We start from the raw sequence: 57037 nt of genomic DNA, 5'->3' as shown, positions 1-57037 counted from the left end.
CGCCTCGCGTCGCCATTCATGCACCGCGCTGCGTAATCCGGGTTTCAGATGATAGGGGAGATGGCGGTATTTATAGCCATAGGTTGCGTGAAACATGTAGCGCATCAGGTCGTCCGGATGGAACTGCATGCATTCCGCAATCTGACGGCGCAGATCGTAGAGGGCCGTTGCGATCGCCGCATTGGCAGGACGCAAGGGCGCGCCGACCAGAGGCGCATGGTGCCTGTCGGGATCGATCTCCATCTCGATCTTCTCCGGGATGTCGAACCGCTCCCTGGCAAGGCGCTCGCACAGAATCCTGTTGATCGTATCGAGGGGCATGGAAGGCGCGATACCGACCGGAAGAGTCCCTCTCTGTATCTGCTCGGGATCGACGCCGCCCAGAATGGTCATATGGTAGCTAGAGGGAGGCGTCGGCGCGATATAAGCGGCGTACTGCGTCGTCACAAGACGGTTCATCTCGAGCATGGCCTGCGCCAGGGGATGCGTGACAGGAAACGGGCATATCGTCGTATTGCCCGGCCAGATACGCATTCTGCCGTTTTCATCGAACTTGCCCTGTCGGTCGCCATGACCGGGCTCGGGTTCCGGGGCGCAATGGGCGTCTTCCCCCTCATGCGGATCGGGCGCGGCCCCGAGCGTGAGCAGCGCGGCAAGGCTGGCAATACCGCCTGAGAGAATGGCGCGACGGCCGGTGGGGCAGTTGGACCGGACCGGTCGTATCGAACGCATTGTCATCCCTCTGGATCGTCTCGCCCTTGCCATGCTGCAACCGCATCATGGCGAAGTCTCTCATCTCATGGCGAAATGTATCTGAGCGTGAATTGTCGATGACAACCGCAGAATTGAAAAGAGGGGAAAGGTCGTAGCGGTCTCAGGAGACCGTTACGTTTTGGTCATGATATCGTGAGGGAGATCGGGCCGGGGGCGATGGTCCCCCGACCCTGTCCACTTAGTTGCGACGGGTGATCTGGCTCAGGTCGCGTACGGCCCCATTGGCTGCGCTTGTGGTCAGAAGGCCATAGGCGCGTAGTGCAGGCGAGACCTCGCGAACACGATCCGGCATCCAGGCCTCAGCACCTCTGGCCTCCATGACTTCACGGCGCTCGGCCAATACGGCATCGTCGACCAGCGCGCGCAGAATGCGGTTTGGAATATCGATCTCGATCCGGTCGCCGTCTTCCAGCAGGCCGATCAGACCGCCTTCAGCCGCCTCGGGCGAGATATGACCGATGGAGAGACCCGAACTTCCACCTGAGAAGCGACCATCCGTGATCAGGGCGCAGGTTTCGGCAAGGCCCTTCGATTTCAGATAGCTCGTCGGGTAGAGCATCTCCTGCATGCCTGGACCGCCCTTGGGGCCCTCGTAGCGGATCACCACCACATCGCCATCGACGATCTTGTTGCCCAGAATACCGGCTACAGCGTCTTCCTGGCTTTCGAACACGCGTGCGCGCCCAGTAAAGGTCAGCAGATTATCGACCACACCTGCGGTTTTTACGATGGCACCGGCTTCGGCCAGATTGCCGTAAAGCACAGCCAGACCGCCGTCCTGCGAAAAGGCATGGGCGCGGTCGCGCAGCACGCCGTTTTCGCGGTCGGTATCGAGTTCGTAATAGCGGCTGGATTGCGAGAACGCCTCGGTCGTGCGTACCCCACCGGGGGCCGCGAGGAACCGGTCGCGTGCCTGTTCATCGCCTTCGAGCACGTCCCATTTAGCCAGGGCGTCCTTCATGGTCGGTGCATGAACGGTATGGGCGGCGGTATCGATCAGGCCGCAGCGATCGAGCTCGGCCAGAATGGCCGGGATACCGCCTGCACGATGCACGTCTTCCATATGCACATCGGCCTTGGCAGGCGCGACCTTGCACAGATTGGGGACCTTGCGCGAAAGGCGGTCGATATCGGCCATATGGAAATCGACACCGGCCTCGCGCGCCGCAGCCAGAAGATGAAGCACGGTATTCGTCGAGCCGCCCATGGCGATATCGAGCGTCATGGCATTTTCGAAAGCCGCCTTGGTGGCGATGCTGCGCGGCAATGCGGTTGCATCGTCCTGCTCGTACCACCGTCGGGCGAGCGAAACCACCAGACGTCCGGCTTCGAGGAACAGCTCGCGTCGGTCTGCATGGGTGGCCAGAAGGCTGCCATTCCCCGGCAGGGACAGGCCCAGCGCTTCGGTCAGGCAGTTCATGGAGTTGGCAGTGAACATGCCGGAGCACGATCCGCAGGTCGGGCAGGCCGAACGTTCGATGGCCTCCGATTCCGCATCCGTCACCTTCGGGTTGGCCGCAGCCACCATTGAGTCGACCAGATCCAGCTTGCGATTGATCCCGGGACCGTCGAGCTTGCCTGCCTCCATCGGGCCGCCAGAGACGAACACGACAGGAATATTCAGGCGCAGGGAGGCCATGAGCATGCCAGGCGTGATCTTGTCGCAGTTGCTGATGCAGACCAGCGCATCGGCGCAATGGGCATTGACCATATATTCGATGGAGTCAGCAATCAGTTCGCGTGACGGCAGGCTGTACAGCATACCGCCATGACCCATGGCGATCCCGTCATCGACAGCGATTGTATTGAACTCGCGCGCAATGCCCCCGGCTTCGGCAATCGCGTCGCCCACCAGAGCGCCCATATCCTTGAGATGGACATGACCCGGCACGAACTGGGTGAAGGAATTGGCGACCGCAATAATGGGTTTGCCGAAATCCTTGTCCGTCATGCCCGTGGCGCGCCACAGGGCGCGGGCACCGGCCATGTTGCGACCGTGGGTGGTAGTGCGGGAGCGATAGGCAGGCATGAGACTGATCCGGGATTGCTGGAGGAAAAGGGCATGTTGCGCATGAAATGCAATAGCAACCCGCCCATAGGCGTATTTTTATTACCCTGTGCGAAATAACGTGGTGGATCGCTTGCCGCAAGGGGAAGACTGTTCAATCATCCATGCATTGTTAGGACGTTCAAGGAATATGACCGCGTGCGCGTAGGACATCTGACCCGATCTCTGTTGCTTGTCACCTCCTGTCTGCTGGGGGCGTCGCAGGCTCTGGCCCAGGCTGGCAATGGCCTGCCCGTTACACCCGACATGGTGCAGCGCGGCTCCGATATTCCTGCCCATGTGCAGCTGCCTGAAGCCGGGCGGGACTACATCAAGCAGGATGTCATGATCCCGATGCGCGATGGCGTGAAACTTCATACCGTGATCGTGATCCCGAAGACGGCAAAGGATCACGAAGCGCCGATACTCCTGACGCGCACGCCCTATCATGCCTCAGAGCGGGCAGACCGCACGCCGGGCGCCTTCACCATGCGCAACGTTCTGCCGCAGGGCGACGGCGTGTTCGTCGAAGCTGGCTATATACGTGTGTTTCAGGATGTGCGCGGCAAGTTCGGTTCGGAAGGCGATTACGTGATGACGCGCCCTCCCATCGGGCCGCTCAACCCCAGCAAGACCGACGATACGACCGATGCCTGGGACACGATCGACTGGCTCGTCAAGAACGTGAAGCAGAGCAACGGCCGCGTAGGCATGACAGGGTCGTCCTATGAGGGCTGGACTGTGGTCATGGCGCTGCTCAACCCGCATCCTGCGCTCAAGGTCGCTGCCCCCGAAAGCCCCATGGTCGATGGCTGGATGGGCGATGACTGGTTCCATTACGGCGCATTCCGACAGGGCAGCTTCGATTATTTCACCATGCAGATGACCAGGAAAGGCGAGGGAGATGCCATCCCCCGCCATGGTCTGGATGACTACACCAATTTCCTCGAAGCCGGCTCTGCCGGTGACTTCGCGACCAAGGCGGGTCTCGACCAGTTTCCGTGGTGGCAACGCACCAAGGCGCATCCGGCCTATGATGCCTTCTGGCAGGATCAGGCGCTGGACAGGCTTCTGGCAAAACGTCCGCTCACCGTCCCAACCATCTGGGAGCAGGGGCTTTGGGACCAGGAGGATATGTGGGGCGCCATTCACAGCTGGATGGCACTGCGCAAGGATCACCCCAAGGTACCCAATATTCTGGTCATGGGGCCCTGGCGTCATAGCGGTGTGAATTATGACGGCTCCTCGCTCGGGCCGATCAATTTCAATGGTGACACCGCGCTCTGGTATCGCAGCCATGTCATGCGCCCGTTCTTCGATCAGTATCTGAAACCGGGGAGTGCCAAGGTCAATTTCGATGACGCCATCATCTATAATACCGGCGATAACCGCTGGGACCATCTGCGCGGCTGGCTGGGTAATTGCGGCGACACCTGCCTGGGCACGGGCGAGCGGCTTTACCTGCGCGAAGGCAACGGGCTGAGTTTCGAGCGTGCCAAGCCGGGCACCGACAGCTACGTGTCCGATCCGGCGCATCCGGTGCCGTTCGTGACACGTCCTTACAGCTTTGCCGATGGCAAGCGCTGGAAGCCGTGGCTGGTGAGCGATCAGCGTTTTGCTGAATCACGTCCCGATGTCCTGACCTATCAGACACCGGTGCTCGATCACCCTGTGCGCGTGTCGGGCGTACCGACAGCCGACCTGTTCGCTGCAACGACAGGGACGGATGCCGACTGGGTGGTGAAGGTTATCGACGTGTATCCCGGTATGACGGCAGATCGTCCCGAAATGGGCGGTTACGAACTGCCCTTGTCGATGGATATCTTCCGCGGACGCTATCGCCACGATTTCGCGCACCCCGAAGCCATTCCGGCGAACAAGGTCGAGGAATACAAATTCACCCTGCCTGCGATGAACCATGTCTTCCTGCCCGGCCATCGCATCATGGTGCAGATCCAGTCGTCGTGGTTCCCCCTTTACGACCGTAATCCGCAAACCTATGTGTCCAATATCTTCGATGCCAAGGCCGCCGATTACAAAAGCGCGACCCAGTCGATCTCTCTCGGCGGTGCGCAGGCCAGCAGCATCTATCTCCCCGTCGTAAACCAGTGAGGCACGTATGAGCGAGGCAGTTCTTGAAAAGGCCCTGATCGGGGGCGGATGTTTCTGGTGCACCGAGGCCATCTTTACCGGGCTTCGCGGTGTCAAATCCGCCCAGCCGGGCTATGCGGGCGGTCGGCGTGAGAACCCGAGCTATGAGCAGGTATGCTCAGGGGCAACGGGCCATGCCGAAGTGGTCGAAGTCGTGTTCGACCCGGCCGAGATCAGCTATGGCGACATCCTGCGTGTTTTCTACACTACGCATGATCCGACGCAGCTCAATCGTCAGGGCAACGATGTCGGTACGCAGTACCGTTCCGTCATTTTCGCTGCCGATCCGGCGCAGGATGCGATTGCACGTGAAGTGACGCAGGAGATCGCGGCCTCAGGGATCTGGCCTGCCCCCATCGTAACGGAAATTGCCGGACCGGCCGTGTTCTGGGAGGCCGAGGAAAAGCATCACGATTATTTCGCGCGTAATCCGGAAACGGCTTATTGCAGCGCGGTTGTGGCGCCGAAAGTCGCCAAGGCGCGCAAGATGTATCGTGACCGACTGAAGGCCTGATAACAGCGTTCAGCTCAAGCGAGCCAAGACCGCTTGCTTGTTGAAATCACCGGGAGGGGGCGCTTTTGCGCCCCTTTTCTGTGATGTCTTTTCTGCTTCTCAGGTTTCAGGGGCGCTGGATGAGAAACGGCTTGTTGCCGAAACAATTTCGTCACGATAAGCGGCTTTACGCCGGTCTGCCTCAGTAACCGGTTCCCTCATGGTCCAGCATGAACTGGTCGGCTTCCTCATCGAAATCGAATAATTCAGTGTAACGTGCCCAGTTGGTAGCGGTCATCAGCGTCTGTTCGGCATAGCCGGGTGACATAGTAGCTTCGAGCTCCTCACGGAATCGATCGGCGCCGGTGCGATGGCCCGAGCGCTCATCCAGCACGGCGCGTATGGAGCGGATCAGCGGGATATGATGCAGCAGCGCTGCACGCATGATCTCGCGACGCTCATCTTGATCGCCCTGCACGAAGCGCTGACCGGCCTCGGTCATGAGAATATCGCCATCTTCAAGCTCGGCCAGCTCAAGAAGCTGAAGCGATTCACCAAGCGGGAAAAGATCGTCCAGCGCCATCTGGAGACGCTCTGCAAGATGGGGGAGGTCGGCGCGCCCGTTCAGCGGCGATGCCGCGAGGGTTTCGAGCAGTCCCACCAGAACGTTGATAGGGATCGAAGGCAATACCAGGGCCATCGGATTGGGTGGGGGGGCGCTACCGCTATCCAGACTGGCTTCCGAGACGATCGGAGCGCGTCTGGTCATGAGGGTATAGATGTGATCCACGAAGCGGCGGAATTCTGCATCGTCGCGATTGCGCGGGTGCGGAAACGGAACGTCGAGTTCGTGCGAGACGCGACCCGGATTGGACGAGAAAAGCAGAATGCGGTCGCACATCAGCACGGCCTCTTCCACGTTATGCGTGGCAAGCATCATGGCCCGTGTCGGCAGTCGTTTTTCCGACCAGAGCTCGATCAGATCCGTGCGCAGGTTTTCGGCCGTGAGCATATCCAGCGCGGCAAAAGGCTCATCCATCAGAAGCAGGTCTGGCTGCATGACCAGTGCGCGTGCCAGACCGACACGCTGCTGCATGGCGCCTGAAAGCTCCTTGGGAAAGGCGTTTTCGTAGCCGCTCAATCCGATGAGATCGATCATGTCATCACAGCGCTGTTCGATATCGAGGCGCGGCAGACGTTTGGCTTCCAGTCCGAGCGCAATATTCTGTTCGACCGTGAGCCATGGAAACAGGGCGAAAGACTGAAAGACCATCGCGATGTCGGGTGTCGGTCCGCCGAGGGGCGCCTGCTTCCAGATGATTTCGCCTGCGCTTGGGGGAATGAGCCCGGATGCGATACGCAGCAACGTGGATTTGCCGGAGCCGGAACGTCCGACAAGGCCCACGATCTCGCCGGCATGCAGATCGAGACTGACATCTTCGAGTACCGGCAGATCGGTACTGCTTTCCTTCTGATAGACCTGAAGACAGTTGCGTATCGAGAGCAGGACTTCCTGCATGACGGGCTCCATGGTCGTTTTAGCTTTGGGACCGGGTCGAGGATGTAGCTGGCGAAGACTGGATGCGTCGTCCGATCTGCAGGCGCAGAGGATGCCAGACCATGATCTCACCCAGCGCTATGCATAACGTGAGAACGGCGGCCCCCAGAACGACGCGTGGCAGATCGCCAGCTTCCATGGCGCGTGCGACATAGGCTCCGATGCCACCGCAATCCTGGCCATGAAGCTTCCACGAGCTGCGCTCGGCCAGAATAAGGATCGTCCATCCAGCCATGGAGGCCGCACTGATGGCCTCGACGATCACGAGTGCGAGGCCGGGGAGCAGAACACGGCGCCACCATAGCCACCCCTTGATCTGGAGATTGCGCGCGGCCTGCAACAGATCGAGCGGGAAGCCTCTCATGCCACGCAGGATCTGTGCCAGCAAAAGCCACTGCATGAAGAAAAAACACAGGAAAAGAGGCCAGAGGAAAGGCGCCGCGCCTGCAAGCATCATGACCATGCACAGGAAGGGAAAAAGAATGTTCTTGGGATAAAGGGTCAGGAAACGCGTAATGACACGCGCAGGCCCCGCACGACGGCTCGACAGACCCAACCAGACGCCGAGCGGTACCCAGAGCGCAATCGCAAGAGCGAGGGCGAGGGTCATACGTAGCGCCGAGACCAGGCTCTGTTCGGTAACGATGAGCAGATCGCGCATATCCAGCGCGTGATGACGCCAGAAAAATGCCACGACGATCAGCAGGATAATCGCACCGCAGCCAAGACCGATCAGGGGGGAAGAACCCCGTGCGATCCTGACAGGTCTGAAGCCGTTACTGCCAAGCCGCAGATCGCCCAACCAGGCCAGAACGCGCCTGAGACGTTCGCCCGAACGTTTGAGCACTCGTGTGCGACGCCAGAGTTTCAGCATCCACGGATCGGTCGCCTGATCGAAAAGCGGGATCATGCGATAACGGTCAGCCCAGATCTGCCACGGAAACACGAAGCAGGTGTCGTACAGCCATGCGAGCAGGCCGATCAGCAATGCGGCGATGCCCGTCTGGCCGATCGACCCGATGGCAGCGGCCTGGGCAGCGTGGGTACCAAGCCCGGGCCGTACCGGTATCGCCCCGTTGACCGGCAGCATTTCGGCGGCGATCAGCAGGCACCAGGCCATGGGCATGGCGCGAGCAAGCGCAGTGACGCTGTCCGGAATCGCAAAGGGCGCCTCAAGACGCCATAGTCTCTGCCAGCCTGTCAGGCCAAGTGCACGGGCAGCCTCGTCGAAGGCGCGCGGGACGCTCTCCCAAGCCGTGAGGGTCGCGCTTGCGACGGGCGCAGCAAGGGCCAGCGCTGTAACGCCGATGGCCGAAACCTCGAAGCCGAGCAGATGCAAGAAGGGCAGGAGGCACAGAAGCGGCACCATATGCAGCCCACCCAGGAGCGTGCGTATGGCACCGGTCAGGAGCGGTATCCTGGCGGCACCCAGTGCCAGGATGGATCCGATGCATGCACCGATCAGCGTGGCGCTCGCCATGCGGAGCGCGGTATGACCGAAATCCCCCGGCAGCACGCCCACCCCCGCAAGAGAGCGCAGATGCGGTGCGATGTGTGCATGGTGGTGGAATGGTGTGAGCTGGGCAGGCAGAAAGCGTGAGAGCAGCGCCAGGGCGGCCACGACGAGCAGCGTGCCCACAAGCGACGCTGTCAGCCCCGCTTTCCTGTCCGGCCCGCGTGTGCCGCGTCTCGCCCGAAATGGCGACATGCTCTCCTTACCTCGTGTCAGAAGCGTTTCAGCCGCGTCAGCCCGGGCGGGACAGGCCCGTACTGCCAAAGCCACCGGTACCGCGTGCGGTCTCATCCAACTCGGAAACCTCGACCCATGTCAAACGAATGACCGGGGCAAGAACGGCCTGGGCGATGCGCATGCCGCGCGTGATCACGAAATCTTCCTTGCCCGTATTGAGAATGATCACACCGATCTCACCGCGATAATCCTCGTCGATGGTGCCGGGCGTGTTGGGCAGGGTGATGCCATGTTTCAGCGCAAGGCCGGAGCGTGGGCGTATCTGGAGTTCGTAGCCGGCAGGCAGGCCGATTTTCAGCCCGGTCGGCACGAGGGCACGTTCTCCGGCTCTGACAACCATCTCGCCTTCGATGGCGGCAAGCAGATCCATGCCGGCGGCACCGCTGCTGGCGTAATGGGGGAGATCGAGCCCTTCGGCATGAGGAAGCCTGACGAGTTCGACGGGAAGCGGAGACATGAACCTTACCTTAGATCAGGAGGAGAAACGGTCGGTAATCAGAGCTGCAAGCCTGTCTGCCACGCCGGATTTGGGCATGTCGGGCCACAGGGTGGCACCCTCATGCGTGACGAAAAGAATGCGATTATGATCGCCACCGAAAATAGAGGCATCGGCACCGACATCGTTGGCGAGGAGCCAGTCGCATCCCTTGCGGGCATGTTTGGCGCGTGCATGGGTTTCGAGCGTCTCCGTCTCGGCGGCAAAGCCTATGACGAGCTCTGGACGCAAAACGCCGGGCCTTGAAAGTGTCGCGAGGATATCGGGATTTTCCACGAGGGATAACGTAAAGACCTCGCCCTGCGTTTTCTTGCGCTTTTGTGTAACCGGTTCGGCTACGCGCCAGTCGCCCACGGCGGCGGCGCACACAGCAACATCTGCGGGAAGGGCCGTTTCACAGGCGGTGAGCATTTCAGCGGCGGTCTGCACGTCGTGACGCGTCACGCCGGGCGGGCAGGGTAGGGCTGTAGGGCCACTGACAAGCGTCACGCGCGCACCGAGCCGTGCACAGGCTGAGGCTATGGCGTAGCCCTGCTTGCCGGAGGAATGGTTTGCGATGAAGCGGACCGGGTCGATCGGCTCATGCGTCGGTCCCGCCGTAACCAGTACATGCCGCCCCTCCAGGGGGGTATGATCAGAGCGATGATGCTCTGGGGAAGTAGGCGCAAAGAGAGCCGTTTCGATTGCCTCGGCGATATGCTCGGGTGCGCTCAGCCGACCGGGACCGAATTCCCCGCAGGCCATTTCTCCCTCATCCGGTCCGATGAACAGGCAGCCGCGCTCGCGCAGGCGGGCGAGATTGTCCTGTGTGGCAGGATGCTGCCACATGCGGACATTCATGGCCGGAGCGAGGAGAACGGGAGTATCCGTCGCGAGAAGGAGGGTCGTCGCCAGATCGTCGGCCAGACCGTTGGCAAGACGTGCCATCAGATTGGCTGTTGCAGGGCAGACAACAATCAGATCGGCGCTGCGTGAGAGAGCAATATGGTCCATCTGGCTGTCTTCAGCGAGAGACAGAAGTTCCGTATGCACGGGAAGGCCCGAGAGGGCCTGTACAGACAGCGGCGTAACGAAATGCGTAGCCGATTCGGTCAGGACGCATTCGACGTCGATAGCGCGTTTGCGCAGCAGCCGGATCAGTTCCAGCGATTTATAGGCGGCTATGCCACCGCCAATAATCAGGATGATCCGCGCACGCATGGTGTGTCAGAGCTTCCAGCCCGAATGGATGGCTGCAATGCCGCCTGAAAGATTCTGGTAGCTGACTTTTTCCAGACCGGCATCGCGCATCATCTGGGCCAGAACCTCCTGCTCGGGGAAGGTGCGTATGCTTTCAGCCAGATAACGGTAGCTCTCCGCATCCTTGGCGATGATCTGGCCCATTCTGGGCAGCACGCCGAACGACCAGGCGTCATAGACGGGGGCCAGGGCCGCAACCTGAACGCGCGAGAACTCCAGGCAGCAGAATTTTCCACCCGGGCGAAGGACGCGGCGGGCTTCACGCAGGACGGCATCCTTGTCCGTGCAGTTGCGCAGGCCGAAAGCGATCGACACACGATCGACACTGCGATCCGGCAGGGGGATGGCTTCGGCATCCACAACCGAAAACTCGATATCGCTCAGATAGCCCTTGCTTGCCGCGCGAGCGCGGCCCACTTCGAGCATGGAAGCATTGATATCGGTCAGGATTGCGGGGCCACCATTGTTGCGCAGCCAGCCGAAGCTGATATCGCCCGTACCGCCTGCAAGATCGAGCAGCTTGAGATCGCGCCTCGGGGCGAGCGCATTGATGAAAATACGCTTCCAGACGCGATGGATGCCGAGCGACATGACGTCGTTCATGACATCGTAGCGGCCTGCAACACTGTCGAACACAGCGCGCACCAGAGGCTTCTTTTCTGCCTTGGGGACGGAGCGGTAGCCGAAATCGGTTGTCTCCTCCCTGTCGCCATGGACTGATTCGGTATGGGGAAATGATGCGTTGTCGGTCATGTCTCTCTGGATATAGTGTCAGCACCCAAGATGCCAGAGCTACCAGAAGTTGAAACCATCCTGAACGGATTAAGCGCGGCGCTTGCCGGGCGACGTATCATCAGCACGGAGGTCCGGCGCGACCTGCGCTGGCCCGTGCCCGACGATCTGTCGATACGTGCGGACGGCAAGAAGATCGGGGCCGCGACGCGCCTGGGCAAATACATGCTCATCTCCCTGATGCGTGGGCCGACCCTGCTGATTCATCTTGGCATGAGCGGGCGTATACGCATTACCCCCAAGCCTGAAAAAGGTCCGGCTTATCGCCCCCTGACCCATGAGCACGTCTCGATCCTGCTCGATAACGGCACCTATATCGGCCTTGTGGACCCAAGGCGCTTCGGTTGTCTGCTTCTGGCCGATGCAGGCAGGGAGCGCGAGCATGTCCTGCTCAGATCGCTCGGAGCGGACCCGCTCGGACCCGAATTCGATGCGGCCTATCTTTATGCCAGGCTCAATCGCAAGCGCGCGCCGATCAAGACCGCGCTTCTGGACCAGCGCGTCATCGCCGGGCTCGGCAATATATATGTGTGCGAAATTCTGTATCGCGCAGCGATCAATCCGCAGCGTCTGGCTTCGTCGCTCAGTATGGACGAGATCGCCCTGATTGCCCGTGTGACGCCTGAGGTGCTTCGCGAGGCGATCGGTGCAGGGGGGTCGACACTGCGCGATTATGTGGATGCGCAAGGAAAGCCCGGCGCTTTCCAGGATCTGCATCTCGTCTATGGGCGCGAAGGCGAGCCTTGTCCCGAATGCCCCGGTTATCCGGCCTGCGGGGGCATTCGTCGTGTGGTGCAGTCGGGACGGTCGAGTTTCTTCTGTCCGAGGCGACAACCACCACTTTCTTTAGAGGACGCTTGACGGCCAGCGTGAAACTGGACTAAAGGCGAGCCCTCCGCTGGCTCTGCGTCTCTTTCAGGGACGATTGGCCGGCATGCTTTATTGTTGTCGCAAGGCAACCTAACAAGCCGAACAGAACAGGGCTGAAGAGTAGAAATGGCTAACACCGCCTCTGCGCGCAAGCGCATCCGTCAGAACGAGCGTCGCCGTGAGCGTAACGTTTCCCGCATGTCCCGCGTCCGCACCTTCGTGAAGAAGGTCGAGACGGCCATCCTTTCGGGTGACAAGGCTGCCGCAAACGACGCATTCCGCGCTGCCCAGCCGGAAATGCAGCGCGCTGTTGGCAAGGGCGTTCTCGCCGCCAACACCGTCAGCCGCAAGCTGTCGCGCCTTTCGGCTCGCATCAAGGCTCTGGCTTCGGCCTGATCGGATAACAGGGCAGGGCCTTTAGTGGGGTTCTGTCTGGTCTGAGCCTACAGAAAGAACGGGTGTGGTCCCATGACCATATCCGTTCTTTTTTTTCGCCGCTCGTCCGGCTTCCCGGCGTCCGGTTAAGCTTGCCTCTCACGGACTGTTTGCCCTATTCTGTGCGCCCTTTAACCGGGGATCAGGAAGGTCATGCTTCACGGCTCGTGATGGCTCCTGTCGTGTCTTTTGTTGTAGCTCGGGGGAGTGATGGCAGACGAAGGGTCTCATACGGATCTTCCTGCAGTGACGGAAACGGTTTCCTGCACAAACGGAACCGATCCGGTTCTGGCTTCCCAATGGGTCAAGGTGCGCGAGAGATTGCGTGTCGAGGTCGGTGACGTCGAATACCGTACCTGGCTGCAGCAGATCGTGCTCGGCCCGCTGGAAGAAGATGAAATTACCCTCTTCCTGCCAACGCGCTTTCTGCGCGACTGGGTGCGTGGACAGTATGGCGATCGCCTGCAGGAACTGTGGCGCAATGAAAATCGCGCTGTCCATCATGTCGAACTGCAGGTCCAGCGTGTGGGCGACGGTCTGGCAACGCCGGTAGCGGTCAAAGCGGCAGCACCGGTCGTCGAGGTCGAAGCCCCTGCGGCCCCGGCTGCGAGTGTGCAGGATGCGCGGCACGATCTCGCTGCCCCGCTCGATCCGCGTTTTACATTCGACAGTTTCGTTGTGGGCAAGCCGAACGAGTTTGCCTATGCCTGCGCGCGCCGTGTGGCTGAAAAGCCGTCCAGCCCCGGTTTTAACCCGCTTTTTCTCTATGGTGGTGTCGGTCTGGGCAAGACGCATCTCATGCATGCCATTGGATCCGAACTGACGAGCGGTGGGCGCGTATCCGTAGCCTATATGTCGGCCGAGAAGTTCATGTACCGGTTTATTGCGGCCATTCGCTCGCAATCGACGATGGAGTTCAAGGAACAGCTGCGTTCGGTCGATGTCCTGATGATCGACGATCTCCAGTTTCTGATCGGCAAGGACAATACGCAGGAAGAGTTCTTCCATACCTTCAATGCCCTTGTCGATGCCGGTCGTCAGATCGTGGTCAGTGCTGACAAATCCCCTTCCGATCTGTCGGGTCTCGAAGACCGGCTACGCACGCGTCTGGGGTGTGGCATGGTGGCCGATATTCACGCCACCACGTTCGAGCTGCGTATTTCCATTCTCGAAGCCAAGGCACAGGCTTCCGGCGTTGCCGTGCCTGCCAAGGTACTGGAATTTCTGGCGCACAAGATCACGTCGAACGTGCGTGAGCTCGAAGGGGCGCTGAACCGCCTGATCGCTCATGCCAATCTGTTCGGTCGCCCCGTCACGCTGGAGAGCACGCAGGACGTGCTGCACGATATCCTCAAGGCGCATGACAGGCGCGTGACCATCGAGGAAATCCAGCGCAAGGTCTCGGAGCACTGGAATATCCGTCTGACGGACATGTCTTCGGCCCGTCGCGCCCGTGCAGTCGCGCGGCCTCGACAGGTGGCGATGTTCCTTGCAAAGCAGCTCACCAGCCGCTCCCTGCCGGAAATCGGACGCAAATTCGGCAATCGCGATCATACGACGGTCATGCATGCTGTTTCGCGCGTTCAGGAGCTGATGGAGCGCGACGTGGCTTTTGCCGAGGATGTCGAGCTGCTGCGACGCATGCTCGAAGGCTGATCTTTGCCACGGCAAGTGGCTCTGCTAGACTGGTTTTTTGTTATTCGGGTGTTCGAGGGTCTACGATCATATGAAATTCAAGGCTGACCGCACAACGCTGATCCGTGCCCTTGCCCATATCCAGAGTGTTGCAGAAAAGCGCAACACGATCCCCATTCTGGCGAACGTGATGCTCTCCATCGAGGGTAATCTGCTTCGCCTGACCGCAACGGATATGGAAATTGCGGTTGTCGAGGAAGTGGCGGCAGAAGGTGCACGCGATGGTGCCGTCACTGCACCTGCAAGCGTCCTTTATGAGATCGTCCGCAAGCTGCCTGACGGTTCTGTGGTAGAGCTGGATCACGGCGGTGGCGACGCCCCTCTGGCTCTGCGTGCGGGCCGCTATGCGACCAGCCTGAATGTGCTGCCGGTCGAGGACTTCCCTTCGATGGTTGCCGGGGATCTTCCCTGTGCATTTTCCATACCCGCTGCCGTCCTGCGTGGTCTTGTCGATCGTACACGTTTTGCGATCTCCACGGAGGAGACACGCTATTACCTGAACGGCATCTATTTCCATGTCGCGAAAGACGGCGACACAGCCAGACTGCGCGCCGTGGCAACGGACGGGCACCGTCTTGCACGCGTCGAAACCGATCTCCCTGCCGGCGCGTCGGACATGCCGGGTGTGATCATCCCGCGCAAAACCGTTGCCGAACTGCGCAAGCTGCTCGATGAGGGCGCCGGTGCCGTCGAGGTCAGTCTGTCTGACACGCGTATCCAGTTCCGTGTCGGGGCCGTCATGCTGACATCCAAGCTGATTGACGGGACGTTCCCGGAATATGAGCGTGTCATTCCCAAAAACAACGACCGCTTCCTGCGCGTGAACAAACATGCCTTCGCCGATGCTGTGGCGCGTGTTGCTGCGATCAGTCAGGAGCGCTCGCGCCCGGTAAAGCTTGCCGTCCGGACCAATCTGCTCACGCTTTCCGCCATCAGTCCCGATCAGGGCATGGCAAAGGAAGAGCTGGACGAGACGAGCGTATCCTATGACGGTCCGTCGCTCGAAATCGGCTTTCAGGCGCGCTATCTGAACGACATCACCGATCAGATCGATGTCGAGGCAGAATTCGCGTTTGCCGATAGTGCCGCGCCTACGCTGGTGCGTGACACGAATCTGCCCACGGCTCTTTACGTTCTCATGCCTATGCGCGTCTGACGCAGGGTCACGTCAGATCTTTGCGTATATCCAGGCTCGTCCTCACGAATTTTCGTAATTATGAGCGTCTGGCCTGGACGCCCCATAGCCGCCTTGCCGTCCTGACCGGCGAAAACGGGGCAGGGAAGACCAATCTGCTTGAAGCCATGTCGCTTCTCGCGCCGGGCCGCGGTCTGCGCGCGGCTCCCAATGCGCAGATCCAGCGCCACGGTGGCGGTCCATGGGGGATCGCTACGCGGATCGCGAGTGGAGGCGACTGTGTCGATCTGGCGACCGGCATGGACCCAACCAATCCGGTGCGTCGTGTGTTCAGGCTCGATAACGAAGCTGTACGCAATCAGGCGCAGATCTCTCCCCATTTTTCGGCAACCTGGCTTACCCCCCAGATGGATCGCCTTTTCAGTGATCCGGCCTCGGGGAGGCGACGCTTTTTCGATCGCCTGGTTCTCGCGCTCGATCCTCATCATGCCCGTGAGAGCGCGGCGCATGAGCGGGCCGTTGCCCAGCGCAATCGTCTGCTCGCGACGCGCCCCGATCAATCGGTCTGGCTCGCTTCCATCGAAGACAGCATTGCACGCCATGCTGTGGCACTGACGGCTGCCCGCATGGCGCTGGTCGAGGCCATGAATGCGTCGCCGCTTACGGATGAGACGGGCTTTCCGGTGGCGCGGATTGCACTGGACTGCGCAATCGCCAACGATCTCGCGCGCAGTCCCGCTCTTGCCGTCGAAGATAGTCTTCGTGAAGCACTTTCGAACACGCGTGCGGAGGATGCGCAGCGTGGCGCAACATCCCTTGGTGCCCACAAGGCAGATTTTCTGTTGAGCGACGCGCTTACTGGGCGGGAGGCGACGCTTTCAAGCAGCGGTCAGCAAAAGGCCATGCTCGTCCATGTCATTCTCAATCATGCCGTCCTTACCGAGAGGCAGACGGGCAGAGCGCCGGTTATCCTGCTGGATGAACCGCTCAATCATCTCGATATGCGCAGGCGCGAGGCACTTCTGACCTTTCTCCGGCAGAGTAGATTCGATGCCTTTCTGACGGGCACGGATAGAGAGCAGTTTGCGATTCTGGGTTCGGACGCGGATTATCGACACGTGGAGGCGGGTGATCTCAGCCCTCGGTGAGGATGGCGCGCGCAATGAGAGAGTCCCGAGGCTGAGAACATGCGGAATTGTAACACATCTGTCGCTGACAGCGGGGTCTTTGCCTGTTTGCGAAGGTGGCGACGCGCATAGATGGATCCAAATGCGGGATGCCGCTGGTTGGAAGATATGTATCCTGACCATGCATCGCATAATTCATACATTCTTCAGAGTATATAACAGAATTTAGAGAGGTTATTATTGGTTCGGAATAATATACACGATTAAATATAGGTAATACGTTTGTTATATGAGTGATAATTGCCTTATTAATATGGACCGGATAAATCCCGTATTTGCGATAATTGGAAAATAACTTCGCGCGTTGCGCTTCCGACTTGCGGGGTCGTGTTGTGCATTGTTACTTATCGTCATGAAGTTCTGTCGTAAAAGAGTCTGGTGTTGGAATTGGCCTAGGAGCAGGCAAGCCGGATGAAAATCGCGTTTTTGTACGTGGCTGAACCGTATCAGTGTTATCACGTCGCCGCTGTCTCTTCCGCTCTGGCTCAGCTTCCCAATGTCTCGGTGACGGAGTTCGTGAGTTTTCCCGAGACGGCGTTTCATCTGGATCGTATCCGACACAGGAACGGCTTGGCCGGTCATATCGAACGTGGTGAACTGAAGATGCCCGTTCGCGCGTCCTTTCTGCGCCGTATGCGGCGGCTCGATGCGGAGCGCGAAATCGTCATGCGTGCCAATATCGAGCGTCTGGAGCAGTTCGATGCGGTGGTGGCAACGGAGTATTCGGCCGGGGCCTTGCGTGAGATGGGGCTGCGCAAGCCGGCTCTTATCCTGATCCAGCACGGTGCCGGAGACCGGGAGGTCAATGATGAGCACCTGATACGCCAGTTCGACCTCTCTCTGGTATCGGGGCCGAAAATTGCGGAGTCCTTCCTTGCCAAGAAGCTGGCGACTGCCGCACAGACGCGCATAATCGGGTATCCGAAATTCGATGCGGTTGAGAAGCAGAACGTCCAGAAGGCCGTGCCCGCAAATTCTAGCAGGCCGATTGCGCTTTATAACCCGCATTACAAAAAAGCACTTTCTTCGTACCGGACCTGTCTCGAGCCACTGGTCGAGGCGGTGAACCGTCTTGATCGCTACGATCTGCTGATCGCCCCGCATATCAAGATCTTTCACAAGGATTTCGGTCGTCGCCGTCGTCAGTTCGAGAAAGTCGTCGGGGACCATGTCCGGCTCGATGCGGCGTCTTCGGCCATGCTCGACATGACTCATACGGCGCGGGCGTCTCTGTATATCGGCGATGTCAGTTCACAGGTTTACGAGTTCCTTATTACCCCCCGGCCATGCATATTTCTCAATCCTCACAAGGTCGAATGGCGGAATAACCCGCATTTCAGACACTGGACCCTGGGAGATGTGGTCGAGCACGCCGAAGATATCTATCCCGCTCTTGCGCAGGCGGAGTCGCGTCATGTCCTGTATCGGGAAAGGCAGGAGCGCATGATCCAGGAGACGTTTGGTTCCCAGCCCAAACGCGGGGCCTCTTTCCGGGCTGCCCAGACCATTCGTGACTTCCTTCGGGGCGAGGGGCGTTCGTCAGCTTCGGTTGTCGCTGCCTGAACCCGGAATCGGCGTGAAGCAGGGCGTAAAAAGGTGCGAGCTTGCCTACCGCCAGATCGTTGTTGCGATGTCGTTACGTACTGTCCGGCCGCGGCGTGCGTTATGGCAAAACGGTGAAATTCGCACCGGCCTGCGCAATCTCCTGTTTTCAACACGGACTGCTTTGGTCTAAGAGGACGCGCCAACGGTAGGAAAGCCGCGGGCTTTCCTGATTGACAAGCGGGGAGGCTGCGGCAGATGACCACGACCAATAATACACCAACCGGAATGGCTGGCGAACGGGTTGGTGACTATGCCTCGCGCAGCGTCTCCCATGACCGCATCCGCGAAGCTCTTGCATTCGATGACGTACTGGTCGAACCCGCGGCATCGGACGTCCTGCCGGCGCAGGCCTCGACGCGTACGCGCCTGACAAATTCCATCGAACTCAATATTCCGCTGCTCTCGTCGGCCATGGACACCGTGACCGAAGATGCCATGGCCATTGCAATGGCCCAGCAGGGCGGCATGGGCGTCATTCACAAGAACCTGTCCGTCGAGGAGCAGGCCGAGCATGTACGCCGCGTCAAGCGCTTCGAATCGGGCATGGTCGTCAACCCTGTCACGGTAGGACCTGAGCAGACGCTGCGCGATGTGCATGCGATCATGAAACAGCACGGGATCAGCGGCCTGCCGGTTGTGATGCCGGGCACAGGCGAACTGGTCGGTATCCTGACCAATCGTGACATGCGTTTTACCAGCGATCTGGACACGCCGGTGCGTGACATGATGACGCATGAGAACCTCGTCACCGTGCGTCACGGGGCCGATGCCGCGGTCGCACAGGATCTTCTGCATCGTCACCGTATCGAGAAGCTTCTGGTCGTGGACGACCAGAACCGATGCACTGGCCTTATTACGGTCAAGGATATGGACAAGGCGGAAGCGCATCCGCTTGCCATCAAGGATCAGTTCGGCCGTTTGCGCTGTGCTGCCGCCATTGGTGTCGGGGCCGATGGGCTTGCCCGCGCCGAGGCTCTGGTCTCTGCCGGTGTGGATATCGTGATTGTCGATACGGCACACGGTCATTCGCGCGGCGTGCTCGATACGGTTGCGACACTCAAATCGCGCCACGCTGGCATTCAGGTGATTGCCGGTAACGTGGCGACACCCGAAGCAGCGATCGCCCTGGCCGGAGTTGGCGCGGATTGCGTGAAAATCGGCATCGGACCGGGTTCCATCTGCACCACGCGCGTCGTGGCCGGTGTGGGTGTGCCGCAGTTCTCTGCCGTCATGGAAACATCTGCGGCCTGCCATGAAGCTGGAATTTTCGCTATCGCCGATGGTGGCATCCGCACCTCGGGCGATATCGTCAAGGCAATCGGTGCCGGTGCTGACGTGGTGATGATCGGTTCGCTTCTAGCGGGTTGCGAGGAAAGCCCAGGAGAGGTGTTCCTGCATCAGGGCCGTTCCTACAAGGCCTATCGTGGCATGGGCTCGCTTGGCGCCATGGCCCGCGGTTCTGCGGACCGGTATTTCCAGGCGGAGGTCAAGGATTCGCTCAAGCTTGTGCCCGAGGGGATCGAGGGGCAGGTGCCGTACAAGGGCAGCATGGCTGCCGTGGTGCATCAGCTCGTCGGCGGTCTGAAGGCAGGCATGGGATATACGGGATCGCCCACCATTGCCGATCTGCAGGTGCGCACGCGTTTCCGTCGCATCACCAATGCGGGCCTGCGTGAAAGCCACGTGCATGATGTGACCATCACGCGCGAAGCACCTAACTATCGCCAGGACTGACAAAAACTTGTAAGCGCGGGAGCATGACTCCCGCTGCCCGACTTTCTGCTGCCATCGATCTGCTCTGCGCCATCGAGGCAGCCCCCCGCCGTCCTGCCGATGCGACGGCCAATAACTATTTCCGCGAGCGCCGCTATATCGGCGGCGGCGACCGGCGCGTGATCTCCGCGCGTATCTGGGACGTGCTGCGTCAGTGGCGTCGTCTGCACTGGCATTTGCGTGACATCCCCGGTGGTCCGTCACCGCGCACGCTTTGCGCGGCCTCGCTCATTCTGGGTGGGGAAGAGATCGGCACGGTTCGCAACCTGTTCAATGGCGAGCGCTTCGCGCAGTCCCATCTCACCAGCCGTGAGGATGCTGCTCTCGCTGCACTTGCCGGTCGTGAACTGAACCACCCTGATATGCCTCTGCCTGTACGTCTGGAGTTTCCGGACTGGCTGCAGCCCTATCTCGAACGTGCCTTCGGCGATCGGCTCGAAGCCGAGATGGGGGCGCTCGATAGTGCGGCTCCTCTCGATCTCAGGGTCAATCTTCTCAAAGGGCATCGGGACGAAGCGATCCGCTCGCTGCGCAACGAGCAGATCATGGCATCGCCTACGCCTCTCTCTCCATGGGGATTGCGTCTGCCGGGCCGTCAAAACGTGACCGCCACGCAGAGTTTTCGCGAAGGTATCATCGAGATCCAGGACGAGGGCAGTCAGCTCATTGTCGGCATGCTCGATGCGAAACCTGGCGAACGCGTGGTGGATTTCTGTGCGGGCGCCGGAGGCAAGACGCTCGCAATCGCCATGGGCATGGAGAACAAGGGGCAGGTTGTCGCATGCGATGTCTCTGCCCCGCGTCTGGAAGGGGCAGTCAAGCGGCTGCGTCGGGCAGGGGTGCACAATGTAGAGCGCCATCTCCTGACAAGCGGTGACAAATGGGTCAAGCGTCGTGCAGGTGCGTTCGATCGTGTGCTCGTCGATGCACCCTGCTCGGGCACGGGCACGTGGCGTCGTAACCCCGACGCACGCATACGCCTTGTCGAGCAGGACATTATCGAGCTGCGTGCCAAGCAGGCCGATATCCTCGATCGTGCCTCGACACTGGTCAAGCCGGGTGGACGTCTGGTTTACGCAACCTGCTCCCTGCTGAACGAAGAAAACGAAGAGCAGGTCGCGGCGTTCTTGGCGCACAATGACCGGTTCGAGCGTGTCGCCGCAGGCAGTGAAATGCTGCCTGAGGCATTGCGTGGCGAGTCCGGTTTTGCGCTCACGCCTTTGCGTAATGAAACGGATGGGTTTTTCGCCGCTGTCATGCAGCGCAAGGCCGACTGAGCAGCTGAATACGGGCAACGTCTAACCGGGCAGGGAAAATCACGCGATCATGGCGCTGGCAATATTTATCGGGCTTCTTCTGACCCTTGGGGCGGGTATCGGGGCGCAATGGGTCGCCTGGAAGTTCCGTCTTCCAGCCATTGTCATATTGTTTGCACTAGGGCTGATTTTCGGTCCCGGTCTGGGCATTCTTCATCCGTCTGCCGCGCTGGGATGGATTTTCCGCCCGCTCGTCTCGCTTCTGGTTGCGATCATCGTGTTCGAAGGCGGGCTTCTGCTCGATTTCAGGCAGCTGCGCGAAGCAGGAGAGGGCGTGACGCGCCTCACCATGCTGGCACTACCGATTTCGTGGGTGCTCGGCTGGGCGGCTGCACATTATATTGCCCATATGGAATGGGGGGTGGCGGCCCTTTTCGGTGCGATCATTACCGTGACCGGACCGACGGTCGTGCTGCCTCTGCTCCGTCACAACAAGCTCCAGCCGCGCGTTGCCGCTTTTTTGCGGTGGGAAGCGATTATCAATGACCCGATTGGGGCCATTCTTGCAGCCGTGGTTCTGCAGGTGGTTGCGACACGGGTACCGATCGGGACGGATGTCTTCCTGACCACAGTGCTGCCCGACCTGCTGGCCTCTACGGCTGAGTCGCTCGCGGTCGGCATTCTGCCTGCCTATCTGGTCCGCTATCTTTTCGTGCGCGACCTCATGCCCGAGCCGCTCAAGACGCCACTCCTGCTGACGCTTGCGCTCCTGATCTTCAGCCTGTGCAATATGAGCATGGAAGGGGCGGGGCTCGTGGGTGCTACCGTGTTCGGTATGGCGCTCACCAATCTGCATGTTCCCGGCCTGTCCGAGCTTCGGCGCATGAAGGAATCGCTGGTCGTTCTGGTTGTCGCAGTGTTGTTCATCATGCTGACGGCTGACCTGCATCGCGATGTACTGGCGCATCTCTCCCTGCCGATCTGCCTTCTGACCGCAGCGGTCATGTTTGGGGTGCGGCCTCTTGCGATCTTCCTTTCGACGATCGGGACAGGGCTCAAATGGCAGGAGAGGCTATTCGTGGCCTGGATTGCACCGCGTGGTATTGTCGCCGCCGCTGTGGCCGGTGCTGCGGGCTATCGCATGACGGATGCCGGCTATCATAGCGCAGACCTCATCATGCCTGCCGTCTTCGCCATTATCGGCGGAACGATGATTTTCCATGGATTTTCCCTTCGACCGATTGCGCGTTATCTCAAACTGACCCTGTCCAACGAGCCCGCGCTGGCCATCGTCGGCGCCTCGGCCTGGTCCATCGATTTTGCCAAATGTCTCAACGGCAATGGTATTCCCATTCTTCTGGTCGATAACCGCTCCAATACGCTGATACCGGCCATGCGTCAGGGAGTGCCTGTATTGCGTGCCGAGCTTCTGTCGCAATACGGCGAGGAGGCGCTCGAGGAGCGTCCGGCGGATTACCTGATTTCGACCACGACCGACGCGATCTATAACGGGCTCGTCTGCGCGCACATGGCCCCGCATATGGGCCGTCAGCGCGTGTTCCAGATCAGCCCCGGTGTGGCGAGACTGGATTTCTATCACGGCCTGTCGCGTGACGCGCGCGGCAAGCTGCTGGGCGATCCCTCATGGAATTTCACCCTGATCGAGATGCTGTTCGAGAAGGGATGGCGTTTTGCAACGGCCATGGCAGATGAGGCGAGTGCTGCCTCATTCGGGTCAGTGCCGAACCGTCTGGATTTCCTGTCGATACGACGCGGGCAGTCCATTACGATCCGCTCGGCAGAAGACGAGTTTCCGGTTTCGCCGGCCATAGGTGACATGCTGGTCTTCATGGCACCGCCCTTGTCAGAGGAAATCGAGACCTTTGAGAAAGCCGAGCGCGCAGACGAGAAGGCGGAAGCATCGGCCTGATCGAACCAAGGCGTGTTGAGGTGACAGAGGTGTCGGGCCTTTCAGTCGGCTCGCACCTCGATGCCCTGTGCTGGTGAGGCGATCAGTCGGCGCAGGAGGGGCTCTGTCAGGGCAATACATCCTTCCGTCGCCCCGCTGGCGGGCGGCAGGTGCAGAAAGATGGCCGATCCCCTGTGGGGAATGACCGGATCGTCGTTCCAGCCGAGGACCACGCAGAGATCGTAACAGTTATCCTCACGCCATAATGTTTCATGCCGCGCCGGATGAGGGAGCGTGATCTGGCGATTGTAATCGCGATGCGCTGGATCGTCGCACCAGCCATCATTGGGGGCCAAAGCTTCTACACGCAGGGCGGTAGCGGGACGGGAGACCCGGTCCGCACGATAGAAAACATGGCGAAACGGCAGAAAGCCGAGAGGGGTCGCATGATCGCCTTCGGACTTGTCGCCTCTGATACCGCCGGCTCCGATTATCGCCGGAACAGGCTCCTGATTAATGAAAAGGGTCGCGAGAGGCCCTGTTCTGTGTCGCAGAATGACAGTCATGTCACAAACCTCACATCTGAACATTAATTTATGAGTAATTACCGTCTAAAGCTCGGTATCCGGCAGCCTGAAGGGTCTGATCGGATTGGCGTTATCACGATATCGGTGTAAGGCTCACAAGCAAAACGAGGCTCTTTCTTCCTAGAGAAGTCGGGTCTGTACCCGGGGGCTTGGTCCCCAGCTGGTGAGAGAAGGTTATACATGCCTGGTCCGCGTCCTGTCCTTATTGTCGACGATGACGATACGCTTCGCCAACTCCTGGTCGAACAGCTCAAGCTCGAAGGTGAGTTCGAACCCATCCAGGCTGTTTCGGTTGCCGATGCGAAAGCCAAGCTTGAAGTACCGGATGTGCGCGTCGACGGTATTCTGCTCGATGTAACCCTTCCTGACGGTGACGGACGCGACTTCTGTGCGGAGCTGCGCCGACAGGGTGTGCGTATGCCGATCATCATCCTGACCGGCTCGGACGACGAAGCCGACGTCGTGCGCGGACTGGATGCCGGGGCGAACGACTATGTCGCGAAGCCTTTCCGTATTGCGGAACTGCTGGCCCGACTGCGTGCGCAGCTGCGCCTGTTCGAAAACAGCGAAGATGCGGTTTTCCCGATCGGGCCTTATCTGTTCCGTCCTTCTTCCAAAATCCTTCAGGAGCCTGCGAAAAATCGCCGTATCCGCCTGACGGAAAAGGAAGCTGCGATCCTCAAATATCTGTATCGCGCCGGGCATCGTCCGATTGCCCGTCAGGTGCTGCTGAACGAGGTCTGGGGCTATAACGCGGCCGTCACAACGCACACGCTTGAGACGCATATCTATCGTCTCCGCCAGAAGATCGAGCCCGATCCGGCGAATGCCTCACTTCTGCTGACGGAAGGGGGTGGTTACCGCCTCAATCCAGAAGGAAGCAGCGCGCTGATGAGCTGAGCGACGGCACGTTCGCGTGATCCGATTTCGGAATAAGAAGCCCCGATCTGGCAACAGGTCGGGGTTTTTTGTGTCTGCGGTGTCTGGAGGATACGGGGCGAAGGTTCTCAGGGTGACGCAGATCCGGGGTGTCGATCAGGGGATCGTCTTTGGCCCGGTGAGCACCGGGCCGGACAAGCGTTGCCTGTCGATCAGGAAATTATCAGGTCGAGATCTATCGTGACTGGCACATGATCCGACGGGCTTTCCCAATCGCGCACATCGCGTAGGATCTCGATACGTTCGAGGCAGGGGCGCAGATCGGGTGTGATCCAGATATGGTCCAGACGCCTGCCCCGGTTGGAGGCTTTCCAGTCGCGGTTTCTGTACGACCACCAGGTGTAGAGTTTTTCTTCCGGGGGCACCTCAAGGCGCATAGCGTCCATAAAGCCGGTACGCTGCCAGTGGTTGAGGCGTTCGATTTCCGGTGGTGTATGACTGACGGTATTGGCCAGCTGCTTATGGCTCCACACGTCGTGTTCGAGCGGGGCGATATTGAGATCACCTACAAGAATCGTGCGCTCTGGCGGCGTGTTGCGGAACCAGGCGGTGACCTCATCAAGAAAGGCGAGCTTGTGGGCGAATTTCTCGTTCAGTGCCGGATCGGGAATGTCGCCCCCGGCGGGAACGTAGAAATCATGAACCGTGACCGGTCCGTCCCGTGTCTCCAGCAAGGCACCGATATGGCGTGTGTCGCTCTTCTTGCACCAGTCAGGGGTGTCTTCCAGGCGGGTCATCGGATGGCGTGAAAGAATGGCCACGCCGTTATAACCTTTCATGCCGCAATAATGCTGATGCACGTAGCCGAGATCGTGCAGGGGCTGGGCCGGGAACAGCCCGTCGGGCACTTTCGTCTCCTGCAGACAGATAATGTCCGGGCGCTGCGCTTGTGCGAGACGGGCGAGAAGCGGCAGCCTCAGACGCAACGAGTTGATATTCCACGTCATCAGCCGCATGCGAAGATCCTTCAAATTGACGGTAACTGCGGTAGTGCCTCTTGCCGCCCCGGCTGAATAGCCCATTTACACAGGCATGACAGCCGCGATTCACGACCGAATTCTGACCCTCGACTCCCATATCGATATTCCCTGGCCCGACCGTGGCGATTTCGCCAGCGGCTCTGCGGACAGGCAGGTCGATCTGCCCAAGCTGCGTGAAGGGGGGCTGAGGGCTGTTTGCCTTGCTGCCTATATCCCACAGACAGCGCTGGACGAGACGGGCCGTCACGATGCCTGGAAGCGGGTACAGGCCATGCTCCATGTCATCAAGGAGCTACAAAGTGACGAGGTTGCCGTCTGCTCCAGTGTCGCCGCCATTCGCGAAGCGGCGGCGCAGCACCATCAGGTTGTGGTTCCGGCCGTCGAGAACGGTCACGCCCTTGGGGGCGATCCGTCTCGCGTGCAGGCTCTGGCGCAGATGGGCGTGCGTTACATGACGCTGACGCATAACGGCCATAACGACCTTGCCGATGCTGCGATTCCGCTTCCGGCGCTGGGGAATGAAAAAACGCTGCACGGGGGTCTTTCCGCGATCGGGCGTGAAGCGATCGCGCAGATGAACGCCCATGGCATTGTGGTCGATGTCTCTCACGCGGCGAAAAGTACGATGATGCAGGCGGCAGAGCATTCATCCATGCCTGTTGTCGCCAGCCATTCCTGCGCGCGCGCCTTGTGCGACCACCCGCGCAATCTCGATGACGAGCAGTTGCGCCTGTTGCGTGACACGGGGGGCGTAATCCAGATCACGGCCATGTCGTCCTTCCTCAAGCCGGCGCGCGAAGGTAAGGCTTCCGTCAGGGACATGGCGCGCCATGTACGCCATGTTGCCAATCTGATCGGTGTCGAACACGTCGGCGTATCCTCCGATTTCGACGGCGGCGGGATGATCGAGGGATGGCGGGATGCCTCACAGAGCAGGGCTGTGACGGAGGCCCTTCTGCAGGAAGGATTTTCGGATCGGGATCTCGCGCTGATCTGGGGCGAGAATTTCCTGCGCGTTCTGGCTCAGGCGGAGCAACGCTGAAGGCAACTTCGAACAAAACAGGATCGTTCTCACTGCGAGAGTGGAAATTTTGTCCACTCTCATAGCAGTTCAGGGATTGACTCCCTGTATTTCCAAGGTCTTCGCGCTGTTTCCTAGGAGCGAATGGGCAAAATTGTTTAGTTTCAACATCTTAGCATCGTATGCACAAAATTTAGGCAAAGCGTCGCAAAGCGCGCGAAACTGCGCCCGTCATCAATTTGTCACGCGATACCCCACAGAGTTATCCACATGTTCGGTGGATGAACTGCCATCCAGTCCTCCCGGGTGCGCGTCACGATGACCGCGCCCGCAAAACCGGATGGCCCGGTCGAGGCCGACCTCTCTGGAGCGCCACGCAAGGAGGGGGCGGAGGCTATCCGTGAAGCGCTCAAGACCATTCCCTTCACCCCTGGCGTGTATCGAATGCTGGGGGAAAAAGGTGAGGTGCTTTATGTCGGCAAAGCGCTCAGCCTGAAGAAACGGGTCTCTTCCTATCTGCGTCTCAATCAGCTTCCGGAGCGATTGCGCCGGATGGTGAGCCTTACGAGATCGATGGAGATCGTCACCACACGGACAGAAGCCGAGGCGCTGCTTCTTGAAGCGAACTACATCAAGAAGATGAAGCCGCGCTTCAACATCCTGTTGCGTGACGACAAATCCTATCCCTGGATCATGCTGACCGAGGGGCATGAGTTTCCCCAGATCACCAAGCAGCGCGGCCGCCCCGTAAAGAACGCGACCTATTGGGGGCCTTTCGCTTCGGCCTGGGCGGTTAATCAGACCCTGAACCTGATCCAGCGCAGCTTTCTGCTCAGGTCATGCAGCGATGCGGTCCTGACGTCGCGTACACGCCCCTGCCTGCTATTTCAGATCAGGCGTTGTTCCGCCCCTTGTGTGGGCCGTGTGACGCCGGGTCAGTATGCAGAACTCGTGGAGGAGACGAAGCAGTTCCTGTCGGGCAAAAGCAGTGATGTGCACAAGGCGCTTGTCGAGGAGATGGAAAAGGCCTCGGAAGCTTTGGAATTCGAGCGTGCGGCAGCCATACGCGACCGTATACGCGGTTTTTCGAGCATGCAGGAATCCGGTATTATCAATCCGGCCTCGATAGGCGATGCAGATATTGTGGCGATCTGGCAGGAGGCAGGCCGAAGCTGCATTCAGGTATTCTTTATCCGCAATAGTCGCAACAACGGAAACCGCGCGTTTTTTCCCGATCACGCGGAGGATGACGACAGGGCCGATATTCTGGCGGCGTTCCTGCTCCAGTTCTACGACGACAAACCGCCGCCGCCACAGATATTGCTCAATACGGACCCTTCCGAGCTGGAGCTGGTATCGGAGGCCCTGACGCTCAAGCGCGGTCGCAAGCTGGAGCTGTTGCAGCCCCAGCGCGGGGAGCGACGCGACGTGGTGCGTCATGCTGAAACCAACGCCCGCGAGGCGCTGGAACGTCGACTGGCGGAAAGTGCAGGGATCGGCAAGCTGCTGAATGGTGTTGCTGCGGCATTCGACCTGCCGGCCCCGCCACAGCGTATCGAGACCTATGATAATTCGCATATCATGGGGCAGCATGCCTATGGTGTGATGGTGGTTGCAGGACCTGAGGGTTTCACCAAGCGGGCCTATCGCAAATTCGCCATCAAGGGACCGGTAACGCCGGGCGACGATTTCGGCATGATGCGCGAGGTCATGGAGAGACGCTTTGGCAAGCGCGATCCGGATGCGCCCGATGAGCGCCCGCAGGACTGGCCGGATCTTCTGCTGATCGATGGTGGTCTGGGTCAGTTCAATGCCGTGCGTGCAGTCCTGGAAGAACTCAATGTGCGCGACATCCCGATCGTGGCGATTGCAAAGGGACCCGACAGGGATGCCGGGCGGGAATGGTTTTTTCAGGAAGGCAGGTCACCTTTCCAGATGCCACCGAACGACCCGGTTCTCTACTATCTGCAACGCCTGCGCGACGAGGCGCATCGCTTTGCCATAACCACACACAGGGCCGGACGGAGCAAAGCCATCAAGACTTCCGAGCTCGACAGCGTTCCGGGAATCGGTGCCGTGCGCAAACGGGCTCTTCTCACGCGTTTCGGGTCCGTGCGCGGGGTGCGCAGCGCCAGCGTGGAGGAGCTGTCATCGGTCGGCGGGATCAATTCGGAAATTGCCCGTACGATTTATGCCTTTTTTCATCCCCAATGAGGGCAGACACGCTATGATCGCAGGACAATACCACCCTATCATGAGGCATGAAATCATGCTTATGCCTCCATCGACTTAATGGCAGCGCCGGGGACGATTCATGCTGACAGATCTGCCCAATATTCTGACCCTGCTTCGTATCGCCTCGATACCGTTGCTGATTGCGCTTATCGCCATGTCGAACCCGGTCTGCGATGCCATAGCCTGCGTGCTCTATATCGCGGCCTGCATCACCGATTATCTCGATGGCATGCTGGCCAGACGCTGGAAGCAGGGATCCGAGCTCGGGCGCATGATGGATCCGATTGCCGACAAACTCCTCGTCGGGTCTTTGCTGCTCGCACTGGCTGGCTATGGGCGCCTGGTGGATGGCGCACTTTTTGCGGCGATCATCATCCTGATCCGTGAGATCATGGTCAGCGGTTTGCGCGAATACATGGCAAGCCAGCGTGCGACCCTGCCATCCACGCGCCTTGCGAAATGGAAAACCGGCATTCAGATGGTGGCGATCGGTTGTCTGCTGGCTGGTGATGAAATGCCGCGCATGATCGGGCTGGGCATGATCTCGTTCACCGGCGTCGGTGCCCTTATGCTGTGGGTTTCGGTGATACCGACAGTGATGAGTGGCTGGGGGTATCTGGTAACGGGACTTTCGAGAATGATGGGGAGCGGCACAAACCGGTCTTCGGCCAAGGTTTCGCACTAGTATTATACGCTATACATGTTCTGTATCTGGCGTTGATCGCGGTCCCGTCTTAAAAGAGCGGCGATGACATCCCTGGAGTAGATGATGAGAAAGGCCGCTCTTTTAGCGATTCCTGTTTTGTTGAGTGGCTGTTCCGGCTTTGGGAAGTCCATCCACGATACGGCGACCCTCCCGGGTGCGCATCCGAATATGCCGGAAGGCGCGTCGGAAAATATGGAGAAGGTGAGAGGGCATGCCTATATGGCCATGCCGATCCTGCCTGAAAGCGGGAATATCTGGCCCGGTGCGCCGCAGCCTTTGCCGACCTTGCGCGATGTTGAAGCTTCGCCGAACGGACTGCGCGACGCGCTCAAGGACACGAACAGCTATTTCGGCTCCATGACCAAAAGCCATGGAAGTGGCAGCGATAGTGCCATTCAGCTGGGAGACGGCGGCGTTCTTGAAATGGGCGAGCATGACGGTGTGGTCAATGGTGTTCATACGACACCGCGGCCTTCACTGAACGCCTCGGTTGAGGATAACGCGCATAAATATCTCAAGCCTGCCCAGAACGGGACTATTGTCATTCCCAATGGCGATGGAACGAGCACGCTGATCGCCCCGGATGGCACAGTTCGTGTCACGAAGGACAAGGCGGCCCATTGAGGCTATGCGCCGCCCGATTTCTCAGGCGGCGCGTCTTGCCCCGAACACGCAGAAAAGTACAATCAGCGTAACGACGAGCATTGATGCCGGTACGCGCTCATGCAGCAGCATGGCCGATAGTGCGAGGCCACCGAGCGGCTGCAGGAGCTGCAATTGCCCGATACGCGCAACACCGCCCAGCGCGAGAGCGCGGTACCAGAAGACAAAGCCCAATAATCCGCTGAATAACGCGACGTAAGCAAGCGAGCACCACGCCTCTGCCGGCACGTATGCCAGAGTCTGTGGAGGACAAAGCAGTGCAATGATCAGCATGACGGGTGAAGATATGAGCAATGCCCAGGAAATGACCTGCCAGCCGCCCAGCGTTCTGGAAAGGGCAGCACCTTCTGCATATCCCAATCCACATGCGAGAATTGCCGCCAACATGAAAGTGTCGCCCAAAAGCGACCCACCCTGCGTTTGTATCGCTGCGTAGACCAGGACAGCGCCCGCACCGCAAAGAGACAGAAGCCAGAAAATGCGCGACGGCTTTTCTCCATTGCGGATCACGGCGAAGAGTGCGGTGCTGAGCGGAAGGATTCCAGTCCATAAAGCAGAGCGCACTGCTTCGATATGCTGCAAAGCACAGGCGGAGAGAAGCGGATAGCCAATGACGACGCCCGAAGCGACAACCATCAGCGGACGCATGGCGCCGGGGCCGGGACGCGGCCGTTTGAGCACGATCAGCAGAGCGAGGCCGCACATCGCTGCGATGATTGTTCGTGCCGCTGTAAGGAACATGGGAGCGAAAGCGGTCTCGGCGATGAGGGTCGCTGGAAGCGAGCCACTGAAAATAACAATTCCAGCAATTCCGCAGAGCGTGCCGCTTGCACGTTGTTTGTGGGGTAAGGACATCGATCCAGCCTTTTCCAAAGATTCACGCGATGCAGAGTTGTGGAGAAGGCATCGGATTGCGCCATGGACAAAGAGGGCCTGACTCAGCAGGACTGTTCGATCGAGAAAACGAACAGTTGCGATATCGACATGAAATTGCGGACCAAGAACGATCTTGTTGTTGAGACTGTGCGTAAACGTATTTCCACGGGTGGCCTCGGGCGAGGAGAGCGTTTGCCTTCGATCAGAACCCTTGCGGCGCAGCTTTGCGTCTCGTCTTCCACCGTAAGTGAGGCTTATGATCGACTGGTAGCAGAAGGCAGTGTTATCGCGCGTCCGGGGTCAGGCTACTACGTAAATGACGTCCGTGCTCATCCGGAAGTGGCGCGTATGCGCCGTGATCATGCAATCGATCCATTCTGGGTCTCTCGTCAGGCGCTGGAAACCGATCCGACAGTGTGGCAGCCGGGATGCGGTTGGCTCCCGGCCGCATGGATGCCCCGTGCGCTCCTTGAAACTGCCCTGCGGGACGCAGCGCGCTCGCCGGAGACTGTTTTGACCGGGTATGGTCCTGCCATGGGGGCGCCGGGTTTTCGCGCATTACTCTCACGTCGCTGGGCGGAATCGCAGCTCTATGTGTCGCCGGAGCAGATATTGTTGACCGGGTCGAGCACGCAGGCTCTCGATCTTGTATGCAGGATTCTCCTCAAATCCGGGGATTGCGTGCTGATAGACGAACCCTGTTACTTCAACTTCCGGGCGCTACTTACTGTGCATGGTGTCAGGATTGTCAGCGTGCCCTTTACGCCCGAAGGACCGGATCTCGCGGTCTTCGCGAAGATATTGTCTCGGGAACGGCCGCGCCTTTATCTTACGAACTCAGGCCTGCAAAATCCGACTGGCGGTACTCTCAGCCTGAAAAATGCTCATGCGGTTCTGATGCTGGCTCGGCAGTGCGGAACCTATGTGATTGAGGACGATATATTCGCTGATTTTGCGCCCCCGCCGAGTGCAAGCTTTGCGCCTCTCGATGGTCTGGATCGTGTCGTCAGGATTGGCTCATTCTCGAAGACACTTACCGCCTCGCTACGCTGTGGCTATATCGCTGCCCATCCGGATCTGATCGAGGCCCTTGTCGATCTCCAGATCGCCACGGGTTTCGCCGGAGTGAGTCCTCTTGCGGCGCAGATCGTGCAGCACGTGATCGAAAGCGGTGCGTATCGACGGCATAGGGACGCGCTGAACACGAAATTGTTTCGCGCACGCCGCGATTGCATTTCACGCCTCGCCACACTTGGTGTTCAGCCTTGGATTATCCTCAAGAGCGGCTTCAGTCTGTGGTGTGTTATACCAGACCGGTGCGATGCATCGCGACTAGCCCAACTGGCCCCGAAGGAAGGAATGCTTCTCGCTCCCGGTGCCGTGTTCAGCGATTCCCTGCAGGCGGCGCGTTTCATGCGCTTCAATGTCGCCCAGATGAGAGATCCTGAGATATTTCGCCGTCTGGCTGCGTTGATCGAGCGCACCCGGGAGAGCTGGCAAGAATATCAGCCCTGTCCGGGTGCATCATTCAGTCGTAACGGCGATACAGGCCGATGAGCACGCCCTGGATGCGGACCCTGTTCTGAGGAAAGATCTGTGTCTCGAAGGCCGGATTGGCCGGTTCGAGCGCGATCGAGTTTCCTCTCTGGCGCAACCGCTTGAGCGTGACTTCCTGCCCGTCGACGAGGGCAACGACGATCTGGCCGTTTTCGGCGGTTTCGCTCTGCCGTATGATGACGGTATCTCCATCGAGAATACCAGCCTCGATCATGGACTCGCCGGAAACCTGAAGGGCGTAATGGCGCCCTTTTGTCAGCTGCGCTGCCGGAATGTCGATCTGCTCACCCTGATCGCGGAATGCTTCTATGGGCAGACCTGCGGCAATTCGACCGTAAAGCGGAACGCCGACCACCGAGTTATCGCCATTTACGGTGACCGGTGCGGGGATGCTCTCCTGGCTCGCGACGAGACGAGGGAACGCTGTTCCCTCGCTGCCCGTTGGGAGAGACGCGGATTCCATGACTGGAAGGCGGATAATCTCGAGAGCGCGCGCACGATGATGATGACGACGCAGGAAGCCGCGCTCTTCAAGGGCGGAGATCAGTCTGTGAATGCCCGATTTGGAGCGGAGCTCGAGTGCTTCCTTCATTTCGTCGAATGAGGGTGAAAAACCGGTCCGCTTCAGATAACCGTCTATATAAAGCAGAAGCTGGTGTTGCTTGCGTGTCAGCATGGGGTCCCTCTCTCCGTGGCCGGGACGGTAGAGCACCGTAACAGCCCGGGATCATTCTGTTCTTATTAAGTTCTTGCTTCGGTCCCTTCAAGATTTTTTCCCCGGATGCCCAAAATTAATCCACCGTTTTACGGGAAACACTTGACCCGGAGGCGTAATACAAGCATTTATGCGCCCAGCTTGAAAACGCTGCCGTTCATGTCGCGCGCAGCGACAGATCAGTTTGCGAGGACCCAATGGCCAAGACCAACGTCATCCAGATCCGTCTCGTTTCGACCGCGGATACCGGATATTTCTATGTCACCAAGAAGAACGCCCGTTCGGCGACCGGCAAGATGGAAGTGCGCAAGTACGATCCCGTCGTGCGCAAGCATGTTGCGTTCCGCGAAGCCAAGATCAAGTAAGATCGGCCTTCGACGACGTTAAGGAAAAGCGGCTCTCATGAGCCGCTTTTTTTATGCTGTTTTGCGACGTCGTGGAATTGCCGCGTTCTGGCCGGTCTTCGTGCTGGAGCCATCATCGAATGGCGGGAGAGAAACTGCTTTGCGCGTGCCTGTCTGATAGCGTTCGCGCCGCGTCATCACCCGATCACTGCCAGCCTGTAGGCAGGGATCATGAAGGCGCATTATGCGCATGTTTCGTGCGGATAAACGAGAGCGCTGGCGGGCTCTCGCCCCTGATTCAGTAAGGCGCGCGCTTGCTCGGTTTTGCCATTGCGTGGAGTTTGTTTCGACGGGACGCTGTTTCGCAAGCACGTTCTGCGAAGGGTCTACGCGCGGCTGGCGTAGTCCCGCCCGGGCTTTGCGACCATAATTACCTCCGATGCCGACTTACGGCACGGGTCAGTAAAGCTTGTCGTGAGGACCGTAGGGAATGACGGTATCGCCATTGCGCGCCAGATTGAGCATCGCCCTGGAGCGCTCGTCGAGCATATCGGCATCGAGTGCGCGTTCATTCAGACTGCCTATGCGACGCTTCCAGACGGCCTGTTCGGCATCGGCGTCTTTCTGGGCCTGAACGGCCTGATCCATAAGCTTGAGCTGCTCGTGATAGGCCTTGATGCCATGATCGCCCTGAAGGGCATTCCATCCGAAATAGGCCGTTAACCCAAGAAACAGGGCAGGGGGAACGACAGCGCGCACGAGGCGACGGATGGCACGGACGATTTGCACGGAAACTCCACGAATTCAGTCAAGCTGGCGTTACCGATCCTAACCCCGGCGCGGCATGGCTTACAATCGTGGAATGGGGTGAGGGAGAGAAAATCTCTCCCTCGGTGGTGCTCAGCGCGGCAGGATGGAGCGGCCGGCGTAACGAGCAGCGGTTGCCAGCTCGTTTTCGATACGGATCAGCTGGTTGTACTTTGCGGTACGGTCCGAACGCGACAGCGAGCCGGTCTTGATCTGTCCGCAATTCGTGGCGACGGCAAGATCGGCAATGATCGAGTCTTCGGTCTCGCCCGAACGATGGCTCATGACGCATTTGTAGCCGGCACGATGTGCGGTTTCCATGGCGCGGAGCGTCTCTGTTAGCGTGCCGATCTGGTTGACCTTCACGAGCAGGGCATTGGCAATGTTGCTCTCGATGCCGCGTACCAGGCGTTCGGTGTTTGTGACGAACAGATCGTCACCGACGAGCTGGAGCTTGCGACCCAGTCTTGCAGTCAGTTCTGCCCAGCCTTCCCAGTCGTCTTCTGCCAGACCGTCTTCGATCGACACGATCGGGTAGCGCGCGGCGAGATCGGCTAGATAATCGATCATGCCCGACGAATCGAGGTCGCGGCCTTCGCCTTCCATCTTGTAGCGGCCATCGCGATAGAACTCGGTGGCAGCACAGTCGAGTGCGAAGGTCACGTCTTCACCCAGACGGTAGCCAGCGCCTTCGACGGATTTGGAGATGAACCCAAGTGCCTCGTCAGCCGATTTCAGGCCGGGAGCGAAACCGCCTTCATCACCGACATTGGTGTTGTGACCGGCGGCGGCGAGGTTCTTCTTCAGATGAGCGAAGATCTCCGAGCCCATGCGTACGGCGTCCATGATCGTCGGTGCGCCGACCGGCTGGATCATGAATTCCTGGATGTCGATGGGGTTGTCAGCATGCTGGCCACCATTGACGATGTTCATCATCGGCACGGGCAGAACATGTGCAAATACGCCACCGACATAACGATAGAGCGGAATGTCGAGCTCGAGTGCAGTCGCCTTGGCGGTTGCGAGCGATACGGCGAGAATGGAATTGGCGCCCAGACGCGCCTTGTTCGGCGTGCCGTCCAGCTCGATCATGGCTTCGTCGATGGCGATCTGGTCCGACGATTCGGCACCCTGAAGCGCATCGAGGATCTCGCCCTCGGCGAAAGAAGCCGCCTTGAGAACGCCCTTGCCACCGTAGCGTGACTTGTCGCCGTCACGCAGTTCGACAGCTTCGTGCGCGCCGGTCGAGGCGCCTGACGGAACGGCTGCGCGACCCTTGGCGCCGGAGGACAGTTCGACCTCGACCTCAACGGTCGGGTTGCCGCGGCTATCCAGAATCTCGCGAGCAATGATATCAATAATGGCGCTCATTGGGGGCTCCCTGTTTGAACGTTCGAACTTCGGGCATCACAAGGCGTCGAGACACCGGCGCTGTCAACTGGCGTAATGTGAAATGAGGATGGATATTCCGTGAGACCCCTGTCACCGCTCGTGATTTTCCTTGGCATTGCTGGGTTGATCCCCTTTGTCGGCCTGGCCATGGCGGCCCTGTTCTGGGGTAGTCTCGGCCCCGTAACCCATATAGGTGTGGCGATGCTGGCCTATGGCGGCTGCATTCTGTCCTTCCTCGGTGCGGTGCATTGGGGGCTGGCTCTTGAGCAACCTGCCATTATACCTGCTCAGGGCATGGGGGCCATCAACAGGCGCCGGCTGGTCCTGGGTGTCCTGCCCTCGCTCTGGAGCTGGGTTGCCATTTATGCCGGTGTCGTCTGGTCGCCTCGCGGTGGCATATTGATGGAAATGGTCGGCTTTGTTCTGGTGCTCGGTGCCGAGCGTGCCGCCTATCGTCAGGGCGCCTTGCCGGCTGGGTATTTTCCGTTCCGTGCGCTGCTGACGGCAGTCGTCGTGCTTTGTCTCGCAGCCTGCCTGAGTGCGCCGCTCCAGCCCTACACGATTTGAGGTCGATCGATTTCCTCGCGCTGACCCCCTTGCGTCATCCTGTCGGGGGCTAAGTTTCGTGCGTGTTCAGGCAGTCTGGAATACGGGCTCGTAAATCACGGGAAAATTGACCGAACGCGCGATGAAGCAATGTGCATGGGCCTGATCGTGGAGGGTCTGCGCACGTGCCATCGAGCTGCTGCCCGCCAGCGTGATCACGGGGCGCAGCAATACGCTCTCGAACTCGCCTCCGCCTTGCGGGCTTTCGATCATGACGGCCTCTGCTGAGTCGCGATACGCGGTGACCACGATACCGGCTCCGGCGCAAAGCCCGAGATACCACAGCTTATGACAGGCGCTCAGCGAAGCCAGCAGCAGTTCGCCGGGGCTCCAGCCTGTCGGATCGCCATGAAAACTGGGATCGGCCGAGCCACGAATGACAGGCTTGCCTTCGGCCGCAATGTCGTGATTGCGGCCATAGACATGCCATGACTGCGTGCCCAGACCGTGATTGCCTGTCCACTCGGTCTGAACGGCATAGAGATGGCGCTTAGACCCCATCGGTTTTCGCAAGTGTGTCGAACGCCTTGAGTGTTCTCAGCAATCCGCGCATTTCCGACAACGGCACCATGTTCGGGCCGTCGCTCGGTGCCTGATCGGGGGTCTCGTGAGTCTCGATGAACACTGCAGCCACGCCAATCGCAACGGCGGCACGGGCAAGAGGCGGTACGAATTCGCGCTGACCGCCCGAGGCGCCCCCGAGGCCGCCCGGCTGCTGGACAGAATGCGTTGCATCGAACACGACCGGATAGCCTGTGCGTGCCATGATCGGCAGACCGCGCATGTCACTGACCAGCGTGTTGTAGCCAAAGCTCGTTCCGCGATCGCAGAGCATGATCTTCTCATTGCCCGTCGAGGCGATTTTGGCGGCGACATTGGCCATGTCCCAAGGGGCAAGGAACTGCCCCTTCTTGACATTGATCGCACGCCCCGTCTCACCCGCGGCGAGAAGAAGATCGGTCTGTCGGCACAAAAAAGCCGGGATCTGCAGGATATCGACTGCCTCGGCAGCAGGTGCGCATTGTTCGGCCCCGTGAACATCGGTCAGGACAGGGCAGCCGAATTCCTCGCGAATGCCTGCAAGGATATCCAGACCCTCCGCAAGGCCGATCCCACGCTGGGCGTTCAGCGAAGTGCGGTTGGCCTTGTCGAACGAGCTCTTGTAGATCCAGCCAATCCCGAGGTCGTTGCAGATTTCGGCAAGCCCCGCAGCCATTTCACGGGCATGGGCACGGGATTCGATCTGACAGGGGCCAGCAATCAGCGTGAAAGGCTGGCGATTGCCTATGGTGAGCGAACCGAGGGCAATATCGGTCATGCAAGACGGGCCTTCTTGACGGCGGCCTCGATAAAGCCGGCAAAGAGCGGATGGGGTGCGAAGGGCTTGGACATGTATTCCGGGTGGTACTGCACGCCCACGAACCAGGGATGGTCAGGGTATTCCACCACTTCCGGCAGGACGTCGTCGGGTGACATGCCCGAAAAGACAAGACCGGTCGCTTCGAGCTGCTGGCGGTAATGCACGTTCACCTCATAGCGGTGACGATGGCGCTCGCGCACTTCGGTCGTGCCGTAGATTTCGGCGGCACGCGAACCGGGCTTGAGCTTTGCAGGATATGCGCCAAGGCGCATGGTTCCGCCCATCTCACCGTGCTCGCGACGGCGCAGCATTTCGTTGCCGCGCGCCCATTCGGTCATCAGGCCGACAAGCGGCTCGTCGGAGGGGCCGAATTCGGTCGAGGAGGCCTTGTCGAGCCCGGCGAGCGAGCGCGCACATTCGATAACGGCCATCTGCATGCCAAAGCAGATACCAAGGAACGGGACGCCGTTTTCACGCGCGTAACGCACGGCTTCGATCTTGCCCTCTGAGCCGCGCTCGCCGAAACCGCCCGGAACGAGAATGCCGTCGACACGACCCAGAGCCGCGATCGACTCAGGATTTTTCTCGAACGTCTCAGATTCGACCCATTCGAGGCGTACCTTCACACGGTTGGCGATGCCACCATGGAGGAGGGCTTCGATCAGCGATTTATAGCTGTCGAGCAGGGCCGTATATTTGCCCACCACCGCAATGCGAACCTCGCCATCCGGGTGGCGCAGCGTGTCGACAATTTTCGTCCAGCGGCTCAGATCGGGCTCGCCCTCAACCGGCAGGCCGAAATAGCGTAGCACTTCATCATCCATGCCTTCCTTGTGATAGGAAATCGGGCAGGCATAGATCGTATCGACGTCAAGAGCCGCAATGACGGCCTCGGGGCGCACATTGCAGAAATTCGCAATCTTGCGGCGTTCGTTGGTCGGGATGGCGCGGTCGGAGCGGCAGATAAGCATCTGCGGCTGGATGCCGACGTTCTGGAGTTCCTTGACGGAATGCTGTGTGGGCTTCGTCTTCAGTTCGCCCGCAGCAGGGATATAGGGCAGCAATGTGAGGTGGACGCACATCGTATGGGCGTGGCCCAGATCGTTGCGCAGCTGGCGGATGGCTTCAAGGAAAGGCAGGCTTTCGATATCACCCACGGTGCCACCGATTTCGACCAGCACGAAATCATAACCGTCGGTTCCGGCGACCACGGCTTCCTTGATGGCGTCCGTGATGTGGGGAATGACCTGCACGGTCGCGCCGAGATAATCGCCACGACGCTCGCGTGCGATCACTTCCGAGTAGATGCGCCCTGTCGTGGCGTTATCCGCCTTTCGGGCATGAACCCCTGTAAAGCGCTCGTAATGCCCGAGATCGAGATCGGTCTCGGCCCCGTCATCGGTTACGAACACTTCGCCATGCTGATAGGGGCTCATGGTCCCCGGATCGACATTGAGATAGGGGTCGAGCTTGCGCATGCGGACCTTGTAGCCGCGTGCCTGGAGGAGAGCCGCAAGAGCCGCAGAAGCGATGCCCTTGCCGAGAGAGGAAACCACGCCACCAGTGATGAATACGAACCGTGTCATGGAAGGCTCTCCTACACCGGTTCGTGCTCGGATGGAACGAGAAGAATGCCGCCCGGAGGCTCCGGACGGAAGAAATTTTTCGTTCTGTGGCCTTACTGCTTCGCAGGGGCCGCAGGCGCTGTGTTCTGTGCCGGAGCATTCGCCGCAGGCGCGGGTGCAGCCGGGGTGGAGGACGCGGGCGGCTGCGACAGGATGTCGTTGCCTGCATTGGTCGATGCGCCGCGGTTGAGGACGGCAAGCAGCAGGCAAAGAACCATGAACACGCCAGCGAGCACAGCCGTGGTGCGTGTCAGGAGATTTGCCGTGCCGCGACCGGTCATGAACGAGCCCATGCCCTGGCTGCTGCCGATACCAAGCCCGCCGCCCTCGCTGCGCTGAATGAGAATCACACCGATCAGGGCGATGGTCACAAAGAAATTGAGAACGAGCAGAAGCGTGGTCATGTCCGGCTTTCAGGTAAACACGATAAATATGCCGTCAGGACGCCGACGGCAGACCTGCCTTTGCAATGCCGAGAAAGGATTCGGCAGACAGGCTGGCCCCGCCGACGAGCACGCCCCCCACGCCGGAAACAGCGAGGATGGACGCGGCATCTTCGGGCTTGACTGAGCCGCCATACAGGACCCGTGTCGATTTGTCATCCGTTTCCAGATGACGGTGCAGCACGTCATGAAGAAGGGACATGCGTGATTCGATATCGCTTTCCGTGGCGGCCTTGCCTGTGCCGATGGCCCATATCGGTTCATAAGCCACGATGCCGTCGAAATTATCGGGCACGCACTCCGTAATCTGGCGTGTCAGCCAGCGATCGGCTTCGCCTGCTTCTTTCTGACTGCCGCTCTCACCCACGCAGATGACGGGGCAAAGGCCGTAACGGCGTGCCGTCACAGCCTTTCGGCGGATGAGGGCATTATTTTCATGATGATATTCGCGTCGCTCGGAATGGCCGAGAATGACATGGGTCACCCCCAGATCGGCGAGCATCGGCGCAGAGATATCGCCCGTAAAAGCACCTTCCGGCTCTGCATGGCAGTCCTGCGCGCCTAGGCCGATCCCGTGCGTTTCGAGAAGGGGGGCAAGGTAGCCTGTCAGGGTAAAGGGAGGTGCGAGCACGACCTCGCGCGTCTCCCTGATCCCGGCAATCGCCTCAGCGATATCTGTGACCAGTCTTTTTCCCTGACCGCGAAGGCCATGCATCTTCCAGTTGCCCATAATCATCTGGCGCATCATGTATCCTTCACCGAACCCGCAATTATCGACGTGCGACGCTTCTGCTTAGCGGAAGTTTTCCGGATCGAGACAGGGGGAGCAGCAACATTATGCATCATCTTATCGTCAGATCCATGACAGGCGTTGCATGGCACGCCGCGCCGCATCCTGTATCGCGCGCAGGGCATCGCGCCTGCAGGTGCATAAGGACGGCCGTCTGGTCAAGCGTGGCGTGTCGCACTATGGTCCTGCTGAATAATCCTTTGCGAATTGCGGATCTGAAGCGCGTATGATTTCGACTTTGCGGCATCTTGTTGTCGATTCCTGGCTTGGGCGCATCATTGCGCTTCTTATTTTCCTGGCATTCGTGGGCTGGGGCGTCGGCGATATGGTCGGCAGCTATAATGGCGACCAGGCCAATATTGCCGTGAAGATCGGTACCCGTCAGATCGGCGCTGAAGAACTTGCCAGCGCAATCCAGAACGAGATGCCGCGTGTGGCGCAGCAGATGGGTGTGAGCAACGCAGCCCAGCTGACGCCGGATGTGCGCCAGCAGGTCGCACAGGGTGTGTTGCAGCGTATGCTGGCTCAGAATGAGGCGCTGGCGCTGGCGGACCGCAACGGCATGAAAGTGCCCGACGCGCTCGTGCGTAACGAGATTTTCGCCATGAGCGTGTTTCACGGCACCAATGGCCAGTTCGACCGCAAGCTGTTCGACAGCAAGCTTCGTCAGATACATCTTACCGAGCGCGATCTGCTTGCGAAGGTGCGCGACGATATCGGGGCACGTAATCTTCTCGAAGGACTTGGGAATGGCATGAAGGTGCCGTCTTCGGTGCTCGATCAGCTCATCAAATACAACACGCTCGAACATCGCGTCGATCTGCTGCGTCTCGATAGCGCTTCGGTCGCTGTTCCTGTGGCCCCGGAAGAGGCTCAGCTGCGCCGCTTCTACGATCTGCATCCCTGGCTGTATCGTTCCACTGAATACCGCCATGCCAAGATCGTGCTGCTCACCGCAGACAGCATTGCGCGCACGCTCACCATTCCCGATGCGGATCTCAAGCGGTTCTATGAATTCGAGCTGCAGAAATACGATGTGCCAGAGACGCGCAATCTCGAGGTCCTGACCGTCTCGGATCGCAAATCCGCCGACGCGCTTGTCTCGGCGTGGAAGGCCGATGGCGACTGGGCAGCAATACAGAAGCGCGATCCTTCTGCGGCGGCAGTGGCATTTCCTGGTGCCCGTCAGGCCGATATCCCCAGCCCGGAGCTGGCCAAGGCGGCCTTTGTGGCGCCTTCGGGAGAAATCGAGGGGCCTGTCGAAAGTCCTGCGGGCTGGATCGTGTTCCGCGTGACGGCAATCACGCCGCCGCACAAGACGGATTTCGAGCATGCAAAGGCGGCTATACGCGATGAAGTTGCGCGCTCTCAGGCTCCGCAGCTTCTTGGATCGCGTGTTGCGACCCTGCAGGATGCGATCGCAGGCAGCGCCGATCTGGAGCAGATACCGACCGATCTCGGTGCTGTTCCTGCCCAGGGCTCGCTCGACGCGCAGGGCATGACGAAGGATGGTGAGATCGCGCCGCTTCCCGGAAGCGATGCCGTGCGCAAGGCCGTCATTGCACGCATTTTCACGCAGAAAAAAGGCGAGAAGCCGTCTCTGGTCAACGGTCCCGAGGGAAGCGCTTTTGCGGTGCTCGTGGACGAGATCGAGCCCGGTCACGTCAAGCCGTATGAAGCAGTGCGTGAGCAGGTCGGGCATGACTGGCTCAGAGAGCGTCAGATGCATGGCGCCGACGAGCGTGCGACGACGATCATGCAGGCAGCGCGTAAGACGGGCAGCCTCGTCAAGGCTGTGGCGGGAACGGGCGACGAGAACGCCCTGCAGAAAAACGTCGTGGTGTCGCGCATGCAGAATGGCGGTCTGCCGTCCGGGCTGCTTTCGCAGATCTTCTCCACCCCCATTGGCGAGACCGGCATGATTGCCGATGGCGATACGCTTTATGTGTTCACCGTCAACGGTACGCTTGCAGCGACGGCCGAGAGCACGAAAGCCCTGCGTGAATCGATGCAGTCCCAGCTGCAGGAGACCATGCGGGCGGATGTCCCCGTCGTCTTCGTTCATTCGCTGGAAGGGCAGATCAAGCCCAAGCCCAATATGGCTGTGTTACAGCAGGCACTCAAAGCCGGGACGGGACAGGAATGACGACAGAGTTTCTAACCAGCATCGAGGCAGCCGATCTCCTCACACCGGTCTCGGCTTATATGAAGCTCTCCTCCCTCGTTCCTGAGAGTGGCGATGGGGAAGGGGCGCGTCCCTACAGGCTGCTTTTCGAGAGCGTGGAAGGTGGCGCATTGCGTGGCAGGTATTCCGTCATCGCCATGTTGCCCGATCTGGTCTGGCGTTGTGCGCATGGTGTCGCGTCCGTCAACGCTGCTCCTTGCGAGCCGGGCTCGGTCTTTCATGAGATCGAGGAGGCGCCGCTGGCTTCGCTGCGCCGTCTCGTGGCCGAGAGTCGCGCGGAGCTGCCCGATTCTGTGCCGACCATGATCGGTGGTGTGTTCGGTTATCTCGGCTACGACATGGTGCGTCAGATCGAGGTGCTTCCTGACGCGCCGGAGGACGATCTCCATCTTCCGGATGGCGTGATGATGCGCCCCGGCCTGTTCGCCGTATTCGATTCCGTGCGCGACGAGCTGCATCTGGCTGTGCCCCTGCGTGATGGCGGAATGAGCCGGGAGGCCGGGCAGGCGCTGCTGGAGCGGGCGCGTCGGGCGCTCGTTACGGCGCCGCTGGACGTGGTTCCCTCGCTCCCCCGAGGTACGCAGCTCGAAGCCCCTGTATCGACGATGTCGGCAGAAACGTTCATGAACAAGGTGCGTCTGGCGCAGGAATATATCGCGGCGGGCGATGCCTTCCAGATCGTGCCGAGCCAGCGTTTCGAGGCGCGTTTTCCTCTGCCGCCTCTGGCGCTCTACCGCTCGCTGCGTCGCGTCAACCCGGCGCCGTTCCTGTTTCTGGTCGAGATGGACGGGTTCTCGCTTGTCGGTTCCTCTCCCGAAATTCTGGTTCGTCTGCGTGAAGGCGTGGTGACCGTGCGTCCGCTTGCAGGAACCCGGCCAAGAGGCGCGGATCGCGAGGCGGATGAGCGTCTGGAAGCCGAGCTTCTGGCCGACAGGAAAGAACGCGCGGAACACCTGATGCTGATCGATCTCGGGCGTAACGATGTGGGTCGCGTGTCCCGTATGGGCTCTGTCACGGTGCCATCGTCATTCGTGGTCGAGCGCTACAGTCACGTCATGCATATCTCGTCGACCGTTCAGGGTACGATCAGGCCGGAATGCGACGCACTGGATGCGCTGAGCGCGGCTTTTCCGGCCGGTACACTGACCGGCGCGCCGAAGATCAGGGCGATGGAAATCATCGACGAACTCGAAGTGACGCGTCGTGGCCCCTATTCAGGCTGTATCGGCTATATCGGTGTCGATGGGGATATGGATACCTGCATCGGTCTGCGTATGGCGGTTCTGCATCGTGGGCGTATGTACGTGCAGGCCGGATGCGGTGTGGTGGCGGATAGCGATCCGGCGAGCGAGGAAATGGAAACGCGTCACAAGTCGCGCGCCATATTCCGTGCTGCGGAACTGGCGGTCCAGCAGGCCAGCGAGAGCAGCACGGCCTAGCCGGGCAGTGTAACGGAATTTGACCTTCTCAACGGACATCGCCATCTTAGCGCCATGATATTGCTGATCGACAATTACGACAGTTTCACCTTCAACCTCGTGCATCATTTCGGAGCACTGGGTGAGGCATGCGATGTGCGTCGGAACGATGCGCTGACGGTCGAAGAGGCACTCGCCCTCAGGCCCGAGGCCATCGTCATTTCCCCCGGTCCGTGCTCGCCCAACGAGGCCGGGATATGTTGCGCCCTGATCGAAGCGGCTGCACCGCACATTCCCGTACTGGGTGTATGTCTTGGTCATCAGGCCATCGGGCAGGTGTTCGGTGCGACGGTCGTACGCGCGCCGAAGCCCATGCATGGCAAGGTGGACGCTGTTTTCCATGACGGAACGGGGCTGTTTCACGGCCTCGCAAGCCCAAGCCAGGCGACGCGCTATCACAGTCTGACGCTTGCCCCGGAGACCATCCCTGACACGCTCATCGTGAATGCCCGCGCCCAGGATGGCGTGGTTATGGGGGTGAGGCATCGTGACCTGCCGGTGCATGGTGTACAGTTCCATCCCGAGAGTATTGCCTCGGAAGACGGGCAGATGATGCTGGCGAATTTCCTGAACATTGCCCGAACGGCGCGTCAGAAACCTCAAGCCGCCTGAATGGACATGCAGTCAGGTCGTCTCAAACAGGTGTTGACGCGTCTTGCCGAAGGGCGACGATTGACCGGGGAGGAGACCGAGAAGCTCTTCACCCTTATCATGCAGGGCGATGTGCCGCCCGAACAGCTTGCCGCCATTCTCATGGCTCTGCGTTTGCGCGGTGAGACGGTCGATGAGCTGAGCGGCGCGGTCAGGGCCGTAAGGGCCTGCATGACCGCGCTGCCCGACGCCCCCTCCGATGCGATGGATGTTTGCGGGACGGGCGGAGACGGGCTCGGAACGCTCAACGTATCCACGGCAGTTGCCTTCGTTCTGGCCGGTCTCGGCGTGCCTGTGGCAAAGCACGGCAATCGGGCGCTTTCCTCACGCGCCGGTGCCACCGACACACTTATGGCGCTTGGCATTGAACCCTGTCACGATCTGGACGAGCAGTCGCGACGCCTGCGTGAGGGGAAGCTGGCCTTTCTTGCCGCGCCCCTGCATCATCCGGCCATGCGTCATGCCGCTCCCGTTCGTGGGACACTTGGCTTCCGGACGATATTCAATCTCATTGGGCCACTCTGCAATCCGGCTCAGGTCAGACGGCAGATGATCGGCATCTACGACTCACGCTGGCTTCGTCCCGTGGTCGAGACACTTGCCTCGCTCGGGGCAGAATGTGTCTGGGCCGTGCATGGTGAGACCGATCTGGGCGGCAGTGACGAAATCACGCTGGCGGGCGCCTCGCATATTCAGGCCTGGGATGAGGGGCGCTTTCTCGACCTGACCCTGACACCCGATATGGCAGGCCTGCCTCATCGCCCCATCGCGGCCATTGCCGGGGGCGATCCCTCGCATAATGCGGGCAAGCTGCTCGACATGCTGTCCGGGCAGGATGGAGCCTATCGCGATACTGTCCTGCTCAATGCGGCCGTGGCGCTTCATGTGTCAGGACGTTTCCCCATTCTTGAAAACGCGACGATCCTCCCCATTCTTCTGCGCAGGAATGTCGAGATCGCTGCCCATGCCATCGATAGCGGGATGGCCCTCTCGGCTCTCGTGCAGGCGCAGCAGGATGCGCCTTCTTCCGTCGAGGCGGTTCATTCTTCCCCTTTGATCCAGACGTCAGGCTTAACATGACCGATCACACGTCCAGTTCCACACACGACACGCCTTCAGGCTATCCCGACGTGCAGGTGCCCGGGACAGTCGTGCAGGAAACGACACCTCTGCCTGTTCCGGAGGGCGATATGCCGGATGTGCTGGCAAGGATCTGTGCCCGCACGCGCATCGATGTCGAGCAACGCTCACAGATCATGCCGCTGAAGGAAATCACGGCACGTGCACGCGAGGTCACCGTGCCGACGCGCGGTTTCGGTCAGGCCCTCAAGCAGATGGCGGCCGATCGTCGCGTGGGACTGATCGCGGAAATCAAGAAGGCCTCACCTTCGGCAGGTATCCTGCGTCCCGATTACGATCCGGTGGGTATTGCCAAGTCCTATGAGGCTGCGGGCGCGATCTGTCTTTCGATCCTGACCGAAGGTCCGTGCTTTCACGGGTCCATCGAGGATCTGAAGGCCGTCAAGGAAGTCACGCCTCTGCCGATCCTGCGCAAGGACTTCATTCTGGAGCCCTGGCAGGTTCATGAGAGCCGTCTGATCGGGGCGGACTGCATTCTGATCATTCTCTCGGCTCTCACCGATACCGAAGCGGCCGATCTGATCGCCCTGGCGCGCGGTCTCGATCTGGATGTGCTGTGCGAAGTGCATGACGAGGCAGAGCTGAACCGGGCTCTGGCGCTCGATACCTCGCTGATCGGGATCAATAACCGCAATCTGCGCACGCTCGTGACCGATCTGGACACCACGACCAACCTCGCGCCGCTCGTTCCACCCGATCGTATCCTTGTTTCCGAAAGCGGCATTCGCACGTTCGACGATGTGCAGCGCGTGGGTGAAGTCGGCGCCAGTGGCGTTCTCGTGGGTGAGAGCCTGCTGCGTGAAGAGGATCCGGGCCTGGCTGCCCGTCGTCTGCTCGGCACGCTCTAACGCACATATTAACACTCCGGGTTGTGGACTTGCTCAGCGGGACTGGTAAATACCGGTCCCTGAAACGCGCATGACGCAACTGTCTGGCTCAGGAGATACTCACCATGTCCGGCAAAGCCCATCACGGGGCGGCTCAGCCGCTCGCTGATCACAACGGACCCATCCTGCCTCTGGAAACCGTGCGTACGGCCTATCGCGACATGCTTCTGCTTCGTCGCTTCGAGGAAAAAGCCGGACAGCTTTACGGCATGGGGCTGATCGGCGGATTCTGCCATCTCTATATTGGTCAGGAGGCCGTGATCGTCGGCATGTCACTGGCCATGAAGCCCGGTGACAAGATCGTGACTTCGTATCGCGATCACGCCCATATGCTGATGATGGGCATGAGCCCCGGTGGCGTGATGGCGGAACTGACCGGACGCAAGGACGGGTATTCGCACGGCAAGGGCGGATCCATGCATATGTTCTCGCGCGAGAAGAATTTCTATGGCGGGCATGGCATCGTCGGTGCGCAGGTTGCGATCGGCACGGGGCTGGCCTTTGCCAACAAGTATCGCGGCACCGATGAAGTGGGTGTGGCCTATTTCGGCGAGGGTGCCGCGCAGCAGGGGCAGGTGTACGAGAGCTTCAACCTCGCGGCCCTTCACAAGCTGCCCTGCATCTACGTGATTGAGAACAACCGCTACGGTATGGGCACGAGCGTCGAGCGCTCGAGCGCAGCAGCCCATAATCTCTCGCAGATCGGCGCACCTTGGAAAATTCCGGGTCGCAAGGTCGACGGTATGGATCTGTTCGCCGTTCATGAGGCTGCACAGGAAGCCGTCGCCCATTGCCGGGCCGGCAAGGGGCCGTTCCTGCTCGAAATGGAAACCTATCGCTATCGCGGTCACTCGATGTCCGATCCGGCGCGTTACCGCGACCGTTCGGAGGTCGAGGAAATGCGTCGCACGCGCGACCCGATCGAAGCACTGCACAAGCTGCTTTCGGAAAAGGGCACGACCGACGAGGCGTTCAAGGCGATCGATGCCGAGGTCAAGCAGATCGTGAACGATGCTGCCGATTTTGCCCAGAACAGCTCTGAGCCCGATCTCTCCGAACTTTGGACCGATATTCTGGTGGAGGCGTAAGTTATGGCCGCTCCTGTTCTCATGCCGGCTCTTTCGCCTACCATGACAGAAGGAACCCTTTCGAAGTGGACACGCAAGGAAGGTGACAAGATCAGTTCCGGCGATGTGATCGCCGAGATCGAAACCGACAAGGCCACGATGGAAGTCGAGGCTGTCGATAGCGGTATTCTCGCAAAGATTCTCGTGCCCGAGGGCTCGGAAAATGTCGCCGTAAACACCCAGATCGCAATCATTGCGGAAGAGGGTGAGGATATCTCGGCGCTGGAAAACGGTCCGGCACCCGCGCAGACGACCCCGGTCCAGACTGCCGTCGAGGAAAAAGCACCCCAGAAGCCGCAGGACCTGGTGGCCACACCGGACCGCGAATGGGGTGAGACGTCTGTCATTACTGTGCGTGAGGCGCTGCGTGATGCGATGGCGGCCGAGCTGCGTCGTGACGAAGATGTGTTCCTTATCGGCGAGGAAGTCGCCCAGTATCAGGGTGCCTACAAGGTCTCGCAGGGCCTGCTCGACGAATTCGGCGACAAGCGCGTGATCGATACGCCCATCACCGAGCATGGCTTCACCGGTATGGCTGTCGGTGCGGCGCTGACCGGCCTCAAGCCCATCGTCGAGTTCATGACCATGAACTTTGCCATGCAGGCCATCGACCACATCATCAACTCTGCTGCCAAGACGCTCTATATGTCTGGCGGACAGATGGGCTGTCCCATCGTGTTCCGTGGTCCCAACGGGGCGGCCGCACGCGTGGGTGCGCAGCATTCGCAGTGCTACGCCAGCTGGTATGCGCACGTGCCCGGCCTGAAGGTGGTTGCTCCCTGGTCGTCCGAAGACGCCAAGGGCCTGCTTCGTGCGGCCATTCGCGATCCGAACCCGGTGATCGTGCTCGAAAACGAGATCCTCTACGGGCAGAAATTCCCTTGTCCGGTGGATGAGGATTTCATCCTGCCCATCGGCAAGGCGAAGATCGAACGTGAGGGCAAGGATGTCACGCTGGTGGCATTCTCGATCATGGTCGGTGTGGCGCTCGAAGCTGCCGCCAAGCTGGCCGAGCAGGGGATCGAGGCCGAGGTAATCAACCTGCGCACAATTCGCCCGCTCGACACGGAGACGATCGTCAACAGCGTGAAGAAGACGAGCCGGCTCGTTTCCGTCGAGGAAGGCTGGCCCGTGGCCGGTATCGGTGCGGAGATCTGTACGGTCGCGTGCGAACAGGCTTTCGACTATCTCGATGCCCCGCCTGCGCGCGTCTGCGGTCTCGATATTCCGCTGCCCTACGCCGCCAATCTCGAAAAACACGCGCTTCCGCAGCCTGACTGGGTGGTGGATGCGGTTCGCAAACTGTTCTGAGGGGCTGCGACCATGGCAACCAATATTCTGATGCCCGCCCTTTCTCCCACCATGACCGAGGGCACGCTCTCGCGCTGGCTGAAGAAAGAGGGCGACAAGGTCAAGTCCGGCGATCTGATTGCCGAAATCGAGACCGACAAGGCGACGATGGAAGTCGAAGCCGTTGATGAGGGCATTCTCGGCCGTATCGTCGTCCCTGAGGGCAGCGAGGGCGTGAAGGTCAATTCACCGATCGCCATCCTCGTCGAAGAAGGCGAGGCCGTGCCCGATGCGGTCGAGGCGGCTCCCGCAAAGACGGCCCAAGCTGCGCCCCAGACTGCGTCTCAGCCCGCATCTTCCCCGTCCGCGTCTTTCCAGCCAGCGACAAGCGCGTCTGCGTCCTCCTCGACCTCTGCACAGGCTACGGCTGTTCACGGTGCAGCTTCGGGCAGACGTGTCTTCGCCTCGCCTCTGGCGCGTCGTATCGCGGGGCAGAAGGGTATCGAACTGTCCACGCTCAAGGGAACGGGTCCGAATGGACGTATCCTGCGTCGTGACGTCGAGAGCGCAAAGCCCGCCCTCGCCGGTGGTTCAGGCGTCGCCACGGCGGCAGCCCCTGCCGAAGCAAGGCGTGTGCCGAACTCCTCAATGCGCAAGGTCATCGCGCGCCGCCTGAGTGAGTCCAAGCAGAACGTTCCGCATTTTTACGTTTCCGTCGATATCGAGCTCGATGCACTGCTTGCCCTGCGTAGCCAGCTCAATGCGGCATCGCCCAGCGAGGGCGAAGGTCAGTTCAAGATCTCGGTCAATGACATGATGATCAAGGCTGTGGCTCTTGCCCTGCGCGATTGCCCCGGTCTGAACGTTCAGTTTACCGATGCCGAGACACTGCATTTCCCCGATATCGATATCTCGATGGCGGTTTCTATTCCCGATGGTCTGATTACGCCGATCATCCGGCAGGCCGATCGCAAATCCCTGCGCGAAATCAGCGAACAGGCCCGCGATCTTGCCAAGCGTGCGCGCGACGGCAAGCTCAAGCCTGAAGAGTTCCAGGGCGGTACGTTCTCGATTTCCAATATGGGCATGTTCGGTGTGCGCGAGTTCGCCGCGATCATCAATCCGCCTCAGGCCGGTATTCTGGCTATTGCCGCCGGTGAGAAGCGCGCTGTCGTACGTGGAGACCAGCTCGCCATTGCCACGGTCATGACGGCAACGCTCTCGGTCGATCATCGCGCCGTCGACGGTGCGCTTGGGGCCAAGTGGCTCAATGCGCTGCGTGATATCGTGCAAAACCCCTATCGACTGGTGATCTGACCCATGGACAAATTCGATCTGATCGTCGTGGGCGGTGGACCGGGCGGCTATGTTGCTGCCCTTCGCGCCGCGCAGCTTGGCAAGAATGTGGCCGTGGTGGAGAGCACCCATCTGGGTGGAATCTGCCTGAACTGGGGGTGCATTCCCACCAAGGCGCTTCTTCGCGCGTCCGAACTCAACCATCAGCTGCACAACCTTGCCGAATTCGGTTTCAGTGCCGAAAAGGTAAGCTTCGATATCGAAAAAGTGGTGGCGCGTTCACGTGCCGTTTCCCGTCAGCTTTCGCGTGGTGTGGCCGGACTGCTGAAAAAAGCCAAGGTCAGGGTTTATGACGGTCGCGCCAAGCTGGCCGGTCGCGATGGGAAGGCCCATGTCGTCTCCATCACCAAGGATGGCAAGGAGATGGGTCGTATTGCGGCCCCCGACGTCATCCTGGCGACTGGTGCCCGTGCCCGTCATTTCCCGGGGCTGGAGCCCGATGGCGAGCTGGTCTGGACCTATCGTGAGGCGATGGTGCCGAAAGAGCTTCCGAAGCGCCTTCTCGTTATCGGCTCCGGCGCAATCGGCGTCGAATTTGCGTCCTTCTATCGCAATATGGGCGCCGAGGTGACCATCGCCGAGGTGGCGGACAGGATCATGATTGCCGAGGACGCCGAAATCAGCGGCCTTGCGCAGAAAGCCTTCGAAAAGCAGGGGATCAAGGTGCTTACCGGCGCCAAGGTCGGCCCGCTGAACAAGAAGGACGGGACCGTTTCGACGCAGATCACGACAGCGGCGGGTACGACCGATGTCGTGGTGGATAAGGTCATTCTCGCCGTCGGTATCGTCGGTAGTGTCGAGGATCTGGGTCTTGAGCAGACCAAGGTGAAGATCGACAAGACCCATATCGTCGTCGATGAGTTCTGCCGTACCGGTGAGCCGGGTCTGTGGGCGATCGGCGATGTGGCGGGTGCGCCCTGGCTTGCGCACAAGGCGAGCCATGAAGGTGTCATCTGCGTCGAGAAAATTGCGGGTCACAACCCCGAGCCGCTTCATCCGCTCAATATTCCCGGCTGCACCTATAGCCGCCCTCAGGTTGCTTCTGTCGGCCTGACGGAAGAAAAAGCCAAAGCGACGGGGCGCAAGCTCAAGATCGGTCGTTTCCCGTTCCTTGCCAATGGCAAGGCGCTGGCAATGGGCGAGCCGGATGGGCTCACCAAGACAATTTTCGATGCTGAAACCGGCGAGCTGCTGGGTGCGCATATGATCGGCGCGGAGGTAACGGAAATGATCCAGGGCTTTGTGATCGCACGTACCTCCGAGCTGACAGAGGCGGAACTGAAGGAAACGGTCTTCCCGCATCCGACGATTTCGGAAACCATGCATGAGTCGGTGCTTGCAGCCTGGGGTGGAGCACTCCACTTCTAGTCATGACCATGCAGCGCATCACCATCGATCACCGCAAGCCCGGCACGCTTCGTCATCCTGAGAAGGCCAATCGGCCCGATAATCCGATCCAGCGCAAGCCGGACTGGATACGGGTGAGGGCACCGAACAGCTCTGTCTATCAGGAGACGCGCAAGCTCATGCGCGACAACAGGCTGGTGACAGTCTGTGAAGAAGCGGCCTGCCCGAATATCGGTGAATGCTGGTCGCAGCGTCATGCCACCATGATGATCATGGGCGAGATCTGCACGCGGGCCTGTTCGTTCTGCAATGTGACCACGGGCATGCCCAAGGCTCTCGATGCCGATGAGCCCGAACGCGTTGCAGAAGCGGTTGCGAAACTTGGCCTGCGCCATGTGGTCATTACGTCGGTCGATCGCGACGATCTGGCCGATGGTGGAGCGTTGCATTTCGCGCGCACCATAGCCAGTGTCCGCAGGGCGTCGCCGGAAACGACAATCGAGATCCTGACGCCCGATTTCCTGCGCAAGCCTGGCGCGCTTGACGTGGTCGTTCAGGCAAAACCCGATGTTTTCAATCATAATATCGAAACTGTACCCCGCCTTTATCCGTCTATCCGCCCAGGCGCACGCTACTATCAGTCGGTGCGCCTGCTGGATGATGTGAAAAGGCTCGACCCGTCGATCTTTACCAAATCCGGTCTGATGCTTGGACTGGGCGAGGAAAAGATGGAAGTTGCACAGGTCATGGACGATTTCCGTATTGCGGATGTCGATTTCATCACAATGGGACAGTATCTGCAGCCCACGCCCAAACATGCGGGTGTTGCGAAATTCGTTCCTCCCGACGAGTTCGAGGAATTTGCCCGTATGGCGCGCGCCAAGGGCTTCCTGCAGGTCAGTTCCAGTCCGCTGACACGCTCTTCCTATCACGCGGATTCCGATTTCGCCGCGCTCCGAGAGGCGCGTCAGAACAGGCTGAAGCAGGATGTGCTCCAGCCGGAGAAAGCATAATGCCCACCCATGCCGAGCAACGGTTGATCGCCTATAGTCCCGAACAGCTTTTCGATCTCGTGGCCGATGTGGGTGCCTATCCCCAGTTTCTTCCGTGGTGCGTCAAGGCAGTTATCAGATCCCGCACCGAACATGAGCTGGTTGCCGATCTCAGCGTCGGATTCGGACCGTTTCGCGAGACATTCACCAGCCGCGTCGCGCTTGAGCGTCCGCACCGGATCAGGGTCCGTTATGAAAAGGGCCCATTCCGTTATTTGAACAATGTCTGGACCTTCACACCCGACCCGCGCGGTTGCCTTGTCGATTTTTTTGTCGACTTCGAGTTCAGATCGCGCCTTCTCCAGAATGCGATCGGCGTGGTTTTCAATGAAGGGGTACGTTTGATGGTATCGGCCTTCATCAAACGCGCACGCGATACCTATGGTGTCTCCAAGGAGCCCGGTGCCGTCATACGCAGCTGATCATGCACAAGTTTTTATGCTTCGAGGCAACTGCAACGACTTCGTTACGTTTGTCCTAACATCAGAGGACTATCTCCGTGCCTTGCAGGTGCGGTGAACCCTGGATCAGAGAATTCTGAAAGGAAGAACGATGAAGATTTCTGCACTGGGCGCCACGCTGATGGCCGCTACTTTTGTCGTTGCAACGCCGGCTTTTGCCAAGCATACGGGCCACAAGGCTCACCATGCTACCAAGACGGCCATGCACCAGAAGGCTGACAAGGGCGATGCAGCGACCGACGACCTGAATGCACGCAGCCTGCAGCAGGCCCAGACCCCGGTTCCCGTGACGGCACCGGCAGCTGCACCGATGGCCAGCGCCACAGCCCCGGCCCCGGCACCTATGCCGATGGACAATTCGATGAAGATGCCCGCATCCACGATGCCGGCACCCGCAGGTCAGTAATCGGTCCCGACGGACCGACAGCCTGTTGTCGAGACGAAAACCCTGCTGTCCGTCAGCAGGGTTTTTTCGTTTGTGTCCTTCCGTCTTCACCTGCTTGAGGGCCGCGCTACTCGCTTGTGGCCGAACGGCTTAAATGTTCTGCAATCTCGCCTCTGAAACCCTATGTTTCGCGGCGATCATTGCTTATATCCCCCGATCATGAGCGCTGTAGACAAAAAACTCGTGCGAGCCTGGGTCCGCCAACAATCCGGCCCGGCCAGACGTGCTGCATTCCCTGTCGTTCTGATCGGTAGCATTTCGACGGTCACAGGCATTGGGCAGGCTTGGTGTCTGGCGAACGTACTGGGGCGTCTCTTTCTGCGACAGACGGGCGCAGAGGGGATGGCTGTCGGATCGCTCATGGCAGGTTTTGCCGCGCTCTCCCTGTTTCGCGCGCTTTGCTTTTACTTACAGGAGCATTTTGCCGCCAAAGCCGGCATAAGGTCCCGCGAGCGTCTGAGGCGTGATGTGCTCGATTCCGTTTTCAGAGTGGGCCCGGCTCTTCTGCGACGGCAGCATTCTGCTGAAATTGCAGCCTTGCTGGTCGATCGCATCGAAGTACTCGATGGCTATTTCGGCCGTTGGTTGCCGGCCTCCATGACCTGGATGCTTTTCCCGGTCATCGTTCTGGCCGCCGTCTTTGCCGTCGACGCACGGGCTGCGCTTATTCTTGCGATCTGTGGTGCTCTGGTGCCCGTGGCGCAGGCGGTTTTCGGGATCGGTGCTGCCCTGGCGTCGCGCAACCAGTTTCTCGCGATGGTTCGCCTTCAGTCGCGTTTTCTCGACCGTATAAGAGGCATAGCGACGATCGTTCTCTTCAATGCGACAGAGCGCGAGGCCTCGTCGCTTGCTCAGGCGGCGGACGATCTGCGTCGTCGCACGGTCAGGATATTGCGTGTCGCCTTCCTGTCCTCTGCCGCAATCGATGTCGCTATGGTCGTTGCGATCGTGCTGATCGTTTTCACGCAGGGGCACTTCGTCCATATCGAGGGTAGTAGCCTGCCGCGCATTCACCCTTCACCCCATTTCACGCAGACCCTTTTCGCGCTTTTCCTCGTGCCCGAATTCTTTGCCCCGTTCCGCGGTCTGGCTCTGGCCTATCAGGATCGTGCGCATGCCGCCGGGGCGGCGGAAGCCATGGATGGGCTCGGCACTTCAGGCGATACGCTGATCGACGAGACAGCCGATCGACGTGATGAGCGTATAGGAGGCGTGACGGTGGAGGCCAGGAACCTCAGCTATGCCTGGCTCAAAGACGGGCCACCCGTGTTCGAACATGTCGATTTCACTGTCGGTCCGGGAGAGGTTCTCCTGCTTGACGGGCCGTCAGGTGCAGGCAAGTCCACCATGATCGAGCTTCTGCTTGGTTTCGTGCAGCCGACGGACGGGCAGATCCTGTTCAATGGTCAGGATATCTCGACCATGAAGGGCCGCGATATTGCGCGCTATCTCGCATGGATCGGGCAAAAGCCGGTGATATTTGCCGGTACGCTGCGTGAGAACCTTCTTTTCGCCAGGCCCGAGGCCGACGAAGCGGAAATAGCCGAGGCGATCAGGGCGGCATCACTCGAAGTCGTTCTGGCTGATCTGCCGGAAGGCCTCGATACGGTGATCGGAGAGGGAGGCTTCGGTCTATCTGGTGGTCAGGCACAACGTGTGGCCATAGCGCGCGCTTACCTCAAGGATGCTCCGCTCCTGCTGCTGGACGAGCCGACAGCGCATCTCGATCCGCAGACGGAGCAGTCGATCATAGCCTCGCTGGCCATGCTTGCCGCCGCACGCACCGTTATTCTCAGCTCGCATTCCCCTGCCATGAAAGCGCTTGCCACCCGCGCAATCCAGCTCGGAAGCGACAGTGTTATGGAGTGCGCATCGTGAAAAATGCCGTTCCTTCCTCGCCGCCTTCGGTTCAGCCTGCGTCTGCTTCGGTGGCGACGTCTGCTGTTTCTGCCGTGCGGCCTCACACCCGTTCCGAGCATGGCAAAGCCCCGATCGGCACACGGGCGGCCCTGCGTAAAATACTGTCCGTTTGGCGCCCATATAGCGGACGACTTGTTTTTGGCATGGTGCTTTCGGCACTTGCGTTGCTTAGCGGTCTCGCACTCATGTGGAATGCGGGCGCAAGCGTTACGGCGCTGGCGCTGGGCCTCGGTACGGCATTCGGTCTGCTGCGTGCTTTCGGCGGCGCAAGGATCATCCTGCGTTACGCCGAGCGTTTATATGCGCATGATGCCATGTTCCGCGCACTTGCAGCCCTGCGTGTCTGGTTTTTCCGTAACCTCGCCCAGGGCGCGGCTGCGGGGCTCGGGTTCAGACGTGCGGGCGATCTGCTGAATCGTCTCGTCGGCGATGTCGAGCTCCTCGATAATCTTTATCTGCGTATTGCCATGCCTGTTCTGGGCATTGCGGTATCCCTTCCGGTCATCGCATTCGTTGCGGGCGCTGCCAATTGGCGCCTGGGTGTCATACTGGCCCTGTTGTTTGTCTTTGCGGCCTGTCTTGTGCCTCTCTGGGCCGCCAGACGAGCCTCGTCGCGTTCGGGGCACATTCTCCACGCTGAATCGTCTTTGCGCGTGGCAGCTCTCGATCTGGCGACCGGACTGCGCGAAGCCAGAGCCTATTCGGCCGAAGCGCGTCTGGCTGAGCGCATCATGACGGAAGAAAGCAAGCTGCATGACGCCCAGCTTACACAGGCGCGTGCCATGGCAGGTGCAGGTGCGGTTTCCTATCTCTGCGGGCAGCTGGCTCTTGTTCTCATTCTTGCGGGGCTCGCCGGTTTCGGCGGGCTGGGTGTGACCTATCTGTCT

51 protein-coding genes (2 of these 51 cut by a window edge) are annotated in these 57037 nt (G+C 59.8%); 33 read left to right on the top strand and 18 right to left on the bottom strand.

Annotated features, from left to right (window positions below; translation table 11 throughout):
* Together NF685_RS05610 and ilvD are read right to left on the bottom strand one after the other, a co-directional pair.
* A protein-coding gene (locus NF685_RS05610) for a DUF1868 domain-containing protein (protein WP_252848914.1) crosses the window boundary here: on the bottom strand, positions 1-738 show its 5' portion. Its footprint begins 102 nt before the window's first position; the window shows 738 of its 840 coding nt (coding positions 1-738); the start codon lies at positions 736-738; its stop codon lies off the left edge, out of view.
* Between the two features lie 214 nt (positions 739-952).
* Complete coding sequence (gene ilvD / locus NF685_RS05605) at positions 953-2803, bottom strand: dihydroxy-acid dehydratase (protein ID WP_252848913.1); 1851 nt, start codon at positions 2801-2803, stop codon at positions 953-955.
* 228 nt (positions 2804-3031) lie between these two features.
* Between ilvD and NF685_RS05600 the strand changes: the two genes are divergently transcribed.
* Together NF685_RS05600 and msrA are read left to right on the top strand one after the other, a co-directional pair.
* Positions 3032-4933, top strand: coding sequence for a CocE/NonD family hydrolase (locus NF685_RS05600; protein WP_252849074.1), 1902 nt, complete (start codon positions 3032-3034; stop codon positions 4931-4933).
* Between the two features lie 7 nt (positions 4934-4940).
* Complete coding sequence (msrA, locus tag NF685_RS05595) at positions 4941-5486, top strand: peptide-methionine (S)-S-oxide reductase MsrA (RefSeq protein WP_222547220.1); 546 nt, start codon at positions 4941-4943, stop codon at positions 5484-5486.
* 181 nt (positions 5487-5667) lie between these two features.
* On the opposite strand, the gene NF685_RS05590 is transcribed toward msrA, so the two are convergent.
* From NF685_RS05590 to NF685_RS05570, 5 genes are read right to left on the bottom strand one after another with little or no spacing between them, the layout of a single operon-like run.
* Positions 5668-6984: an ABC transporter ATP-binding protein gene (locus NF685_RS05590; protein WP_252848912.1), complete on the bottom strand. Its 1317-nt coding sequence runs from the start codon at positions 6982-6984 to the stop codon at positions 5668-5670.
* A gap of 19 nt (positions 6985-7003) precedes the next feature.
* The gene (locus NF685_RS05585; protein WP_252848911.1) at positions 7004-8731 is read right to left on the bottom strand and encodes an ABC transporter permease subunit; all 1728 of its coding nucleotides are present in this window, start codon (positions 8729-8731) and stop codon (positions 7004-7006) included.
* 37 nt (positions 8732-8768) lie between these two features.
* On the bottom strand, positions 8769-9230 hold the full coding sequence (gene dut, locus NF685_RS05580; protein ID WP_222547223.1) for a dUTP diphosphatase: 462 nt from the start codon (positions 9228-9230) through the stop codon (positions 8769-8771).
* Positions 9231-9245: 15 nt separating this feature from the next.
* Complete coding sequence (coaBC, locus tag NF685_RS05575) at positions 9246-10469, bottom strand: bifunctional phosphopantothenoylcysteine decarboxylase/phosphopantothenate--cysteine ligase CoaBC (protein WP_252848910.1); 1224 nt, start codon at positions 10467-10469, stop codon at positions 9246-9248.
* 6 nt (positions 10470-10475) lie between these two features.
* On the bottom strand, positions 10476-11261 hold the full coding sequence (locus tag NF685_RS05570; protein ID WP_252848909.1) for a class I SAM-dependent methyltransferase: 786 nt from the start codon (positions 11259-11261) through the stop codon (positions 10476-10478).
* A 30-nt stretch (positions 11262-11291) separates the two neighbouring features.
* Between NF685_RS05570 and mutM the strand changes: the two genes are divergently transcribed.
* From mutM to NF685_RS05525, 9 genes are all read left to right on the top strand, one after another.
* Complete coding sequence (mutM, locus tag NF685_RS05565; RefSeq protein ID WP_252848908.1) at positions 11292-12161, top strand: bifunctional DNA-formamidopyrimidine glycosylase/DNA-(apurinic or apyrimidinic site) lyase; 870 nt, start codon at positions 11292-11294, stop codon at positions 12159-12161.
* Positions 12162-12296: 135 nt separating this feature from the next.
* Positions 12297-12566: a 30S ribosomal protein S20 gene (gene rpsT, locus NF685_RS05560; RefSeq protein ID WP_222547227.1), complete on the top strand. Its 270-nt coding sequence runs from the start codon at positions 12297-12299 to the stop codon at positions 12564-12566.
* 249 nt (positions 12567-12815) lie between these two features.
* Positions 12816-14261: a chromosomal replication initiator protein DnaA gene (dnaA, locus tag NF685_RS05555; RefSeq protein WP_252848907.1), complete on the top strand. Its 1446-nt coding sequence runs from the start codon at positions 12816-12818 to the stop codon at positions 14259-14261.
* A 70-nt stretch (positions 14262-14331) separates the two neighbouring features.
* Positions 14332-15456: a DNA polymerase III subunit beta gene (dnaN, locus tag NF685_RS05550; RefSeq protein ID WP_252848906.1), complete on the top strand. Its 1125-nt coding sequence runs from the start codon at positions 14332-14334 to the stop codon at positions 15454-15456.
* Between the two features lie 20 nt (positions 15457-15476).
* Positions 15477-16583, top strand: a complete 1107-nt coding sequence (recF, locus tag NF685_RS05545) for a DNA replication/repair protein RecF (RefSeq protein ID WP_252848905.1) — start codon at positions 15477-15479, stop codon at positions 16581-16583.
* A gap of 450 nt (positions 16584-17033) precedes the next feature.
* On the top strand, positions 17034-18185 hold the full coding sequence (locus tag NF685_RS05540) for a CDP-glycerol glycerophosphotransferase family protein (RefSeq protein WP_252848904.1): 1152 nt from the start codon (positions 17034-17036) through the stop codon (positions 18183-18185).
* 267 nt (positions 18186-18452) lie between these two features.
* Positions 18453-19961, top strand: a complete 1509-nt coding sequence (gene guaB, locus NF685_RS05535; RefSeq protein WP_222548445.1) for an IMP dehydrogenase — start codon at positions 18453-18455, stop codon at positions 19959-19961.
* 23 nt (positions 19962-19984) lie between these two features.
* Positions 19985-21277, top strand: a complete 1293-nt coding sequence (locus NF685_RS05530; RefSeq protein WP_252848903.1) for an RsmB/NOP family class I SAM-dependent RNA methyltransferase — start codon at positions 19985-19987, stop codon at positions 21275-21277.
* A gap of 49 nt (positions 21278-21326) precedes the next feature.
* Positions 21327-23186 carry a cation:proton antiporter gene (locus NF685_RS05525; protein ID WP_222547233.1) on the top strand — a complete coding sequence of 620 codons (1860 nt, stop codon included), beginning with the start codon at positions 21327-21329 and terminating at the stop codon, positions 23184-23186.
* A 41-nt stretch (positions 23187-23227) separates the two neighbouring features.
* Here the strand turns inward: NF685_RS05525 and NF685_RS05520 are convergent, their stop codons facing one another.
* Positions 23228-23731, bottom strand: a complete 504-nt coding sequence (locus tag NF685_RS05520; protein WP_252848902.1) for a L,D-transpeptidase family protein — start codon at positions 23729-23731, stop codon at positions 23228-23230.
* 201 nt (positions 23732-23932) lie between these two features.
* Here NF685_RS05520 and NF685_RS05515 point away from each other — a divergent pair, with 201 nt between their 5' ends.
* A complete protein-coding gene (locus NF685_RS05515) occupies positions 23933-24652 on the top strand; it encodes a response regulator transcription factor (protein ID WP_222547235.1) in 720 nt (239 codons plus the stop codon).
* Between the two features lie 191 nt (positions 24653-24843).
* Here NF685_RS05515 and NF685_RS05510 read toward each other — a convergent pair whose 3' ends face one another.
* Positions 24844-25647 (bottom strand): exodeoxyribonuclease III, encoded by an 804-nt coding sequence (locus NF685_RS05510; protein ID WP_252848901.1) that lies wholly within the window; start codon positions 25645-25647, stop codon positions 24844-24846.
* Positions 25648-25723: 76 nt separating this feature from the next.
* Here NF685_RS05510 and NF685_RS05505 point away from each other — a divergent pair, with 76 nt between their 5' ends.
* From NF685_RS05505 to NF685_RS05490, 4 genes are all read left to right on the top strand, one after another.
* Positions 25724-26713, top strand: a complete 990-nt coding sequence (locus tag NF685_RS05505; protein ID WP_252848900.1) for a dipeptidase — start codon at positions 25724-25726, stop codon at positions 26711-26713.
* Between the two features lie 297 nt (positions 26714-27010).
* Complete coding sequence (gene uvrC, locus NF685_RS05500) at positions 27011-28906, top strand: excinuclease ABC subunit UvrC (RefSeq protein WP_252848899.1); 1896 nt, start codon at positions 27011-27013, stop codon at positions 28904-28906.
* Positions 28907-29006: 100 nt separating this feature from the next.
* The gene (pgsA, locus tag NF685_RS05495; protein WP_252848898.1) at positions 29007-29612 is read left to right on the top strand and encodes a CDP-diacylglycerol--glycerol-3-phosphate 3-phosphatidyltransferase; all 606 of its coding nucleotides are present in this window, start codon (positions 29007-29009) and stop codon (positions 29610-29612) included.
* Between the two features lie 213 nt (positions 29613-29825).
* The gene (locus tag NF685_RS05490; protein WP_252848897.1) at positions 29826-30257 is read left to right on the top strand and encodes a hypothetical protein; all 432 of its coding nucleotides are present in this window, start codon (positions 29826-29828) and stop codon (positions 30255-30257) included.
* A 21-nt stretch (positions 30258-30278) separates the two neighbouring features.
* Here the strand turns inward: NF685_RS05490 and NF685_RS05485 are convergent, their stop codons facing one another.
* Positions 30279-31151, bottom strand: coding sequence for a DMT family transporter (locus NF685_RS05485; protein WP_252848896.1), 873 nt, complete (start codon positions 31149-31151; stop codon positions 30279-30281).
* Positions 31152-31214: 63 nt separating this feature from the next.
* Between NF685_RS05485 and NF685_RS05480 the strand changes: the two genes are divergently transcribed.
* Positions 31215-32729 carry an aminotransferase-like domain-containing protein gene (locus NF685_RS05480; RefSeq protein WP_252848895.1) on the top strand — a complete coding sequence of 505 codons (1515 nt, stop codon included), beginning with the start codon at positions 31215-31217 and terminating at the stop codon, positions 32727-32729.
* On the opposite strand, the gene lexA is transcribed toward NF685_RS05480, so the two are convergent.
* Complete coding sequence (gene lexA / locus NF685_RS05475; RefSeq protein WP_222547242.1) at positions 32701-33405, bottom strand: transcriptional repressor LexA; 705 nt, start codon at positions 33403-33405, stop codon at positions 32701-32703. The genes NF685_RS05480 and lexA overlap by 29 nt on opposite strands.
* 236 nt (positions 33406-33641) lie before the next feature.
* Here lexA and rpmG point away from each other — a divergent pair, with 236 nt between their 5' ends.
* Positions 33642-33809: a 50S ribosomal protein L33 gene (gene rpmG, locus NF685_RS05470; protein WP_023977387.1), complete on the top strand. Its 168-nt coding sequence runs from the start codon at positions 33642-33644 to the stop codon at positions 33807-33809.
* A 438-nt stretch (positions 33810-34247) separates the two neighbouring features.
* Here the strand turns inward: rpmG and NF685_RS05465 are convergent, their stop codons facing one another.
* Together NF685_RS05465 and eno are read right to left on the bottom strand one after the other, a co-directional pair.
* A complete protein-coding gene (locus tag NF685_RS05465) occupies positions 34248-34577 on the bottom strand; it encodes an FtsB family cell division protein (protein WP_252848894.1) in 330 nt (109 codons plus the stop codon).
* Positions 34578-34688: 111 nt separating this feature from the next.
* The gene (gene eno, locus NF685_RS05460; RefSeq protein WP_252848893.1) at positions 34689-35966 is read right to left on the bottom strand and encodes a phosphopyruvate hydratase; all 1278 of its coding nucleotides are present in this window, start codon (positions 35964-35966) and stop codon (positions 34689-34691) included.
* A 99-nt stretch (positions 35967-36065) separates the two neighbouring features.
* Between eno and NF685_RS05455 the strand changes: the two genes are divergently transcribed.
* Positions 36066-36554, top strand: a complete 489-nt coding sequence (locus NF685_RS05455) for a DUF3429 domain-containing protein (protein WP_252848892.1) — start codon at positions 36066-36068, stop codon at positions 36552-36554.
* Positions 36555-36620: 66 nt separating this feature from the next.
* On the opposite strand, the gene NF685_RS05450 is transcribed toward NF685_RS05455, so the two are convergent.
* The 5 genes from NF685_RS05450 to tpiA form a co-directional block, all read right to left on the bottom strand.
* On the bottom strand, positions 36621-37094 hold the full coding sequence (locus tag NF685_RS05450; RefSeq protein ID WP_252848891.1) for an OsmC family protein: 474 nt from the start codon (positions 37092-37094) through the stop codon (positions 36621-36623).
* The gene (gene kdsA, locus NF685_RS05445) at positions 37084-37911 is read right to left on the bottom strand and encodes a 3-deoxy-8-phosphooctulonate synthase (protein ID WP_252848890.1); all 828 of its coding nucleotides are present in this window, start codon (positions 37909-37911) and stop codon (positions 37084-37086) included. The genes NF685_RS05450 and kdsA overlap by 11 nt, the downstream gene beginning before the upstream one ends.
* Positions 37908-39539: a CTP synthase gene (locus NF685_RS05440; protein WP_222547248.1), complete on the bottom strand. Its 1632-nt coding sequence runs from the start codon at positions 39537-39539 to the stop codon at positions 37908-37910. Before NF685_RS05440 ends, kdsA begins: the two co-directional genes overlap by 4 nt.
* A gap of 92 nt (positions 39540-39631) precedes the next feature.
* Complete coding sequence (secG, locus tag NF685_RS05435) at positions 39632-39982, bottom strand: preprotein translocase subunit SecG (protein ID WP_222547249.1); 351 nt, start codon at positions 39980-39982, stop codon at positions 39632-39634.
* A 34-nt stretch (positions 39983-40016) separates the two neighbouring features.
* Positions 40017-40766: a triose-phosphate isomerase gene (tpiA, locus tag NF685_RS05430; protein WP_252848889.1), complete on the bottom strand. Its 750-nt coding sequence runs from the start codon at positions 40764-40766 to the stop codon at positions 40017-40019.
* Positions 40767-41037: 271 nt separating this feature from the next.
* On the opposite strand from tpiA, the gene NF685_RS05425 reads away from it, so the two are divergent.
* The 14 genes from NF685_RS05425 to cydC all read left to right on the top strand — a co-directional run.
* The gene (locus tag NF685_RS05425; RefSeq protein WP_252848888.1) at positions 41038-42957 is read left to right on the top strand and encodes a peptidylprolyl isomerase; all 1920 of its coding nucleotides are present in this window, start codon (positions 41038-41040) and stop codon (positions 42955-42957) included.
* Complete coding sequence (trpE, locus tag NF685_RS05420; RefSeq protein WP_252848887.1) at positions 42954-44435, top strand: anthranilate synthase component I; 1482 nt, start codon at positions 42954-42956, stop codon at positions 44433-44435. The genes NF685_RS05425 and trpE overlap by 4 nt, the downstream gene beginning before the upstream one ends.
* Positions 44436-44489: 54 nt before the next feature.
* Positions 44490-45086 (top strand): anthranilate synthase component II, encoded by a 597-nt coding sequence (locus NF685_RS05415; RefSeq protein ID WP_222547252.1) that lies wholly within the window; start codon positions 44490-44492, stop codon positions 45084-45086.
* Positions 45087-45092: 6 nt separating this feature from the next.
* Positions 45093-46205, top strand: coding sequence for an anthranilate phosphoribosyltransferase (gene trpD, locus NF685_RS05410; RefSeq protein ID WP_222547253.1), 1113 nt, complete (start codon positions 45093-45095; stop codon positions 46203-46205).
* Positions 46202-47113 (top strand): indole-3-glycerol phosphate synthase TrpC, encoded by a 912-nt coding sequence (gene trpC / locus NF685_RS05405; RefSeq protein WP_222547254.1) that lies wholly within the window; start codon positions 46202-46204, stop codon positions 47111-47113. The genes trpD and trpC overlap by 4 nt, the downstream gene beginning before the upstream one ends.
* A 104-nt stretch (positions 47114-47217) precedes the next feature.
* Positions 47218-48240, top strand: a complete 1023-nt coding sequence (pdhA, locus tag NF685_RS05400) for a pyruvate dehydrogenase (acetyl-transferring) E1 component subunit alpha (protein ID WP_264813696.1) — start codon at positions 47218-47220, stop codon at positions 48238-48240.
* A gap of 3 nt (positions 48241-48243) precedes the next feature.
* A complete protein-coding gene (locus NF685_RS05395) occupies positions 48244-49590 on the top strand; it encodes a pyruvate dehydrogenase complex E1 component subunit beta (RefSeq protein ID WP_222547256.1) in 1347 nt (448 codons plus the stop codon).
* Between the two features lie 12 nt (positions 49591-49602).
* A complete protein-coding gene (locus NF685_RS05390; RefSeq protein WP_252848886.1) occupies positions 49603-50886 on the top strand; it encodes a pyruvate dehydrogenase complex dihydrolipoamide acetyltransferase in 1284 nt (427 codons plus the stop codon).
* A gap of 3 nt (positions 50887-50889) precedes the next feature.
* Positions 50890-52293, top strand: a complete 1404-nt coding sequence (gene lpdA, locus NF685_RS05385; protein WP_252848885.1) for a dihydrolipoyl dehydrogenase — start codon at positions 50890-50892, stop codon at positions 52291-52293.
* 8 nt (positions 52294-52301) lie between these two features.
* On the top strand, positions 52302-53285 hold the full coding sequence (gene lipA, locus NF685_RS05380) for a lipoyl synthase (protein WP_373317815.1): 984 nt from the start codon (positions 52302-52304) through the stop codon (positions 53283-53285).
* Positions 53285-53746 carry a type II toxin-antitoxin system RatA family toxin gene (locus NF685_RS05375; protein ID WP_222547260.1) on the top strand — a complete coding sequence of 154 codons (462 nt, stop codon included), beginning with the start codon at positions 53285-53287 and terminating at the stop codon, positions 53744-53746. The genes lipA and NF685_RS05375 overlap by 1 nt, the downstream gene beginning before the upstream one ends.
* A gap of 130 nt (positions 53747-53876) precedes the next feature.
* Positions 53877-54191, top strand: a complete 315-nt coding sequence (locus NF685_RS05370; protein ID WP_222547261.1) for a hypothetical protein — start codon at positions 53877-53879, stop codon at positions 54189-54191.
* A gap of 198 nt (positions 54192-54389) precedes the next feature.
* On the top strand, positions 54390-56108 hold the full coding sequence (cydD, locus tag NF685_RS05365; RefSeq protein WP_252848883.1) for a thiol reductant ABC exporter subunit CydD: 1719 nt from the start codon (positions 54390-54392) through the stop codon (positions 56106-56108).
* 74 nt (positions 56109-56182) lie between these two features.
* A protein-coding gene (gene cydC / locus NF685_RS05360) for a thiol reductant ABC exporter subunit CydC (protein ID WP_252849071.1) crosses the window boundary here: on the top strand, positions 56183-57037 show its 5' portion. It continues 831 nt past the right edge of the window; the window shows 855 of its 1686 coding nt (coding positions 1-855); it begins with the start codon at positions 56183-56185; its stop codon lies off the right edge, out of view.

The organism is Asaia lannensis NBRC 102526, assembly GCF_024054035.1.
GTDB lineage: Bacteria > Pseudomonadota > Alphaproteobacteria > Acetobacterales > Acetobacteraceae > Asaia > Asaia lannensis.
Note: the sequence above shows the minus strand (reverse complement) of the source record. Positions and strands in the feature narration are given on the sequence as shown.

What these genes read in the sequence shown, in the direction of transcription:
- rpsT (WP_222547227.1), top strand. Translation starts at nt 12,297, where the DNA reads ATGGCTAACACCGCCTCTGCGCGCAAGCGCATCCGTCAGAACGAGCGT.
- tpiA (WP_252848889.1), bottom strand. Translation starts at nt 40,766, where the DNA reads ATGCGCCAGATGATTATGGGCAACTGGAAGATGCATGGCCTTCGCGGT.
- NF685_RS05520 (WP_252848902.1), bottom strand. Translation starts at nt 23,731, where the DNA reads ATGACTGTCATTCTGCGACACAGAACAGGGCCTCTCGCGACCCTTTTC.
- lpdA (WP_252848885.1), top strand. Translation starts at nt 50,890, where the DNA reads ATGGACAAATTCGATCTGATCGTCGTGGGCGGTGGACCGGGCGGCTAT.
- secG (WP_222547249.1), bottom strand. Translation starts at nt 39,982, where the DNA reads ATGACCACGCTTCTGCTCGTTCTCAATTTCTTTGTGACCATCGCCCTG.
- kdsA (WP_252848890.1), bottom strand. Translation starts at nt 37,911, where the DNA reads ATGACCGATATTGCCCTCGGTTCGCTCACCATAGGCAATCGCCAGCCT.
- lexA (WP_222547242.1), bottom strand. Translation starts at nt 33,405, where the DNA reads ATGCTGACACGCAAGCAACACCAGCTTCTGCTTTATATAGACGGTTAT.
- guaB (WP_222548445.1), top strand. Translation starts at nt 18,453, where the DNA reads ATGGCTGGCGAACGGGTTGGTGACTATGCCTCGCGCAGCGTCTCCCAT.
- coaBC (WP_252848910.1), bottom strand. Translation starts at nt 10,469, where the DNA reads ATGCGTGCGCGGATCATCCTGATTATTGGCGGTGGCATAGCCGCCTAT.
- dnaA (WP_252848907.1), top strand. Translation starts at nt 12,816, where the DNA reads ATGGCAGACGAAGGGTCTCATACGGATCTTCCTGCAGTGACGGAAACG.
- NF685_RS05450 (WP_252848891.1), bottom strand. Translation starts at nt 37,094, where the DNA reads ATGGGGTCTAAGCGCCATCTCTATGCCGTTCAGACCGAGTGGACAGGC.
- msrA (WP_222547220.1), top strand. Translation starts at nt 4,941, where the DNA reads ATGAGCGAGGCAGTTCTTGAAAAGGCCCTGATCGGGGGCGGATGTTTC.
- NF685_RS05510 (WP_252848901.1), bottom strand. Translation starts at nt 25,647, where the DNA reads ATGCGGCTGATGACGTGGAATATCAACTCGTTGCGTCTGAGGCTGCCG.
- NF685_RS05415 (WP_222547252.1), top strand. Translation starts at nt 44,490, where the DNA reads ATGATATTGCTGATCGACAATTACGACAGTTTCACCTTCAACCTCGTG.
- trpE (WP_252848887.1), top strand. Translation starts at nt 42,954, where the DNA reads ATGACGACAGAGTTTCTAACCAGCATCGAGGCAGCCGATCTCCTCACA.
- NF685_RS05525 (WP_222547233.1), top strand. Translation starts at nt 21,327, where the DNA reads ATGGCGCTGGCAATATTTATCGGGCTTCTTCTGACCCTTGGGGCGGGT.
- NF685_RS05390 (WP_252848886.1), top strand. Translation starts at nt 49,603, where the DNA reads ATGGCAACCAATATTCTGATGCCCGCCCTTTCTCCCACCATGACCGAG.
- dnaN (WP_252848906.1), top strand. Translation starts at nt 14,332, where the DNA reads ATGAAATTCAAGGCTGACCGCACAACGCTGATCCGTGCCCTTGCCCAT.
- rpmG (WP_023977387.1), top strand. Translation starts at nt 33,642, where the DNA reads ATGGCCAAGACCAACGTCATCCAGATCCGTCTCGTTTCGACCGCGGAT.
- pdhA (WP_264813696.1), top strand. Translation starts at nt 47,218, where the DNA reads ATGTCCGGCAAAGCCCATCACGGGGCGGCTCAGCCGCTCGCTGATCAC.
- eno (WP_252848893.1), bottom strand. Translation starts at nt 35,966, where the DNA reads ATGAGCGCCATTATTGATATCATTGCTCGCGAGATTCTGGATAGCCGC.
- NF685_RS05440 (WP_222547248.1), bottom strand. Translation starts at nt 39,539, where the DNA reads ATGACACGGTTCGTATTCATCACTGGTGGCGTGGTTTCCTCTCTCGGC.
- NF685_RS05375 (WP_222547260.1), top strand. Translation starts at nt 53,285, where the DNA reads ATGCCCACCCATGCCGAGCAACGGTTGATCGCCTATAGTCCCGAACAG.
- NF685_RS05370 (WP_222547261.1), top strand. Translation starts at nt 53,877, where the DNA reads ATGAAGATTTCTGCACTGGGCGCCACGCTGATGGCCGCTACTTTTGTC.
- NF685_RS05515 (WP_222547235.1), top strand. Translation starts at nt 23,933, where the DNA reads ATGCCTGGTCCGCGTCCTGTCCTTATTGTCGACGATGACGATACGCTT.
- NF685_RS05490 (WP_252848897.1), top strand. Translation starts at nt 29,826, where the DNA reads ATGGAGAAGGTGAGAGGGCATGCCTATATGGCCATGCCGATCCTGCCT.
- trpD (WP_222547253.1), top strand. Translation starts at nt 45,093, where the DNA reads ATGCAGTCAGGTCGTCTCAAACAGGTGTTGACGCGTCTTGCCGAAGGG.
- NF685_RS05425 (WP_252848888.1), top strand. Translation starts at nt 41,038, where the DNA reads ATGATTTCGACTTTGCGGCATCTTGTTGTCGATTCCTGGCTTGGGCGC.
- NF685_RS05530 (WP_252848903.1), top strand. Translation starts at nt 19,985, where the DNA reads ATGACTCCCGCTGCCCGACTTTCTGCTGCCATCGATCTGCTCTGCGCC.
- NF685_RS05505 (WP_252848900.1), top strand. Translation starts at nt 25,724, where the DNA reads ATGACAGCCGCGATTCACGACCGAATTCTGACCCTCGACTCCCATATC.
- uvrC (WP_252848899.1), top strand. Translation starts at nt 27,011, where the DNA reads ATGACCGCGCCCGCAAAACCGGATGGCCCGGTCGAGGCCGACCTCTCT.
- NF685_RS05395 (WP_222547256.1), top strand. Translation starts at nt 48,244, where the DNA reads ATGGCCGCTCCTGTTCTCATGCCGGCTCTTTCGCCTACCATGACAGAA.
- cydD (WP_252848883.1), top strand. Translation starts at nt 54,390, where the DNA reads ATGAGCGCTGTAGACAAAAAACTCGTGCGAGCCTGGGTCCGCCAACAA.
- pgsA (WP_252848898.1), top strand. Translation starts at nt 29,007, where the DNA reads ATGCTGACAGATCTGCCCAATATTCTGACCCTGCTTCGTATCGCCTCG.
- dut (WP_222547223.1), bottom strand. Translation starts at nt 9,230, where the DNA reads ATGTCTCCGCTTCCCGTCGAACTCGTCAGGCTTCCTCATGCCGAAGGG.
- ilvD (WP_252848913.1), bottom strand. Translation starts at nt 2,803, where the DNA reads ATGCCTGCCTATCGCTCCCGCACTACCACCCACGGTCGCAACATGGCC.
- NF685_RS05485 (WP_252848896.1), bottom strand. Translation starts at nt 31,151, where the DNA reads ATGTCCTTACCCCACAAACAACGTGCAAGCGGCACGCTCTGCGGAATT.
- trpC (WP_222547254.1), top strand. Translation starts at nt 46,202, where the DNA reads ATGACCGATCACACGTCCAGTTCCACACACGACACGCCTTCAGGCTAT.
- NF685_RS05480 (WP_252848895.1), top strand. Translation starts at nt 31,215, where the DNA reads ATGGACAAAGAGGGCCTGACTCAGCAGGACTGTTCGATCGAGAAAACG.
- lipA (WP_373317815.1), top strand. Translation starts at nt 52,302, where the DNA reads ATGCAGCGCATCACCATCGATCACCGCAAGCCCGGCACGCTTCGTCAT.
- NF685_RS05590 (WP_252848912.1), bottom strand. Translation starts at nt 6,984, where the DNA reads ATGCAGGAAGTCCTGCTCTCGATACGCAACTGTCTTCAGGTCTATCAG.
- mutM (WP_252848908.1), top strand. Translation starts at nt 11,292, where the DNA reads ATGCCAGAGCTACCAGAAGTTGAAACCATCCTGAACGGATTAAGCGCG.
- NF685_RS05585 (WP_252848911.1), bottom strand. Translation starts at nt 8,731, where the DNA reads ATGTCGCCATTTCGGGCGAGACGCGGCACACGCGGGCCGGACAGGAAA.
- NF685_RS05540 (WP_252848904.1), top strand. Translation starts at nt 17,034, where the DNA reads ATGAAAATCGCGTTTTTGTACGTGGCTGAACCGTATCAGTGTTATCAC.
- NF685_RS05570 (WP_252848909.1), bottom strand. Translation starts at nt 11,261, where the DNA reads ATGACCGACAACGCATCATTTCCCCATACCGAATCAGTCCATGGCGAC.